The sequence below is a fragment of the Enterobacteriaceae bacterium ESL0689 genome (assembly GCA_029433525.1).
Taxonomy (GTDB): domain Bacteria; phylum Pseudomonadota; class Gammaproteobacteria; order Enterobacterales; family Enterobacteriaceae; genus JAQTIF01.
This window is the reverse complement of the sequence record JAQTIF010000001.1, coordinates 2364530-2405016: the sequence shown is the minus strand read 5'-3', so window position 1 is coordinate 2405016 and position 40487 is coordinate 2364530. Positions and strand designations below refer to the sequence as shown.

49 protein-coding genes and 3 pseudogenes (1 of these 52 cut by a window edge) are annotated in these 40487 nt (G+C 50.5%); 46 read left to right on the top strand and 6 right to left on the bottom strand.

Annotated features, from left to right (window positions below; all coding sequences use genetic code 11):
* Positions 1–9: 9 nt before the first annotated feature.
* The 36 genes and pseudogenes from PT300_11675 to PT300_11500 all read left to right on the top strand — a co-directional run bounded on the left by PT300_11675 (position 10) and on the right by PT300_11500 (position 23736).
* On the top strand, positions 10–468 hold the full coding sequence (locus PT300_11675; protein MDF7681205.1) for a lysozyme: 459 nt from the start codon (positions 10–12) through the stop codon (positions 466–468).
* A gap of 18 nt (positions 469–486) precedes the next feature.
* Positions 487–687: a hypothetical protein gene (locus tag PT300_11670; protein ID MDF7681204.1), complete on the top strand. Its 201-nt coding sequence runs from the start codon at positions 487–489 to the stop codon at positions 685–687.
* A 39-nt stretch (positions 688–726) separates the two neighbouring features.
* Positions 727–1155: a lysis protein gene (locus PT300_11665; protein ID MDF7681203.1), complete on the top strand. Its 429-nt coding sequence runs from the start codon at positions 727–729 to the stop codon at positions 1153–1155.
* Between the two features lie 457 nt (positions 1156–1612).
* Positions 1613–2269, top strand: coding sequence for an antA/AntB antirepressor family protein (locus tag PT300_11660; protein MDF7681202.1), 657 nt, complete (start codon positions 1613–1615; stop codon positions 2267–2269).
* A gap of 247 nt (positions 2270–2516) precedes the next feature.
* Positions 2517–3044, top strand: a complete 528-nt coding sequence (locus PT300_11655; GenBank protein ID MDF7681201.1) for a hypothetical protein — start codon at positions 2517–2519, stop codon at positions 3042–3044.
* Positions 3045–3093: 49 nt separating this feature from the next.
* A complete protein-coding gene (locus PT300_11650) occupies positions 3094–3315 on the top strand; it encodes a hypothetical protein (GenBank protein ID MDF7681200.1) in 222 nt (73 codons plus the stop codon).
* Positions 3316–3343: 28 nt separating this feature from the next.
* Positions 3344–4331, top strand: a pseudogene (locus PT300_11645) (terminase small subunit).
* A complete protein-coding gene (gene terL, locus PT300_11640) occupies positions 4297–5715 on the top strand; it encodes a phage terminase large subunit (GenBank protein MDF7681199.1) in 1419 nt (472 codons plus the stop codon). Before PT300_11645 ends, terL begins: the two are co-directional and overlap by 35 nt.
* Positions 5715–7106, top strand: a complete 1392-nt coding sequence (locus PT300_11635; GenBank protein ID MDF7681198.1) for a DUF1073 domain-containing protein — start codon at positions 5715–5717, stop codon at positions 7104–7106. Before terL ends, PT300_11635 begins: the two co-directional genes overlap by 1 nt.
* Complete coding sequence (locus PT300_11630) at positions 7075–7866, top strand: phage minor head protein (protein ID MDF7681197.1); 792 nt, start codon at positions 7075–7077, stop codon at positions 7864–7866. Before PT300_11635 ends, PT300_11630 begins: the two co-directional genes overlap by 32 nt.
* 3 nt (positions 7867–7869) lie before the next feature.
* Positions 7870–9039, top strand: coding sequence for a DUF2213 domain-containing protein (locus PT300_11625; protein ID MDF7681196.1), 1170 nt, complete (start codon positions 7870–7872; stop codon positions 9037–9039).
* A complete protein-coding gene (locus tag PT300_11620) occupies positions 9020–9511 on the top strand; it encodes a hypothetical protein (protein MDF7681195.1) in 492 nt (163 codons plus the stop codon). Before PT300_11625 ends, PT300_11620 begins: the two co-directional genes overlap by 20 nt.
* A 3-nt stretch (positions 9512–9514) precedes the next feature.
* On the top strand, positions 9515–10483 hold the full coding sequence (locus tag PT300_11615) for a DUF2184 domain-containing protein (protein ID MDF7681194.1): 969 nt from the start codon (positions 9515–9517) through the stop codon (positions 10481–10483).
* Positions 10484–10498: 15 nt separating this feature from the next.
* On the top strand, positions 10499–10861 hold the full coding sequence (locus PT300_11610) for a DUF4054 domain-containing protein (protein ID MDF7681193.1): 363 nt from the start codon (positions 10499–10501) through the stop codon (positions 10859–10861).
* Positions 10858–11184 (top strand): hypothetical protein, encoded by a 327-nt coding sequence (locus PT300_11605; GenBank protein ID MDF7681192.1) that lies wholly within the window; start codon positions 10858–10860, stop codon positions 11182–11184. The genes PT300_11610 and PT300_11605 overlap by 4 nt, the downstream gene beginning before the upstream one ends.
* Complete coding sequence (locus PT300_11600; protein MDF7681191.1) at positions 11177–11335, top strand: hypothetical protein; 159 nt, start codon at positions 11177–11179, stop codon at positions 11333–11335. Before PT300_11605 ends, PT300_11600 begins: the two co-directional genes overlap by 8 nt.
* On the top strand, positions 11335–11670 hold the full coding sequence (locus tag PT300_11595) for a hypothetical protein (GenBank protein MDF7681190.1): 336 nt from the start codon (positions 11335–11337) through the stop codon (positions 11668–11670). The genes PT300_11600 and PT300_11595 overlap by 1 nt, the downstream gene beginning before the upstream one ends.
* Positions 11594–12088 (top strand): hypothetical protein, encoded by a 495-nt coding sequence (locus tag PT300_11590; GenBank protein ID MDF7681189.1) that lies wholly within the window; start codon positions 11594–11596, stop codon positions 12086–12088. Before PT300_11595 ends, PT300_11590 begins: the two co-directional genes overlap by 77 nt.
* Positions 12089–12090: 2 nt before the next feature.
* Positions 12091–13350 (top strand): DUF3383 family protein, encoded by a 1260-nt coding sequence (locus PT300_11585; protein ID MDF7681188.1) that lies wholly within the window; start codon positions 12091–12093, stop codon positions 13348–13350.
* A complete protein-coding gene (locus PT300_11580; GenBank protein ID MDF7681187.1) occupies positions 13256–13603 on the top strand; it encodes a DUF3383 family protein in 348 nt (115 codons plus the stop codon). The genes PT300_11585 and PT300_11580 overlap by 95 nt, the downstream gene beginning before the upstream one ends.
* Positions 13604–13644: 41 nt before the next feature.
* Complete coding sequence (locus tag PT300_11575; GenBank protein MDF7681186.1) at positions 13645–14043, top strand: DUF3277 domain-containing protein; 399 nt, start codon at positions 13645–13647, stop codon at positions 14041–14043.
* A 15-nt stretch (positions 14044–14058) separates the two neighbouring features.
* Positions 14059–14661, top strand: coding sequence for a putative phage tail assembly chaperone (locus PT300_11570; protein ID MDF7681185.1), 603 nt, complete (start codon positions 14059–14061; stop codon positions 14659–14661).
* Positions 14624–15424: a hypothetical protein gene (locus PT300_11565; protein MDF7681184.1), complete on the top strand. Its 801-nt coding sequence runs from the start codon at positions 14624–14626 to the stop codon at positions 15422–15424. The genes PT300_11570 and PT300_11565 overlap by 38 nt, the downstream gene beginning before the upstream one ends.
* Before the next feature lie 65 nt (positions 15425–15489).
* Positions 15490–15813, top strand: coding sequence for a hypothetical protein (locus tag PT300_11560; protein ID MDF7681183.1), 324 nt, complete (start codon positions 15490–15492; stop codon positions 15811–15813).
* Positions 15814–15836: 23 nt separating this feature from the next.
* The gene (locus PT300_11555; GenBank protein MDF7681182.1) at positions 15837–16418 is read left to right on the top strand and encodes a hypothetical protein; all 582 of its coding nucleotides are present in this window, start codon (positions 15837–15839) and stop codon (positions 16416–16418) included.
* Positions 16419–16449: 31 nt separating this feature from the next.
* A complete protein-coding gene (locus tag PT300_11550; GenBank protein ID MDF7681181.1) occupies positions 16450–17202 on the top strand; it encodes a hypothetical protein in 753 nt (250 codons plus the stop codon).
* 3 nt (positions 17203–17205) lie between these two features.
* On the top strand, positions 17206–17550 hold the full coding sequence (locus PT300_11545) for a hypothetical protein (protein ID MDF7681180.1): 345 nt from the start codon (positions 17206–17208) through the stop codon (positions 17548–17550).
* A 168-nt stretch (positions 17551–17718) separates the two neighbouring features.
* On the top strand, positions 17719–18348 hold the full coding sequence (locus PT300_11540; protein ID MDF7681179.1) for a hypothetical protein: 630 nt from the start codon (positions 17719–17721) through the stop codon (positions 18346–18348).
* A complete protein-coding gene (locus PT300_11535) occupies positions 18348–19007 on the top strand; it encodes a Gp138 family membrane-puncturing spike protein (GenBank protein ID MDF7681178.1) in 660 nt (219 codons plus the stop codon). Before PT300_11540 ends, PT300_11535 begins: the two co-directional genes overlap by 1 nt.
* Positions 19007–19369: a hypothetical protein gene (locus PT300_11530; GenBank protein ID MDF7681177.1), complete on the top strand. Its 363-nt coding sequence runs from the start codon at positions 19007–19009 to the stop codon at positions 19367–19369. Before PT300_11535 ends, PT300_11530 begins: the two co-directional genes overlap by 1 nt.
* The gene (locus PT300_11525) at positions 19353–19997 is read left to right on the top strand and encodes a baseplate J/gp47 family protein (GenBank protein MDF7681176.1); all 645 of its coding nucleotides are present in this window, start codon (positions 19353–19355) and stop codon (positions 19995–19997) included. Before PT300_11530 ends, PT300_11525 begins: the two co-directional genes overlap by 17 nt.
* Positions 19998–20071: 74 nt before the next feature.
* Positions 20072–20476 carry a hypothetical protein gene (locus PT300_11520; GenBank protein MDF7681175.1) on the top strand — a complete coding sequence of 135 codons (405 nt, stop codon included), beginning with the start codon at positions 20072–20074 and terminating at the stop codon, positions 20474–20476.
* 89 nt (positions 20477–20565) lie between these two features.
* Positions 20566–21126 carry a DUF2612 domain-containing protein gene (locus PT300_11515; GenBank protein ID MDF7681174.1) on the top strand — a complete coding sequence of 187 codons (561 nt, stop codon included), beginning with the start codon at positions 20566–20568 and terminating at the stop codon, positions 21124–21126.
* On the top strand, positions 21113–22303 hold the full coding sequence (locus PT300_11510) for a hypothetical protein (protein ID MDF7681173.1): 1191 nt from the start codon (positions 21113–21115) through the stop codon (positions 22301–22303). The genes PT300_11515 and PT300_11510 overlap by 14 nt, the downstream gene beginning before the upstream one ends.
* A 2-nt stretch (positions 22304–22305) precedes the next feature.
* Entirely contained in the window at positions 22306–22533 is a 228-nt protein-coding gene (locus PT300_11505; protein ID MDF7681172.1) for a hypothetical protein, read from the top strand.
* A gap of 105 nt (positions 22534–22638) precedes the next feature.
* Positions 22639–23736: an acyltransferase gene (locus PT300_11500; GenBank protein ID MDF7681171.1), complete on the top strand. Its 1098-nt coding sequence runs from the start codon at positions 22639–22641 to the stop codon at positions 23734–23736.
* 566 nt (positions 23737–24302) lie between these two features.
* Here the strand turns inward: PT300_11500 and PT300_11495 are convergent.
* Positions 24303–24398 (bottom strand): annotated as a pseudogene (locus PT300_11495) (short-chain dehydrogenase).
* A gap of 240 nt (positions 24399–24638) precedes the next feature.
* Between PT300_11495 and PT300_11490 the strand changes: the two are divergent.
* From PT300_11490 to PT300_11445, 10 genes and pseudogenes are all read left to right on the top strand, one after another.
* Complete coding sequence (locus PT300_11490) at positions 24639–25016, top strand: PAAR domain-containing protein (protein ID MDF7681170.1); 378 nt, start codon at positions 24639–24641, stop codon at positions 25014–25016.
* Positions 25017–25123: 107 nt separating this feature from the next.
* Positions 25124–25426: a hypothetical protein gene (locus tag PT300_11485; GenBank protein ID MDF7681169.1), complete on the top strand. Its 303-nt coding sequence runs from the start codon at positions 25124–25126 to the stop codon at positions 25424–25426.
* Positions 25427–25486: 60 nt separating this feature from the next.
* Positions 25487–26065: a colicin E3/pyocin S6 family cytotoxin gene (locus tag PT300_11480; protein ID MDF7681168.1), complete on the top strand. Its 579-nt coding sequence runs from the start codon at positions 25487–25489 to the stop codon at positions 26063–26065.
* 28 nt (positions 26066–26093) lie between these two features.
* Positions 26094–26318 (top strand): colicin E3-like toxin immunity protein, encoded by a 225-nt coding sequence (locus PT300_11475; GenBank protein MDF7681167.1) that lies wholly within the window; start codon positions 26094–26096, stop codon positions 26316–26318.
* Between the two features lie 65 nt (positions 26319–26383).
* Positions 26384–26518, top strand: a pseudogene (locus tag PT300_11470) (IS5 family transposase).
* A gap of 306 nt (positions 26519–26824) precedes the next feature.
* Complete coding sequence (locus PT300_11465) at positions 26825–27016, top strand: hypothetical protein (GenBank protein ID MDF7681166.1); 192 nt, start codon at positions 26825–26827, stop codon at positions 27014–27016.
* A gap of 99 nt (positions 27017–27115) precedes the next feature.
* A complete protein-coding gene (locus tag PT300_11460) occupies positions 27116–27655 on the top strand; it encodes a hypothetical protein (GenBank protein MDF7681165.1) in 540 nt (179 codons plus the stop codon).
* 726 nt (positions 27656–28381) lie between these two features.
* Positions 28382–29584 carry an efflux RND transporter periplasmic adaptor subunit gene (locus PT300_11455; protein MDF7681164.1) on the top strand — a complete coding sequence of 401 codons (1203 nt, stop codon included), beginning with the start codon at positions 28382–28384 and terminating at the stop codon, positions 29582–29584.
* Complete coding sequence (locus PT300_11450; protein ID MDF7681163.1) at positions 29581–32733, top strand: multidrug efflux RND transporter permease subunit; 3153 nt, start codon at positions 29581–29583, stop codon at positions 32731–32733. The genes PT300_11455 and PT300_11450 overlap by 4 nt, the downstream gene beginning before the upstream one ends.
* Entirely contained in the window at positions 32733–35840 is a 3108-nt protein-coding gene (locus PT300_11445) for a multidrug efflux RND transporter permease subunit (GenBank protein MDF7681162.1), read from the top strand. Before PT300_11450 ends, PT300_11445 begins: the two co-directional genes overlap by 1 nt.
* Positions 35841–35992: 152 nt before the next feature.
* Here PT300_11445 and PT300_11440 read toward each other — a convergent pair whose 3' ends face one another.
* The 5 genes from PT300_11440 to nrdA all read right to left on the bottom strand — a co-directional run.
* Complete coding sequence (locus PT300_11440) at positions 35993–36220, bottom strand: YccJ family protein (GenBank protein ID MDF7681161.1); 228 nt, start codon at positions 36218–36220, stop codon at positions 35993–35995.
* Between the two features lie 20 nt (positions 36221–36240).
* Positions 36241–36837, bottom strand: a complete 597-nt coding sequence (wrbA, locus tag PT300_11435) for an NAD(P)H:quinone oxidoreductase (GenBank protein MDF7681160.1) — start codon at positions 36835–36837, stop codon at positions 36241–36243.
* A 144-nt stretch (positions 36838–36981) separates the two neighbouring features.
* Positions 36982–37236, bottom strand: coding sequence for a class I ribonucleotide reductase maintenance protein YfaE (gene yfaE, locus PT300_11430; GenBank protein MDF7681159.1), 255 nt, complete (start codon positions 37234–37236; stop codon positions 36982–36984).
* Positions 37237–37278: 42 nt separating this feature from the next.
* Complete coding sequence (gene nrdB, locus PT300_11425; protein ID MDF7681158.1) at positions 37279–38409, bottom strand: ribonucleotide-diphosphate reductase subunit beta; 1131 nt, start codon at positions 38407–38409, stop codon at positions 37279–37281.
* 60 nt (positions 38410–38469) lie between these two features.
* Positions 38470–40487, bottom strand: the 3' portion of a protein-coding gene (nrdA, locus tag PT300_11420; protein ID MDF7681157.1) for a ribonucleoside-diphosphate reductase subunit alpha. The gene runs 268 nt beyond the window's last position; the window shows 2018 of its 2286 coding nt (coding positions 269–2286); its start codon lies beyond the right edge, outside the window; its stop codon occupies positions 38470–38472.

Here is a 40487-nt window from a genome sequence, read left to right as displayed (position 1 = left end):
TATTTTTTCGTGCAAATATCAGAAAACGGCATCGAACTCATTAAACGATTCGAGGGTTGTAGTCTATCAGCATATCCTGACCCTGGAACAGGACACGCGCCATGGACAATAGGATACGGATGGACACAATCGGTAGACGGCAAACCGATCAAACCCGGACTGAGGATTGACCAGGAAACAGCTGAGCGGTTATTACGCTGCGGTGTGGTGCAGTTTGAGCAGGCGGTTAATAAACTGGTGCGGGTACGGCTGAATCAGAACCAGTTCGACGCGCTGGTGTCGTTCACCTATAACGTCGGGCAGCGCTCGTTCTCGTCCTCCACGCTACTGAAACGTCTGAATCAGGGGGATTACGCAGGTGCTGCGCGTGAATTTGCCCGCTGGAATAAATCAGGCGGTCGTGTGCTGGCCGGACTGACTAAACGGCGTGAGGCAGAGCGCAAGTTATTTGAGCAAAAATATTCGTAACCATGAAAACAGGAGAAAATTGTGGAACCTCTAACACTGACTATCAAACAAATCAGAGAACTGGCTAAATTTGCTGAGGAGAACAGCCAGCCCGCCTACACAATCACAGATACTGTTATCCCAGAATTTGAATCAACGGACGGGGGTATCGTTCCTGAGTATTCCGGGCTGGTTGCCTATTCCGAGTCAGGGGATTCTGTCCTCGAACTGGGTGAGTAAATAGTCGTGAACTGGCGTTATCAACTGGCAATCGTGGCCGTGTGTGGTGTGGCTGTCTGTTCGGCTGTTCACTACCACGGCAAATACACAAATGAACGGGAACGTGCAAACACAGCAGAAAACAACCTCAGGCTGGCGAACAATACCATCACCGATATGGCGCGACGCGAGCGTGACGCAGCGGCACTTGACGCGAAATATACACAGGAGTTAGCCATTGCAAACGCTGAAAACGATTCTCTGCGCCAGCGTCTGGCTGCTGGTGGCCGGGTGCGGGTCGCAGGTAAATGCACCACCGTGCCAGCCACTGCCCAAACCACCAGCACCCCCGGCGTGGACACTACTACCACCGTCGAACTCTCTGAGTCTGCTGCAGAAAACGTTCTCGCTATCCGGGCCGGAATTATCCGAGACCAGACAGCCCTGAGAGCGTTGCAGGAGTACGTCAATACGCAGTGCCTGAATTGACAGACTAGCCTGTTTCCTTTATTGTTTATCTGTGAGGCGTAGAAACCTCCCATTAGCGGTCAGAACCAACCCCGTCAGTGTTGGATTTTTTATGCCTGTCATTTAGTGAACGCACCGCGCGGTCACACCCCGACCAGAGTCGGGAGGGCGACGAATACAACACCCGAAAGGGGAATAAGTCCGCGGTAACTTTTGGGCCGTTTCTACCCTCCTGACACCATATTGATTGACGATATCTCAGTTTATATTTTATAGTAATACCCGGTGCTCAAAACACCTCTGATAGCGGTTCCCACGCCCGATAGTTTGTGGTTTTTTATGTCCAGATTTCATGATTTATGACCGGGCGTGTGGCTAATACAATACCAGCAATGGGAATATGTCCGCCGTCTATCAGCGGTTTTGAGCGCCCGGTCACCACATCTGTGGAATTCAAAATATCTGATAGGGCATAAAAATGAATAACCAACTCATTCCTGTGTTCAGTGGTTCTATTTCTAACGAATCTGCTTTACTTTGCAATGCTCGTGATTTACATGTCTTTCTTGAAGTCGGTAGGGATTTTTCTAATTGGATTCGGGAACGGATTTCAGAGTATGGCTTCACTGCAAACTTAGACTACATCGTATTTTCGCCAAAATTGGCGAAAACTGTAGGACGTCGTCGTAAGGAATATCATCTTACCCTGGATACAGCCAAAGAGCTGGCGATGGTTGAGCGCAACGAAAAGGGACGTCAAATCCGTCGCTATTTTATCGAGTGTGAAAAGAAACTCCATCAGCAGCCAGCCAGCCAGCCCGCGGCACTGGAAGACGAACCAATGACAATCACCCTGACTCGCGAAGAGCTTTGCTCCCTTTGCTGGATATGGAATGCCGCCGAATATATGCGGAAGAATATCGAGCTGGCCTATCCTGCAATGAGAACCCTCAAATCTGAATACGCGCCGAGCTTCTACTCTATGGCATTTGAGTACCAACGGACTCTGGAAGCCGGAAGAAAAGTTCTCGAACGAGAAACGCGCGCGATTGTTCCGCATCCTCACTGTGTATCAGATGAAAACTGGCGGCGGGTTTTACCGAAACTGCGGAAAACCGCACTACCAGCACAGTAGAGGTGGGAAGCCTCGCCGTTTCCCGGTGTGCCGTAAAACCCCGTCCGTCAGGGGACGGATATCAACTCTGACAACGAGCCTCGCAATCGCGGGGCTTTTTTATATCTGCAATCCACCGCGCCTTGCCCGGCGCATAAATCACACAGAGCTTTCTGGAAACGAGCCTCGGAGGAACGCCGTTATTGGTGGTGACCTCTCTGTGGGCGTCGTTTCTGGGCAACGAGGCTCGTTTCTAAAAGGTGTCACTATGAATATGAAATCTGCTCTAACGTTTAAAAACCACACTGTAATCCCGTTTGACAACGGGGATGGAAAGATCTGGTTTACCACTGATGCGCTGGCTGACCTGCTGGGTTATGCCAGTCCGAATAAAGTTTCTAATATTTTCAAACGTCACGAGGATGAGTTTTCAGAGAGTATGTCTGTTGTGACCAAAGTGAGGAAGGATGGGATAAACAATAGCTTACGTGAAATTGATGTGCGTTTATTCTCTCCTCGTGGAGCGCATTTAATAGGAATGATGTCTCGCACAAACGTAGCCAAAGATCTCCGGATCTGGCTGCTGGATTTGGTTGAAAAAGAATCAGTGGTGAGTATTGGCACGCTTGACGCTAACCAGCTCATTAATATGACTGGTCAGCAAATCCACAATCAGATTGCCACGTTTGATCGTCTGTCGTTTGAGCACCGAGGACAGAGAGGGAGCGTGCTGATGGCGCAACGCAAGCGCGATATCAAAAAATCCGGGAGGCAACCAGGATCGCCCTACAGCTGACTCAAATTGCTATCCCCGATCTGGGTGATTTTCCCGAGGGAGAACCAGCGTGAACAGACAGGAATTTATTCACAAAAACGTCACTGCAGAGCTGGTGAGGCTGGGATACGACGACCAGAACACGGCGTTATCTGGTGCTGACGCAGCTATTGATTACTACCACAGAAAATCCCACCTGAGTTCAAAAGGGAAAATTTTTGAGGATTGCCTGAATGTCGCAAAACAATGGGCGGGCAAGAGAAGGTTGGGGATGCCCAACGCGCATAAATGATAATATAGCGTGAACACAGGACAACATCATGGCAAAACCGGACTGGGGAGCACTGCAAGACCAGTTCCTCGCCGAGCACGCCAAAACAGGAATATCCCCGAAAGACTGGTGTGCAGCGCAGGGACTGAATTACACATCTGCGCGGCGTTATATCAAAAAGCCAACTGCGCAGAAGAAAGTGCGCAATGCGCAGGCTGAACAAGTCCCCATAACTGCGCAGCATGAGCAAATGCCAATTGATGCGCAGAACGATACACCGGAAAGTGCGCCACCCTTCAACCTGCGCAATTACGGACTAAACGATATGCAGGTCAGGTTTGTTGAAGAATATCTAGTCGACCTCAATCGTACGGCTGCTTATCGGCGCGCTGGCTATAAAGGCGAAGGTAACACGGCATACGTTAACGCCTCTCGATTGCTAAGGAATGCTAAGGTCAGCCAGGCAATCCGCGATGCTCTGGACGAACGCTCGCGAAGAGTGAGGATAACGCAGGACGAAGTGTTGAAGTGGTGGTGGGATATTGCAACGGCAGACGCTACGCAACTGACTGAACATCATCGTGGCTGTTGCCGTTACTGCTGGGGGATCGGTTTTAACTACCAGTGGCGCGACGTTGTTGAATTTAAGGAAGCCGAGGAGAAAGTTGCTGGGATGGAAGGTGTCAAGGCACTGCAGGACACGGGCGGTTACGGCTACGACGGCACGGTGGATCCTAACCCTGATTGCCCGCGTTGCAATGGCGTCGGCATTGGTCGCACTGTATTCCACGATACGCGTGATTTAACTGGTGCGGAGCGGAGGTTATTCGCCGGGATTAAAGAGGGGAAATCAGGCCTTGAGATCATCACCCGTAATCAGGATGACGCCATGAAGATGGTGGCCCCAACACCTCGGCATGCTGAAAACAAAAACCGAACTGAGTGGGCCGAATGGTGAGCCTATCCAGCATAGTCACTCTGTAAGTGTGGAGGATCTCACTGATGAGCAACTCGCCGCAATTATCGGCGGTAAGTAAACAGGCAGCAGCTAAGGAACTACTCAAGCGGCGCAGCGCCCGGGCAAGCCTCCACGACTTCATTCAGTACATTAACCCCGAATACATCACCAGCCAGTTCTCACAGACGGTTTGTGATGCTCTGGATCAGTTCCTGCTGGATATGCTGGACGGGGTGCGCCCGATACTGATCCTCGGTGCGCCGCCGCAGCATGGTAAATCGGATATTGTTTCGCGTTATCTGCCAGCGTATTTCTTTGGCAAATATCCCGAAATGCGTGTGGGTGCGCTGTCGTACTCTGCTGATCTGGCGGGGGACATGAATGCCGACGTTCAGCGCATTATGTCCACGCCGGAATACCGCAACATATTCCCGGGCGCATGGCTGGGTAACAAACCCGACGATGGTGTCGCCGTAAAGCGCAACACTGACGAATTCGGCATTGCCAACCATAAAGGGACATATGTCTGTGCTGGCGTAGGCGGACCGTTAACGGGTAAGAAAATCGATCTTGGTATCATCGATGACCCGATAAAAAACGCTAAGGAAGCGCTGAGCCCGACAACAAAAAAATCTGTCTGGAACTGGTACGTTTCCACGTTTAAAACCCGCCTGTCGAAAAACAGTGGTGAAATTATCATGGCGACCCGCTGGGCGACGGATGACTTATCCGGTCGTGTAGTAGAAATCACGCCACGCGCTAAGGTTCTGGCGTTCCCTGCGATCAATGAGCAGGGCGAAGCGCTGGTGCCTGAACTGCACCCGCTGGATAAATTGCTGGAAACAAAAGCCATTCTCGGGGATTATTTCTGGTCTGCGATGTATCAGCAGAAACCAAAACCCGGAGACGGGCAGATATTCCATGAAGAATTTGCCCGGTACTACCTGCCGAAAGATCTGCCTGATGCCTTTGATGAAGTGATTCACAGCTGGGATATGACGTTTAAGGACAGCAACGGTACGGATTATGTTGTGGGTCAGGTATGGGGTAAGAAAGGCGCTAATGCTTATCTGCTATATCAGACCCGCAAGCGCATGAGCTTTACCGAAACCCTCAAAGCCGTGAAGTTACTGGTTGAGAAATACCCGCAGGCGCGGCGCAAGTTGGTGGAGAATAAAGCCAACGGTCCGGCAGTTATTGACTCACTGAAATCGATCATATCAGGATTAATTCCGGTAGAGCCGGATGGCAGTAAAATCGCACGGGCCCACGCATGTACCGCAGAATGGGAGGCGGGCAATGTCTGGCTGCCACACCCTGATATTGCACCGTGGATCACCGAAACGGTGGAAGAAATCACGACATTCCCGTTTGCCGGGCACGATGACACCGTTGACGCCATGACGCAGGCGCTACGTTATTTGTACCAGAGAAAAACCCTCAGTCCACTGGATATCCTGTAATGGCGAAAAAGAACTTTGTTGGCCGTCTGAATGATGGTCTGGTTAGTTTAATGACCTCGCTCGGCGAGAAGATCGGCGCGGTGCGGTACAGCAGCAGTAAACCCGATGTGTCGGATAAAGAACTGCTCGCGATGAATAAGAAATCGTGGGTGGTGAAGAAGTACATCAACAAAACGGCCGATGACATGCTGAAGCTGCCCCGGAAATTTTCGGGTGATGTTGATAGCGCTCTGATCCAGCGAATTACCGATGCAGAAAAAGAATTGAAGCTGAACGAGGTATTCCATAGTGCTCTTGGCTGGGCGTCCTTGCTGGGTGACTCGCTAATTGTGGCTATCACAGATTGTGCTGACGACCAGATCGCCTCGCCCCTTAATCTGCAGAACGAAGATATCGTTAAGTTCCTGGTGTTCCGGAAAGGTGAGTACACGCCAGACAGGACCGTCATCACTGATATCCGCTCTGACTGTTTTGGTGAACCGCTGACGTATCAACTTGATGTCGGGACAAAGCAACTCAGGTTTCACCACTCCCGCTGCTGCCGGACGAAGCTGGGCAATCACAGCATTAAGGATCGCGCGCAGTTTGGCACGTCAGACCTTCAGGCGCCTTACGAGCATGTTAAAACGTTCGACACTGCAATCCTGAGCACCGGCGACACCATTCAGGAAGCGAATGTCGATGTGCTGTTTATTCCCGGCATGAATAACCAGATCGCAGCGGGTCAGGAAGGACAGGTGCGCGAGTACGCCAGGGTGATGAAGGAAACCAAATCCTCTACCGGGCTGCTGTTGATTGATGCGGGAGACGCACAGACGCAAGGGCGATATGAGCAGAAGAACGCGCAATTCACCGGCCTCTCTGACGTGATTAGCAAAATGGCGATAGTGCTGTCTGGTGCCCTGGACCGACCGATAACGGTGCTATTCGGTGAATCGGCCAGCGGGTTCAGTAGCGGCGAGGAAGACAATAAATCCTATTACGAAACCATTAACGGCCTGCAGGAATCGCGTCTGCGCCCCATGCAGGATTTCGCCGATCAGTTCATTCTGGACAAACTCGCCATCACGGAAAGTCTGACCTATGAATACCCGACAATCGACAGCATTAACGAAGCTGATGAGGCAACCCGGTTTAGCCAGTACGCCACCGGGTTTAACACGCTGGTCACATCGTCAATTCTGACTGACGAGGTTGCTATCCGGGAGATGATCAATCGTGGCGTGCTGAAAACCGTCACGGAAGAGGAAATAAAGGGCATCGTCAGCGCAGGCGCAGATTCTGATTCATGGAGCAGCTATGGAACTTCAACAACTACTGGAGCGCAGGCAGGGCCAGCGGAAACCGCGACGGCGGAGAATGCGGCCACTCAAGCCGGACAAGCGCTGTGAAATCTGGTACCGCGACCGCCTGACTGAGTTTATCGACGGCATGGTGCGGATAGTTATCGACGAACTGGCAAGCCCCGCGCTCAATGATGCACCCGCTACACCCCCTCTCATTATCACCACCCGGTTATCAAAAGTTATTCAGCGCCTGGCGGGCATATCCATTGCTGAAATTGCCAGTCGATTATCTGTGGGGCTGGTAACGCGGGCGAATACCCAGAATAAGGTGCGGACGCAACGCATCTATAACGCTGCGTTCGGAATTGACCTTTCCGGGATGCTGGGCGACGGGGCCATCAAAGCGCAGATGGACAAGGCGGTGCGGGAGAATGTCGCCCTGATTAAGTCTATTCAGACCGATTTTATCAACGATATCGGCGAGAAAGTTTTTGGCAATCTCGCCGCGGGTGGCAGGCATGAAAACCTCATCGATACTATCCGGGAGCGGGGCAACGTTACAAAAAGCCGGGCGAAATTCATTGCCCGGGATCAGACTGCAAAACTCAATGCCGACCTGACAGAAGCGCGCAGTGTGGCGCTGGGTCTTGATTTGTATGAATGGGGTGGGGCAGGTGACGAACGTGAACGCCACAGTCATCGGGTGCTGAACAATATGCTCTGCAAATACTCCGACCCGACAGTCTACTCCGCTGATGGCGGCAAAACCTGGAAGAAGAGAAAAAGTATCGGCGCATACGAGGGTAAACCTGGTGAGGATTATCAGTGTCGTTGCGTCGCCCTTCCATACGTCTCATGGGATTAATTCATGGCCTGGAAACGAACACCGCAGGGGTATGTTATTACCACTGCGACGATAACCCGTGCGGGGCCGGTTGAGTATTACGGCCACGAACTGGGATTAACTGGCAGCGATGCCGGCAAAAAAGTTACCGTTATCCGCACCCTCGACGAGCTGTCAAAGCCCGAAACCCTCGCTTCATTTAATGGCCTCCCCTTCACGCTGACCCATCCTGATGATGGAGAAGTGACCGCTGTGGACCATAGGGATAAAGCAGTTGGGCATATTGCTAACACCCACATAGAAGGGGATACCGTAGTTTGCGATGTTTACCTCACTGACGCGACAGCCATAGAGGCGCTGGAGGCAACCGGTATCCGGGAGGTGTCGGTCGGGTATGAACCGGCAACACTCGTCGAGCGGGGCGGAAAGCTTTACCACATCAACATCCGTGGCAATCACGTCGCGGGCGTGGCAGAGGGGCGTTACGGACCTCAGTGTAAGTTAAACGACAAAAAAGGTAAGACGATGTTCAAAACATTAACTGACGCCCTGAAATTCCTGAAGGGCAAAAAACTGAAGGATGCGGAAGGTGCCGCCCTGACCGCTGATGAACTGGTCGGCATGATCGCCGCGCTGGAAAAGGCGCTGGAAGAACTCCAGGGACAGGGAACGGAAGAAGCAACGGAGAAGGCTCAGGAAGTGCTGGCGCAACTGGCGGAACTTAAAGCGCAACTGGAGAGCGTGACGGGTGCGCCGGTGACAACCGACGACAATCCCGCAGCTGATGGTGGTGATGATAAGGACGCGAAAATCGCTGCACTGGAAACCGAAAACGCAGACCTGAAAGCGAAGGTGGAAAAACTGGAAAAAGAACTCGCCGATCTGAAAGCTGACGCAGAAACCGAAGCGACCCTGACCGATGCGAAAGTCCGTTTCCCGAAAATTAGTTTCAGTGATGCTAAATCCGCGCGTGATGTTCGTGCCGCTGTGCTGGTAAGTACCCGGGCGTTTAATGACGCGCAGGTCAAAAAAATGACCGACAGCGAAGTCCGCGCGGCATACGCGGCCATTCAGGCCACGTCAAAACCACGTAGCGAGATTGGCGCTCAGTTACTGAAAGACAACAAGCCAGCTTCGAAAAAACCGCAACGCAACGCCTTGGAGGAAAATAATTATGGCATTCGGGTTTACTGACTGGGACGGTGCCGAAGGCACCATCAAACCGGGCTCGATTAAACGAGCCTCCAGCTCAAACGACAAAGTCTGGGGCGAAGAGAACCTGACCGAAACGAAGTTGCCCTATGGCACGTTCGTAGCGGTCAACCCCGAGGGTGGCGTCATGCCTCTTGCTGACGATACCCGTATCCACGGGATTGTGGTGCGCGATATCTATGGCGACGGTGCGCCGCATAACAAACAGGTCAACGTGGGGCATTTCTCGCACGGTGACTGTGTCGGCGCACTGACGGTCGATGACGCTGATTTTACCCGTGGCGATACCGCCTATATCGTCGCGACGGGTGCCGATGCCGGGAAGGTGACTACCGAAGCAACCGGCAATATCGATCTGGGTTACTGGGTGGAGGATGTGAGTGCAGGTAATAACTGCGTGGCCATCACCCTGGGCTATGTACAACAGGCAGTTCAGCAGACGGAAGGAGCATAACCAATGCCTATGGAATCAGCAGATTTCGAAGAAGTGCTGCAGGAAGCGCTAACCGAGCGCGATATGGAGCTGCAGGAAAAAGAACTACCGGAGATCAACATTGGCGAAGCGCTTCCCGTTAAAGAGGGGCTCGATTTTTCCCGGGAATATGTGGATTTTGGCGTCTCGAAAGCAGTCGGATCGGTTAAAGACGGCATCATCGGAAATAAAACCAACAGCCTGAAAACCATTGACAGTGATATCGAATGGCTGAAAGCACCTGTCGGCCAGTGGGCTAAGGCGGCCACCTGGACGCAGCAGGAACTGGAGAAAATCGCCAGACTCAATATTAACCTGCAATCCAAGAAACAGGATGATTTGTACGCTAACGCCCTGTCGACTATCCAGTACGCGGGTTATGTCGGGCATCAGGGTGTGAAGGGCCAGGAAGGTTTACTGACGGGCACGGGTGTGCAAATTATTATCGACGCTTCCGGCAAAACCATTGCTGAACTGACATCGGATGAGTTTGTTAAGCTGGTTTTGGATGCTTACAACGTAGCCTGGCGAAAATCCGGTTACCGCATCCAGCCAACGCATATCGCAATGGATGCCAGCGACTTCATGCTGGCGATGCAGAAATTCGATCCAAACCCGATTGTTGTCGGTACCGACCTGCTGCCGATTGCGGCAATGGACCGCATCATGGCGGCGCTGCGTAAGGCTTCCGGCAACGATAATTTCAGTATCACTTTTGTCAAAGTACCCAGCAATTATGCGGTTGGCATCAAGACGGGTAAAACCCGCATGGCTATCTACACGTATGAAGCGGATTACGTTGAAATGGAAGTGCATATGCCAGAACTGCTGGCTGTACGACCGCGTGATCTGCTGACCTACGAGTGCGGCTATCGCTCGGCATTCGGTGGTGCAATGTGGAAACAGCCACAGTCGGCTGTTTACGTTGACTATAAATCCTCGCCAGCAGAGTAATCACGGGGGGGTAGCATGGAATTTACCGCACGTTACCCTGAATTCACCGCTATATCGCCAGAGCGTATTGCAGGCGCCCTGCAGGATGCTGCAAACCAGATGAGCCGCAGGGTGTGGCGAAAGCTCTATGAACAGGGCCAGCACGCCATGGCGGCGCATCTGCTTTATGCCTCTGGCGTGTTAACCGGCTCAGGCAATGCAAATGGAAAACCGGTTATGGCCGTTACCAGCAAAAGTGCAGGCGGCTTGTCGCTGGGTTATTCCGCACCTGACGCTGGTTTCGGGGTTAATCACGACGGCTACGCCTCCAGCAGTTACGGGCAGGAATATATCCGGCTGCGTAAGCTGGTGGGTGTGCATGTACTGGCGATACGGTGATGATTAAAAATTCGGGAAAATTTAAAGGCGCGGGACTTAGGGCACTGGAGGCCCGTATTCGTGCGCTGGGACGGACGAAAGTGGTTATTGGCGTACCAGCAGCCAGCAATACAGGGCGTGATGATGGTCTCAGCACGGCCACGATTGCCGCCGCGCATGAGTTCGGCGTGCCAGGTCATATTCCTGAGCGTTCGTTTCTGCGCTCTACCCTCCGTGAGAATAAGGAACAGGCCTCACGGTTTCTGGCTAAACGTCTTCAGGAAGCGATTTTCGAAGACGGACAAACGGAAGCGGCGTTTGCGCTGAGACGCGCTGGTGGGTGAAAAACTTGCTGGCGAGGTTAAACGCAAAATCCAGTCGGGAATTGCACCACCGCTGGACCCGAAAACCATCGCCAGAAAAGGGTCCTCCAGACCGCTAATCGATACCGGGAATTTACTGCAATCCATCACTTATGAGGTACGCGATAAATAATGGACGATTTTGCCGACGAAATATTCTCTGATCCGTTCTTTGGTCAGGAGTGTGAATTTACCGCAGCATCCGGCACCATGCGGAAACTTATCTGCATTGTGCGGCCTGCCAGCAACGATGACCTGCAGATCCTGCCTGAGGGTGATCGCTATAACCCGACGGTGCGCGTGATGACGCAGGCACCTGTTGAGAATAAAGAGTTGTTCTCATGGAATGGTCTGCGCTGGCGCATTATCAGTAAATCATTATGGAATGATTATGGCTATTACGACGCTTTCGCAACTCGATATGAAGGCAGTCAGGCAGACGATAGCGGCGGTTTTACAGTTACCTGAGGGCCGGGTGATTGACGGAAACGAGGAAACCGATGTTTCGGCGCTGGATTACTTTATTTCTGTCAGCAGCATGACGTCCGATCTCATCGGTGAAGAGCGCCGCTTTGACGGGGTAGCCGAAGCCGAGATCATTACCTCAACCCGTGAAACGCTGATATCGGTTAACGCCTTTGGACCTAACGCCTGCCTGATTATCGAAAAACTGTCGTCATCACTCAGTACTCATTACGCGCAGCAACAATTCAAACAGATCCCCGCTGGAATTGTCCGTAAGCCGCAAATCCGCAATCTGCCGACGGCGATTGCTGGTGGCAAGGAGCAACGGGCGCAAATCGATTTAACACTCTCTCATATCCATCGTATTGCCGCACCGCTTAACCGTGGTGAGACGGTGGATATTATTCTTTATGAGGATTAGCAATGAGCTTACCCATTAAGGAGGTCATCAATGCACAGATCCTGCCGCAGGCTACCGCAGCACAGCGCCGGGATTTGAGTATGGTTACCATTTTTACTTCAGACGTTGGCGAACCGTTCCAGGATGCCACAACCCGCTATTTGTTTGTATCCGGCCCTGAGGATGTAGCCAGTCAGTTTGGTTCGAAGTCAGAGGTTTACAAAGCGGCACTTTCGCTGTTCAGTGCCCGTCCGCGACCGAAACGCGCCATGATTGGCCGGTTCGCCGCTGAAACACAGGAAATTGCTGCCACCGCAAACGCGCTCAAAGGCTCAACGATTTCCGCTGGCATTAACACATTCAAAGCCATCACCGACGGCGCTATGACGCTGAATATCGGCGGTGTCGCCACCACGCTGAGCGGGCTGGATTTTAGCACAGCGATTGATTTCAGCGATGTGGCCGCTGTGATTGACGACCAGCTCCCGGAATCAGGCAACATCGGCGCGTTGTGGGATGGTGTCGGTAACCGCCTTATTATTCAGGCGCAGACTGCCGGAGCCTATCCCGCAACCCGTATTGGTTATGCCACCGACCCCGGAACCGGTTCTTATATCGGCAGTCTGCTGAAGCTGGAAGACGGGCAGGCGACGGTAATCACCGGGCAGGCGGCACAGACAGTCAACGCCGAACTGCCATCCGAAGCGATGCATAAGTTGCAGAACCTTTACCAGAACTGGTACGATTCCGCCTATTTCGCTGATGCACTGACAGATGAGCAACTGGACGACGCGCATTCCTGGATTGCTGCGGCGGATTTGAAAGTGCTGGCGTACACCGCAGTGCGTGATGAGCAAATCGAGTGGAACAACGCGAATATGCTCAAAAAACTGTACGACAAAAACAGTGGTCGCCTGATGGTGCAGTACAACAAAACCGGTGATAACCATGCTGCAGCAGAGCTGCTGGCGATTGCCGTTTCAACGCTCTGGCAGGGACAGAACACCGCTAAAACCGTCAAGTTCAAGCAGCAGACCAGCGTGCGCTCGGATGACCGCATCACATTAACCGAAGCGGCGAAATGCCAGCGACTGGGCATCAATTTTTATACCGACTATGACGGCATCAACATGCTGGCTGAAGGGCAGATGCTGGGTGGCACGTTCATCGATGAAGTGATGGGGCTCGATGCGTTTCTTGACGCCTGCCAGAAACAGGCATTTACCGCGCTGCAGGGCAACCCGAGCAAAGTGCCGCAAACCGACAAAGTTAGGCGATGCTGATTGGCTCCTGAATATCATTGGTGCTGAGTTCGTGCGCAACGGGTTTCTGGCAGGTGGTCTGTGGCGGGGTAATGACGTGGGTGCGCTGACGTGGGGCGACCGGCTCGACGAAGGCTTCTATTTCTACTCCGACAGTTTCGACCTGCAGTCTGATGCCGATCGCGAGGCCCGCAAAATGATGCCGGTTATGTGCGCCATCAAACTGGCGGGAGCGGGTCATTCTGCTGACCTGCTTATTCAGTTTAACCGTTAAGGATAAAAAAATGATAAAAAACATGACCGCAGCATCCTGTCATGCACCGCAGCACCCTGTCGCTGAACGGTTACGAAATTACTGCGTGGGACGAGTCCAGCGACTCGTTTTCTCTGGCACCCGTCGGGGATGATGGCGCGTATACCATCGGTGCCGGAGGGCGCGGGGTATTTGTGTTTACCGGCAACGAGTCCGGTATTCTCACCTTTAAGCTGTTACAGCATTCCGCTGACAACAAATTCCTGTGCGATTTGCGTAATCAAATCCTCAACAGCCAGTCGGCACCCACTCCGATTGAGATGTACTTTAAGGATACCTGGAACGGGGACGAACTGGTCGGACAGGCGGGATTTTTACCACGCCGCCGACCCATGCCCGTGGTACTGCGCATAACCCCAACACCTGGATTATCCAGTTCGAACGTATTGTTACCCGATTAGCAAAAGGGGCATTAAATGAATAAAGATGATGTGATCTATGAACATCGCCAGGCCAATTTTATCGAGGCCAAAAACCAGGCAATGAAACTGCTGGCGCTGCTTAAGTATGTTGACTGGATGTCGCTCTCGGGATGTATCTCCATGCAGGATTCGAAGGTTGAAATCGATATTGGCGGCATCGTGTCGAATATCGGCTCAGCAGAAATGCAGGGTGTTGAGGCATTTATCATTAAATACGTTACGGTACGCGATGAGAACGACCAGCCGGTCACGCTCAACCGTACCGATGTGTTTAACCGTCATTTCAATGCTCACCGCTCACATTACATTCCGCTCATTATTGAGGGGATAATGTTCCACTTTGCTGATTTTTTGCCCGATGGGGTCGCCTCTGCGATAAGTATGCCAGACTCGGTGACGCTGACGGCCCCGGTAAGTGATGTTGACTGGATAAAAATGCTCCCGGTGATGGAAGGTATCTACACCGGGCATGATTTACGCACCACGGCCACGCTCGAGGATGTGCTGGATTTCCACGAGGCATATGTTGAGCGTTTGCTGGCGCAACAGAGGTCGGACGATGGAGATCGAGGAACTGCTGGTCGCTATCGGCGTTGATACGACGCAGGCGGCAAAAATAAATGACGTGGTTGTCGCTCTGGGTGTGGCAGCGGCGCAGATTGCCAGCGAGGCAAACCGGGTAAACCGGAATCTGGACGATATCGGCGATCATTCGATACGGACAACGGAAGAGGCCACACGCAAGGCGAAGGAGGCGGAGAAATCGGTCGGTAAGCTGAAGATGCTGGCGGCGGGTGTGGGGGCTCTGATTGGCTATGTATCCGGGCGGGTACTGGGCTTTATTGATCAGGCCGTGGGTGGTGCGCGTACGCTGTCAAAAGAGAAAGGCTTGCTCTTCAACATCTCACAGGCAGAGCTACAGCAGGCTGACGAGTACCAGGCCGCAATGAAACGCACCGGGGTATCGATAGAGTCAGTTAAAACCAAAATCGCGCTCAACCTGCTGCCCCAACTGACGAATGCGGTGAATGGTTTTAACAACTGGCTCAGTGCCAGTAAAGAGCTGGTTGCGGGCGGGCTAACGAAAACTATCCAGTTTGGCGCGCGCGCGATACAGGTGATTGTGAATACCGGCAGGGCGATCGGTTCGGTGGTTAAAAACACCATCGGCTGGAAAGGTGCGCTTGTCATGCTGACGGCGGCGTTCGCCATCCTCAACCGCACGATGCTGATGAACCCGATTACCTGGATAGTTGCTGCAATTGTCGGTTTAATGCTCATCATTGACGACTTGATGGTCTATCTGGATGGGGAGAATCACAGTTCGGCGAATTCTGGGAAGCTGTATTGCCTGGATTAAGCGCGTAAAAGACTGGTGGTAATTTATCCGGTGAGTTTAAAACCTCGCTGAAACTCCTGGGCTCCATGTTTGCAGCAGCGTTCGGCACTAATCTGTTCCTGTCCGTTATCAAAGGTACAGGAATGTTTGGTCGTGCGCTGGCGCTGCTGACCTCTCCGTTCAGCCAAGTTATTAAACTTGTGGGAACGGCAGGTAAGGCGTTTATCTGGCTCGGTCGTGCGCTGCTGATGAACCCCATTGGACTGGTTATCGGACTGGTGGTGGGACTGGGGTATGTGCTGTACGATCTGTACCGGTGGCTGAAAACGGGTGAATCGTCCTTCGGCGACTTCTGGAAACCGTCCAGGAGACATGGGAGAAGATTAAGACGTTCTTCAGCGACGGGGTAAAGAACATCCTCAAATCACTGGGGATGAGCGAGGAAGGCGCCGGGAAGACCGTTAAAGCGCTCGGCGCGGCGTTCGCCCGGGTGTCTGGGCTTCTTACCTTACCATTTCAGCAGGGCTGGGAGTTAATTAAGGGCCTGTTCGATATCTGGGGCAGTGATACCGACAGTTTTACCAAAAAAATCGGCGACACCTTCAGACTGGTGACCGATATGATTAAGAAACCGTTTGAGGAAGCCTTTAACTGGGTCACGAAGAAGTATGATGATACGGTCGGCAAGCTGAAGGGATTATGGGACGGAGCCAAAGACATGGTAGGGCTTGGCGACGGCGATGTTGATGTTAAAGGGAAGGCGATCGACCTCGATCAGACCATAAAATCCATCACACAATCACCCTCTCCGGTCGCGGGTAACGCAATGATAGGTAACGGTGTGACGAACGCCACGACCAATAACAGCAGGCAGACCAGCATCAAAAATGACATCCAGGTAACCCAGCACATTGCCAGCACAGATCCGGTGCAGGCTGCAGACCTGTCAGCTAAAGGGCTGGAAAAATCGCTGAAGCAGACGGCCAGAAACCTGGAGGGAGGGGTTAATCGTTAAGCCCTCTTATATTTTTCATTTCCGGAGTCCTATGGATATTCTTAGCGGATTTAACACCTCACGTCGGGCGACGGTCATCACGCGCTCAATTGGCGATTTTATTCTGGACTGCGTAACCGTGGAAGGGCATGGATCCACGTTGCGCCTGACTGAGAACCCGGTTGAATCAGGAGCCAGCATTGCCGATCACGCCGTTCTCGAACCAAAAGAAATCACCGTGTCTGGTGTGATGGTTGGCTACTCGCCACCGCAACAATTCAAAAATCTGACCGGTTACGACACGTCATTTTATGAAGCCTACCCGCTCCCCCTCGAAATCACCGCATATACCCGCCAGACTGAGGCAATGGCGAATCAGTTTCTGACGATGGCAGACGGAGCAAAAGAGCAGGTAAGCCGGGTTTTGGCTCCCTGGTATCCGGAAGCGGCGGGGCTTGCTAATGACACCTCGGCTACGCTCGACCGGGTAGGAAAAGCGTATGAAGACCTGCTGACCCTGCAAAAAAGCGGCGAGACAATCACCGTTCAGACAGGGATCCGCCAGTACCACAACATGATGATCCTGAGTCTCAGTGTTACGCAGATGTACGACGGTTCGGCGGAGTTTACGCTAACGCTACGGGAAATATTTATCGTTGAGTCACAGAAGGCCCGGGGTATCCATCCGGATGTGAAATCATCGTCACCTGCCAAAAAGAACCTTGGCAAAACACAACCGAAAGAAGTCAGTCAATCGGGAATTAAGATGATCGGCAAAGAGCTTAAATCAATGATGGGGGGTTAACGCATGATATACGAAATCCCGGTTTCAACGGGTGAAATACAGGAGCAGTCATTTTCGCTATTCGGCATGAACCTGAGACTGACACTGTATTTCAATCCTGTCTTAAACGGCTGGCAGTTCGATTTACTGAATACGAACACCGGCGAACAAATAACCCGTCTGCAGGGATTAACGGTTAACGCTCCGGCACTGCTGGAGCGTAAATTACCCTTCGTCCTGGTGCTGGCTGACGGCTCGGGTCTCGGAATCAATTCGCTACAGCGCGGCGAGCTGGGCAACAGACTGATGCTCTACGCAGTCGAAACGGAGGTATGGCGTGAGGCAATTCGGACGAACGCTACGGCTTAATATTGGCAACGCCAGTGAATCCATCGAAATAACCAGCCTGCGGGTTGCGTTCTCGGTAGAAAAAACATTAACCAGTGAGCCTAATCCGGCCGTTATTCGGATCTGGAACGCCAACCTTCAAACCGCAATTTAATCGCCAGTAAGGTTTATGACCGGCTGTCGTTGTCCGTGGCCTATCGCGAGGATGAGTTACGTCTGATTTATACCGGTGATATTACCAATACGGTCACCCTGCGGGATGGCGTTGACTTCATTACCGAAATGACCTGCGGTGATGGCCACGCGGCCTGTACAAAAGCGGGGCTGAATAAAACGCTTCAGGCCGGAGCCAGTGACAAAGACATTCTGGCGGAAGCATCCAGGTCGATGGGGCTGGAAAGCGGCGTTGTTGATCTGCCTGAAGACCGGATCCTGCCGCGTGGAAAAGTGCTGACAGGAAACGCACGCGATACCCTGCATAAGATCGGTAAAAACAATAATGCCGACTGGTCAGTACAGGACGGACAATTGACTGTTTTACCAAAGGATAAGGTGGCGTCTGATAACGACGGATTTGTGTTGTCGCAGGAAACCGGAATGATTAACAGCCCGGAAAAAACCGACGACGGGTTGCAGATAACCTGCCTGTGTAATCCCGCATTGTGTATCGGTGGGCTGGTGCGCGTCGTGTCCATCATCCCCGAGTACAACGGTGATTATAAAATCACTGAACTGACCCATACCGGCGATCTGCTGGGAAATGACTGGTACACAAAGCTACTGTGCGTCGGCGGGCGATTTAAAAAGGCAGGTACCTGATGGAAAAAAATCCCAGTTTGCTGGATGTGCTCAGTCAGAACGCAGACAACCAGCGACGTGATATTCACACCGCGCTTCCCGCTACGGTAATTGCGTGCAACGGTCATACTGCAACGCTACAGCTTATGATCGACCAGGTTATGCGTGACGGCGTGCAACTGGCATTGCCACCGCTGGTGGATGTGCCTGTTGGTTTTTATCGGGGTGGAGGATTCTGTGTGACAGTTCCCCTGAAACCCGGTGACGAGGGCTTAGCGATATTTTCCGAGCGCTGCATCGATGGCTGGTTTGTATCCGGCCAACAGTCCGCGCCACTCGATACCCGCTTTCATGATTACTCAGACGCATTTTTTCTGCCGCAGGGCAGCAGCCGACCCAAAAAAATCCCGGCGTATTCAACGGATGCACTGTCGATGCAGACCGATGATGGCGCAACATTCATTCGTATCACGCCGGGAAAAATAACCATTCAGGGTGATATTGAGCACACGGGGAACCGGGTGCAGACCGGAAATTCATTGATTAACGGTAACCATTCGGTTACGGGCGATAGCGAATCCAGTGGTGGCATGATGACTCACAACGGCAAAAATATTGGTGATACACACACGCACACAGGCGTACAGACCGGTAGCGGCAATACAGGAGCACCTTGCTGATGAGAACCCGACGACTGGACAGTAATCACGACTGGATGTTTGGCAACGGGCGCGGGGATTATGCAACTGAATCACAGGCGATAGCCCAGTCAGTAGAAACCCGCCTTTTGTCGCTTTATGGTGACTGGTTTTTAAACCGCGAGCATGGACTTAAGTGGTTCGACTGGCTGCAGAAAAACCCGGACCTGATTCAGATGGAATCTGCGTTAAAAAATACTGTACTCAGCACGGCTGGAGTAACAGAAATCACTGCTTTTGCAATCGGTCTTGATCCCGATACCCGACGCATGAGCGTGCAGGTGAGCTATAACGACATCTATGGCGAGAACAACCAGGTGGTAACCCATGCTCCGGATAACTGATACCGGCATTATAATTGACCAGCTCGCCGATGTGCATCAACGCTTGATCGAGGGCTTCAGGCGTATCTATGGCGATGATATTAATCTCGATAGCGATACCCCGGACGGTCAGATGATCGGGCTGTTCTCACAGGAAATAGCCAACGTCAACCAGGCTATTGCCATGATTGTACAGATGCTGGATCCGTACAAGGCCACAGGAACCTGGCTTGAACAGCGCAGCATGTACGCGGGGGTCGTCCGTCGTGGTGCGGATTATAGTTATATCCATGACGTGGTATTCACGGGCAGGCCGAATATCCCGATCCCGGCAGGCGCGGTACTGGTCGACAGCAATCGCGTTAAATGGCTTACGCTGACGGCTATCAGCCTGAACACCAACGGTTCAGCGCGGGCGGGCATTCGCAGTGTTGAGCTGGGAGGATATTCTCTTTCCAGTGGTTCTGAGCTGACAATGGAAACAGTCACGGTTGGCGTTGAGAAGGTCACTACCACATCGGCCGCAATACCGGGGGCGTTTGAGGAAACAGACGGCAACCTGCTTATCCGCTTTATGCGTTCACATTCCATTAATAACCACGATGATCGCCAGGGTCTTGAGGGGCACTTCTTGATATTGCGGATGTAAAACAGGCGCGCGTATATGAGAACTACACCAGTCAGACCGATGGTAACGGTGTTCCGGGACATACGCTGAATGCAGTGGTTATCGGCGGCAGCGATTCCGATATCGCGCGAACCATTCTTAAAAAGAAAATGGGTGGCTGTGGTCTGATGGGTAATGTGGCGTATGTACTTCAGTATGCGGATCTACCGCGCACCGTCTATTTTGATCGCGCAGAGATTATCGACATCAGCATCAGACTGGTGCTGGAGCGCACGTCCGGTTTTAACGATATAGATACAGACGGTATCAAAGCCGCGCTGGCCGCAACGGAATTCACCATAGGCGAGAACGTTTACGCCATGCGGCTGACCTGCCAGGTTAATTCTGTGCCGGGTTTTTATATCAAATCCATACGGGTTAACGGTTCAGATACAGCGCTTATCGGCGTTCGCCAGTGCGCCAGGATCACGCCTGAAAATGTGGAGGTACTGATTGAGTAAATCGCGGGAAGATTTTTTAATCTGGCAGTACAGAGGAAAACCGAAGGCCCGACAAACCGTCGGGCTTTTGCTTTCTGAAACTAAAAAAAGTGTTTGGATCCGCAATTCAGCTTTCCACCCTGCTGGATGTTAATACCGCCACCGGCTATGCGCTGGATTTAGTCGGGCGGCACGCTGGGATTGACCGGGTGATGAAGTCCATTATCCCCAAAGAGTATTTTGGCTGGTCGGAAGTTGAGGCGGCACTTGGGTTTAATACCGGTGTGTTCTACCGCTACGGTGACGCTTTAAAGGCATCTTCTGTACTGAATGATGACGAATATCGGTTTCTTATCAAAGCAAAAATCATCAAAAACTATCAGCAGCCTGATATTGCCGGTATTACGTATTCATTACGTCATTTACTGGGCGAGCAGGCTTTCATTATCGATAATTATGATATGTCGATGAATGTCGTTATCCCTGCCGGTTATTTAACACCTTTTCGTATCCATGCTCTGAAAAATCTCGACATCTTATCGAGACCGGTGGGTGTCAGTTATAAATATCTCATTATTACCGATGCGCAGCCATTTGGCTGGTCCGGGGACCCGCTCGCATTTGGTTTTAACGATGGAAAATTTACGAGGTTAATGAATGTCAGTTATTAAAAAACCCGATTTAAAAATATTTGCGCAGGACGCTAAAACGGGAGAAATCGAAGCGTTCCCCGATGTCCTGAGGGGATGGGGAGTAACGCTGGACAGAACAGCGGGCAAACCACCGTTAGAGTGGTTTAACGCAGTGGGTAAGCGTGTCGATGAATGGCTGATGTACCTGACGCAACGCGGGGTCGCCGAATGGGACGCTTCACTTTCCTATCCAAAAACTGCCATCGTTCAGTTCGGAAACGTTATTTATGTCTCTGTGAAAGAAACGAAGGGGGAACAACCGGATAAATCGCAGGCATCCTGGTCGACCTTTGACAGGTTTCTGGGGTTAAAAAACTATTACACCAGAACGGAATCCGATACCCGGTTTCAGCCAAAGGGAAATTACCAAACCGCCGGTTACAGCTATTCAAAGCAGGAATCGGACGGATTGTATCTTCCTGCAACGGCACTGGGCACCGCTAACGGTCAGGTAATGACGGTAAATGGCCGCTATCCGTCCGCAAATAACCTGACGACTGCGTTTATGTCAAACAATACCCCGGATCTCCCGGGTGCGACTGGCGACAGGAATAAGCCCTCCCTTGAGGTGAGTAACGGTGGTAACAAATCGGCATCTGCGGCAATGATGTTTCACCGGGAGGGGGACTTTGCCACCTTTTTCGGACTGGATACCGATAACTCCTTAGCTATTGGCGGGCATTCACTTGCCGGAAAACGATACCGGATTTATCACGAGGGCTATACAGGGGATCTGTCTACCCAGACTGACGCACAGAACAGAGCAAACCAGGCTGAGCAGAATGCTAAAGACTGGACAAGCGCTCAGGTTACAAGTCTCACTAACAATATCAATACCCGTGCTACGCAGGAGTGGGTGGATCAGAATTTTGCGAGAAAGCCGACCGCATCAATACAGGCTACCGGTTGGTTTCGTGACGCTGCAACGGGCCTAATAACTCAGTGGGGTATTGTTAATCGAGGTGGCGTTTCGACTCGTGTCTGGTTCCCTATAGCGTTTCCTAGCCTGTGCTTAAATATTCAACTGACGTTACGGAACTCCAACGCTGGTGGTAGCTCAGCTAACGTTTTTGCTAACGGTGAGGACGGACAGGGATTCAATTATATATCTAACAATAATGAGCTTCAGTCATTTTGGATGGCGATAGGGTATTGATTATGAATAAGTATAAGTTCAGTGCAAAAACAAACGGATTTTATCCAGTAGATCTACTCAAAAGCTATGAAGAGGCCGGGACATTACCACCCGACCTACTTGATGTTACAGATGAAACGTATGCCATATTCAGCGGGCATCCACCGAAGGGAACCGTTCGTGGAAGTAAAAAAGGTATGCCTTGCTGGATAGATATTCCACCACCAGATACAGAACATATACAGGAATAGGTAAAGGCCAAAAAAAAACGGCAACTGACTGACGAAACTTCTGATGTTATAATCCCGCTGAAACAAGCCGTTACTCAGAAGGGGGGATCGGGTCAGTTCCACCTTGTGATAACATTTGATTTATTTTTAATTACGGGGGGGGGGTGGTTGTTGAAGACGTATTATACCGGAATACAATATTTACGTGGAGTAGCAGCGATCTCGGTAATTGTCTACCATGCGATGGTGATGCAGGCCGTCAGTCAGTTTTTTCCGTCCCCGGTTGGTAATTTTGGGGTGGACGTATTTTTTGTTATTTCCGGTTTTATAATGTGGGTTACAACAACAACGGGCAAGAAAGTCACCCCCGGTGAATTTTTTAGGGCTCGGTTGTTTAGGGTCTTCCCGCTTTACTGGTTTTTTACCTGGGCTCTTCTTATTGCAATTTTTACCGTGCCGTCTGCGTTCCTGAATCAGCGGAATTTAGATATTATATATACGCTAAAATCATTTTTTTTAATTCCTGCCCGTAATCCAGATGTTGGTGACGTTACGCCATTATATACGATAGGGTGGACGTTAGTTTATGAAATGTTCTTTTACGTTGTATTCGCACTGGCATTGTTTTTTAATGACGGACGGCATAGATTAATCTGTCTGGCATCGGTGTTTTGTGCGCTGGTTCTTATCGGTATCGTTATTACTCCTAAAGGTGCTATAGGAGTAACTTATACCAGTCCTGTTTTATTAGAGTTCCTCTCAGGAATTATGATTGGTGTAAATATTAATAGGTTATCTAATTTAAATACAAGATATGGTTTTATATTTTTAGGTTTATCGATAATGTGTTTCGTGTGGGGGTATTTAAATGAGGCCGTGTTATCCCGTGTTATCGCGTTTGGTCCGGGGGCAATACTATTAGTTGTTTCAAGTCTTGTTTTTGAAAAGCGTTTAACCAGGAAGCCGAATAGAGTCGCACTTTTGCTCGGCGGAGCGTCTTACTCTATGTATTTGGCTCACCCTATAGCACAGAGAGCCTGGTATGTCGCTGAAACTCGCGTTAGTGGTAGCCTATCCACGTTGCAGAGTGCAGTAATATACTCTATTGGTGCTGTTGTAGTGGGGATCGTGGGTGGGGTAATTTGTTATTTTTTAATTGAAAAACCCGGTATAGCGTTAGGCAGGAAAGTGAAACAGAAATTGAGTTCAGGAGCCGAGAGGTAGTTTGATTCGTCTTGACAATCGGTACTGTTTTTGATATGAATAAACCTGCTTTAAGTCAGATAGATACGCTTAGTGTTCCCCGCGCGAGCGGGGATGAGCCGCCTTTGTAAATTCTCATCCTCCCACAACCCTCTAGTGTTCCCCGCGCGAGCGGGGATGAGCCGTAAAAAAGGGGGGGAATCATGATAATCACCTGGAATATTTATAAAAAATGCATCGTATCTTGTTGATTTTTAACGGGAGTAATTTTGTATTTTATTCCAAGTATTTTTAATAACTATTTGATTTTAAATGTATTTTCTTCGGTCTTGAAAACCGGCGAGGGGCGACCCTCCCAGAGTTCGAATCTCTGCGCTTCCGCCATATAAAACAAGGGGTTACCGTAAGGTAACCCCTTGTTGTTTTGCGCCTTTGAACAGTTCTGGAATATCTTTTCTCAAGTGGTTTATCCCTGGACAGAAGAGTGCTGTTTCTCTGTCTTGTGTCCACGGAATAATCGCCTGCCTGGCTGTGACTCTCACAATCTGATATATCTTTGATGATGCAATCTTAGCGAATCTTGCGGATTAAAGATTTACTACGTCGCCACCAACTAACAACCCGGTTCCAGCCACAAATGCTGATTCATCGGAGGCCAAATAGACTGCGGTCTGGGCTAATTCATTAGGCTATTTTACTTGTCATTCTGGCCCTGGGCAGTGTTCGAAATCCTCGCGTACTCCGTGTACGCTGCGGTTTCTCCGCGCTGTCTGTATCCAAACTGGCTGCGTCAATAACGCCTGGTGGGTCAGGTTCTTACTCTTAAAATATTTTCATGACTGATAATGAACTTTATTTTTAAATCAACGCTATGATCGATTAATATTGCAGCAAGTTAACTATGGAAATAACAGGAATAGCATATGGGAAATCGCTCTAATTGTTATGGACGGGGAACAGCATTAGATGGGGATATCACTATCACTGGTGCACGATGTATTGCTTCGATGTCGAACCATAGCGAGCATGGTCGTAGAGTGATTCATGTAGAAGATAAAACCACGCGCTGCCCGAAATGCGGGCAAGAAGGGGTTGTTATGACGGGTGAACCACGTCACAGGAATATGGGCAGAATTGTGGCGGTGGATGGCTCTGATATAGCGTGTGGCTGTCCTTCCGGTACAAACCGGATTATTGCTCCGGCTGGGCAGTGGATTGGTAGTGAGCCGAATCCGGCTGAGGTGAAGCGGATAAAACTGTTAGCCGAACGCAAAGCGAATGCCGAAGAAAAAGTGAGGTAACAACAGGTTGAGCAGGAGCGCAATCGGTTTTTGCCAAATCCTGTCTGCGTGGTGAAGGCTGTAATGATGCCGGAGAGCAACAGGAACCACATACTCACTTTGCGGAGATGGCCTTTTACCAGACTACTTTCCTTGCTGCGGGTACGCAGGCGGCGACAGAAGGAACCAGTGTTTTCGGTTTAATTGGGGGCAGGGCACTGACTCCAGGCACATGGGCTGCAACAACGGTAACAAGGCTCGGTCAGATTGCGGTGGCAGGTCCTGGTGCCCCGATAGCAGCCTTACTGGTGGGGATGTATCCAGGCAGGCTCAATGACGGTGAGCAGGATTTTATCGACCGGATGCGGCTGGAGCAAATGCGGGAAGCACCCACGCAGGTACGCTATACCTGGGAAATCAACAGCCAGTGATATCTGGAGCCCCATGGCTGGCATACGCCAGCGGGAAAAGACCAGGTTCGGGTACGCAGAATGGCGTGGGACAGTTATCGCAAAGCGTATACCTTCACCACGGAAGAAGTGCCTCGGATTACCCTTATCTGGACACCTGACAGCTCAGGCGTCCATGTGCCTGCGAATTCGGGCAACCAGAATCCGATCAGGATACCGAATCCAGTCATGGTCGATCCGCTGCCGGAAAGCAGCCGTATTGAAGCCACAATCAGCCCGGTTGTGGAAGAAAAGGATTTTGCTGATTATATTCTGATCCTGCCGATAGTGGATATTCCGCCGATTTATGTATATTTAAGTAGAAGAAAAGGAATGCCAGAAGAAGGACATTCCTATTATTCTGCGCCAGATACGAATGAGATTACAGGTATTCCTGATCTTATTATGGTAAAATGGAAAACTCCCAGACAAGGCGGCGGAGGGATGCGAGAACGTTGGATGGATAAGAAGAAAAGACGGATTTATGAATGGGATTCACAACATGGTGAATTAGAAATATATCTGGCAAGTGATGGAGAACATCTTGGATCTGTGGATTATCAGACCGGTTCAGAATTAAAACCTGCTGTCAAAGGTAGAAATATTAAACGTTATCTATGAGGTTGCTATGTCTTATAAGATGAAGTTGATGTGGTATAATAAAGAAAATTTTGAAAATGAAGGATATGATATCTCTGCTATTCTGGATAACAGTATTTGTTTTTTGGATGCATTAGGGCTTGCTAATGATTCAAGAATTTATGATGGAGGTTATGATGTGAAAGAAAATTGGCTGCAATATATACAACCCTATTTTCAGCATCAAATAGATTTACAACAATATGATTATCAATTAGCATTTCGATATGTTTAGATTTTTTAGTTGCTTTTAAATTCATTTGACAGTGCGAAAGCATTATTACTATATTGTATGGAGGAGTAGTACATCAGAAATTTGCAATACTGAAAGAAAACCGTCGAATAGCCACGCGCTCAGAAAAAACAGCCAGAAACTATCTGAGCATGCTAAAACTGGGGGCAATCAGGTTGTTTTTAAGGCGCTTGTTAGGTTAAGGGACACAGCCTAATGAGGCCAGAGAGCACGAATTTTCATCAGGGCTTATGAAGCCGGATATATGTTTGTGACTACATTGTCAGAAAAGATCTGCTGATGCTTGCATCGGGGAGGTGTCCATATAGCTATTTAGTATGTGAAGTGTAGGATAAAGACTACATAACGATGGATGCACTACCATGAATATAAACAGTATGGATTTACAGACAAAGTTAAAAGCGACGATCACAAAAGCATCTGTTTTACTGCCCTATAATGTCGGATAGCAGCTATTGGCACTGGTAACACCACAGGCCTTAGCAAAAATGGCTGGAGTTATTGTGATATGGGCAGGTTCACATTTCTTAGGTATAGGTGAACTTGCTGATGTGATCCTGCTGGTTGTAGGGTGGGTAGCTGTAGGCGGTATTGCAGTTGAAGCCGGGAAGAAGCTTTATGATTTTGCAGTTAAAACGAACAATGTGCAAACAGAGTCCGATCTTGACATCGCAGCGTAAAATTTGGCTGATGCGATAACATTGATCGGTGTTGATACTGATCAGAACCAAAAATTTCACTTAAGATAAAGCCCGCATTTTCTCACCAGGGGACTTTTTATGGCTTATTCTAAAGAAACTCAATCTATTATCAATTCAATTCTGCCGGCCATCCGCAACCTGGCTGATTTGCTCAACAGCGACAGTGACAATGCAGACGAAGCATTCGATACCTTCACTGAACTGCTGAATGGGCATATTGAGGATATGGGCGAGGATCAATTCTGTCAGAATCACAAGGACGGTATGACCGGCTATGACCTGGTGGGAATAGTGGATGACAGCGCTATGGGCAACAGCTTTATGGTGGACTGGAAAGACACTGAATCCGCCATTGAGTGGCTGGCGGACGTAATGGATAATGAGGATATTTCGCTGGCTTTTGATTATGGCACGGACGATCCAGAGAACACACTTGACGTACATCAGATTTTTGTCCGTAGTAATCTGCAGCTGAATACCATCGGCTGGCATTTACTTGGTATTGAAACCGGGGATGATAGTTTCTGTGAAATTTTATTGCATACATCTCTGCTGGATAACTTTCTGAATATTATGAACATACTGGGTATGGAAATTAATATGAACGAAAAAGAATAGGCAAGAATTTAATCATATTCTTTAACCCATGTTTTTTCACTGAGGGGGGTAATTCCCCCGAAAAAGCAGCATATGCATAAGTAAAATCTCCTCGTCATCTGAGCACAGGAGATTCACTATGAAAAATAACTCCTGGTGGACCAGGCGCTAAGTGACAATATAACCTTATAATTTTTTAGACCAATACAAGAAGTAGAAAGCGATTATGCCCAATAAGAGTGCTCCGGATAAAGTATTTCCTATTATTTTAGGGATAAATGATTTGTCTTTTCGATAATGATAAATAGCCGGACCCCATTTACGACACTCCTTAAATACGCCTTTCTTATACGAAGAATAGCTATTATGGAGAGCATGTAAACCTACAACTACATAGAATATAAGTATGGTAATATTAAGTATTTTTTTGTCCATATTTTTTTACAATTATATTACAATACCTTGCTATGCATGTTATACTAACAGCTTTTTTCTTTGATAACCAGAGTGATTGACAGGGTTGAATGCATTGCTGTCTGATTATCGAATCAGGCCTTATTTTTTCAAAAAATTAACATATCGATACTGATTTGCCTGCCGTTGCCATGGCGTTAGACTGCCGTTTTGCTACATTGCAGCGATTCACGACGATGATCTGACCGATCATCATGACAGCAGAAAAATTGCTTAGAGACTGATACGCTTCTGGTTTATATTAATCCATTGAGTATATAAAGGCCGTTTATAATGAAAAATAATCTATTTCAAACGACCAGGAAACTTCAGTTCAAATGGCTGGTGATATTCATTGTGTCGTTGATTATGGCTGGGGTGGCATGGCGTATCTTCCCCGCCTGGAAAAACAGTCATCAGGGGAAAAGCCGGGGAGAGGCCTATTCCAGTGTTACGCTGGTACACAGTGGAACGGCAGGAATAGCCGATGTCCCGGTTTATCTTAATGCCCTGGGAACCGTTATCCCTAATGCCTCAGTGACCGTAACCAGCCGTGTCGATGGTCAACTGGATGAAGTCTATTTTACCGAAGGCCAGAAAGTGGAAAAGGGCCAGTTGCTGGCGCAGATCGATCCACGTAGCTATCAGGCAACACTGCGACAGTATCAGGGCGAATTGAGTAAAGATAAAGCCCTGTTGCAAAGCGCTGAGCTAACGCTTGCACGGTATCGTAAATTATATGACCAGCGTTTGCTGGCCAGCCAGGATCTGGATGCACAGATTGCAACGGTGGGACAATACCGGGGTGCGGTGGCGGCGGATGAAGCACAGATAGCCAACGCACAGTTGAATATTGAGTACGCCCGGATTGTCGCTCCGGTGAGTGGGCGTGTCGGTTTACGGCTGGTCGATCCTGGTAACCTGATACAGAGCGGCAGTAGCAGCGGGCTGGTAACGATTACCCAGATGCAGCCGGCTGCCGTGACCTTTAGCGTTCCACAAAGCGATATTCCTGAACTGATAAAAACGTTACATCAGGGAGCGACATTGCCCGCGACCGTCTTCGATCAAAGTGGTCTGCAGATACTGGATGAGGGCGTTGTGCAGTTTATCAGTAATCAGATTGATACCAGCACCGGTACGGTAACACTGAAAGCGCTATTTCCGAACCAGCATGAAACGCTGTATGCCAATCAGTTTGTTAACTTACGTCTGCAAACCCGCATTCTGCCACAGGCGACCGTAGCACCCGTGCAGGCGCTACAACTGAGTAGTGAGGGATATTTTGTCTATGTGATCCACCAGGATAATACCGTGACCCGTCAGGCGGTGACCGTCGGCCCACGCTGGCAGGAAGATCAGCAGGTGATTTTATCCGGTGTCGCGCCTGGAGAACGGCTGGTGACGGACGGTATCGATCGCCTGTACAACGGGAGTAAGGTCACCATCGTCGGCAATCAACCCGTACACTCACCACAGACAGCCAGTACGCAATGAATCCATCTCGCCTTTTTATTCAACGCCCGGTCGCGACAGTTTTATTGATGGTTGCGATTTTAATCAGTGGCGTTCTCGCCTATCGTTTTTTGCCGACATCGGCCCTGCCGCAGGTTGATTACCCGACAATCCAGGTGACGACGCTTTACCCCGGGGCGAGCCCGGATGTGATGGCCGCGTCGGTGACTTCACCGCTGGAGCGTCAGTTAGGACAGATGGCGGGCCTCAGTCAGATGACATCGACAAGTTCGGCGGGATCATCGATTATCACTTTGCAGTTTTCGCTATCATTATCACTGGATGTGGCCGAACAGGAGGTGCAGGCAGCCATCAATGCGGCCAATACCTTGCTGCCACACGATTTACCGAATCCGCCAACCTATAAAAAGGTTAATCCGGCAGACAGTGCGGTTATCACGTTAGCCGCCAGTTCTGAGACATTACCGCTGACCCAGGTGCAGGATCTGGTTAATACACGCGTTGCGTTGAAACTGTCACAGATCTCTGGCGTTGGAATGGTCACGCTGGCCGGTGGCCACCAGCCAGCGATCCGGGTGCGTATCGATCCGAAGGCACTGGCCGCTCATGGACTGACACTGGAAGCAGTCAACACACTGATAAAAAACAGTAACGTCAATGGATCGAAAGGCGGATTTGATGGTCAGTATCATTCGGTTACGATTGATGCTAACGACCAGCTTCGCAGCGCACAAGAGTATGGCAACCTGATCCTGCGTTATCAGGAGGGGGCAAGCTTGCGTCTGAGCGATATTGCCCACATTGAGCAGGGGCCGGAAAACCGTTTTCAGTCGGCATGGGCCAATCACAGTCCGGCGATTGTTATTAGCGTACAACGCCAGCCCGGTGCCAATGTCATCCAGGTGGTGGATGACATCAAAGCGCGTCTGCCACAGTTGCAGGCGGCCTTACCGGACGGCGTGAAACTGGCGGTGCTTTCCGATCGTACCCAGACGATCCGCGATTCTATCAGTGATGTTCAGTTTGAATTAATGCTGGCGATTGCGCTGGTAGTGATGGTCACCTTTCTGTTCTTACGCAATGTGGCGGCAACACTGATTCCCGGTATCGCAGTACCGCTGTCGCTCATCGGCACCTTCGGTGTGATGTATCTGGTCGGTTTTAGCCTTAATAATCTGTCACTGATGGCATTAACCATCGCCACCGGATTTGTGATCGATGACGCCATTGTGGTGGTGGAGAATATTGCCCGCCGTCTGGAAGAGGGCGAGTCACCGATGCAGGCAGCGCTGAATGGCTCACAGCAGATTGGGTTTACTATCGTATCACTGACTTTTTCGCTGATTGCTGTCCTGATTCCGCTGCTGTTTATGGAAGATGTCGTCGGACGTCTGTTTCGCGAATTTGCGATTACCCTGGCGGTATCGATCCTGGTTTCAATGATCATATCGCTCACGCTGACACCGATGCTTTGCGCCTATTTGCTGTCCGCTACTGCACCGCAAAATCAGTCCCGCTTTGCCCGTAATGGCGAGCGCATGTTTGAGCGACTGATTGATGGCTATGATCGCTTGCTGACCGTGGTGCTGGATCATCGTCGGACGACCTTACTGGTCGCGATGATGACATTTGTCCTGACTGCGATGCTCTATCTTTTTATTCCGAAAAGTTTTTTTCCGGTTCAGGATACCGGCATGATCCAGGGGATGACCCTGGCTTCACAGGATATTTCGTTTAGCGCGATGGCGAAGCGTCAGCAAGCGCTGGCGGAGGTGATCCTGCAAAATCCGGCGGTGGCAAGCCTTTCATCGACCATGGGTATTGATGGCAATAATACCAGCCTGAACAGTGGCAGACTGCAAATTAACCTTAAGCCTTTTGCCCAACGTCAGGAAAAAGCGACCCAGGTGATGAAACAGCTACAGCAAGCGGCGCAGCATGTGGTCGGTATTCAGCTCTATCTGCAACTGGCCCAGGATCTGACGGTCAATGACCAGCTGACCGCCAGTCAGTATCAGTTCACGCTGGATGATATCGACAGTGAAAATTTGCTTATCTGGACGCCGCAGCTAATAACAGCACTACAACAACGGCCGGAATTTAATCATGTGGTGAGCAATCTGCAATCCCAGGGGCGTGTGGCGTATATTGAGCTTGACCGTGATAAAGCCGCACGTTTTGGTATTACTGCCGCAGATGTTGACACCGCGTTGTATAATGCGTTTGGTCAGCGCCTGATTTCGACTATTTTTACTCAGGCCAATCAGTACCGGGTGGTGCTGGAAGTGGGGCCACAATATCAGCAATCGCCTGCTTCTTTAGAGGATGTCTGGTTACAGCCATCGGCGAGTACCACCCGCGTATCAACCATCACGTCATCATCGACCTCAGAGAGCCAGAACACCAGCGGACTGGTGAAATTAACCGCCATCGCAACGATTCATCAACGCACAGGTTCATTGATGCACATGCGGCTGAATCAATTTCCGGCCGTAATGGTATCGTTTAATCTCAATGACGGATATTCGCTGGAAGCGGGGCAACAGGCGATAAATGAGGTCAGCGAACAGCTCAAAATGCCTGCCAGCATCACATTGCGTTATCAGGGCGAAACGGAAGCCTTCCGCCATGCGACCAGTAATACCGTGTGGCTGATTCTTGCGGCGCTATTAACGATGTACATCGTGCTGGGGATTTTGTATGAAAGCTTTATTCATCCGATCACCATTCTGTCTACCCTGCCATCGGCGGCGATAGGGGGGTTGTTATCGTTAATCCTCGCCGGTACTGATTTCAGCCTGATTGCGCTGATCGGCGTGATTCTGCTGATTGGTATCGTAAAGAAGAACGCCATTATGATGATCGATTTCGCCCTCGAAGCGGAATATAAGCAACGACTGAGCCCACGTGAAGCGATACATCAGGCATGTTTGCTGCGTTTTCGGCCTATCATGATGACCACAATGGCAGCGTTATTAGGCGCATTGCCGTTAATGTTAGCGTCAGGATCGGGCGCTGAATTGCGTCAACCGCTGGGGTTGGTGATTGTCGGAGGGCTGGTGGTGAGTCAGATCTTAACGCTGTTTACCACCCCGGTTATCTATCTGTGGTTTAATAGTATTTCTGCCTGGGGTCGTCACTGGGTAAAACGTAAACAGCAGGGACAGTGATGAATATAACCCGGATATTTATTTTTCGCCCGGTGGCGACACTGTTAATCACCCTGGCGATCCTATTGCTGGGGGGGCTGGGTTACCGTCTTCTGCCAGTGTCACCACTGCCACAGATTGATTTTCCAACCATTATGGTCAGCGCCAGACTCGCCGGTGCCAGCCCGGAAACGATGGCCGCCACCGTTGCCACCCCGCTGGAGCGCGCACTGGGGCAGATAGCGGGCATTTCTGAGATGACATCCAGTAGTTCGCAGGGATCGACGAATATTATCTTACAGTTTGATCTTGACCGCGATATCAACGGTGCGGCCCGTGACGTGCAGGCGGCCATTAATGCCGCCCGTAGTCTGCTACCCAGTGGTATGGCATCACTGCCGACTTATCGCAAGGCTAATCCCTCTGATGCGCCGATTATGATATTGACCCTCACCTCGGCCACGCGAACAACCGGCGAACTCTATGATCTGGCAGAGAGCAAAATCGGCCAGACCCTCGGACAGGTACAGGGGGTGGGTGAAGTCTCGCTGATGGGCAGTGCATTACCGGCAGTCCGTATTGATCTGCAAGCGCAAAAATTAACGCACTATGGCATCTCATTAGACACCGTGCGCAATGCGGTGGCTAACAGTACCACCAACCTGCCGAAAGGCCGATTACAGGATGATAACCACAGCTGGATTATTGATAGTAATGGTCAGCTCGATAAGGCGGCACAATACCGTAATCTGATTATTAGCTATCAGGATGGCAAAACGCTGCGTTTAAGCGATGTTGCTAACGTGTATGAAGCGGTTGAGGATAAATATCAGGCGGGCTTTCTGAATGGCAGCCCATCAATCATGATCGGTATTATGCGTCAGGCCGGTGCCAATATGCTGGAAACCATCGATGGTATTAGCGCACAATTGCCCGTGCTGGCGAAAAATCTGCCCGCGGATACTCAGCTCAAAGTGGTGATGGATCGTTCGACGACGGTGCGTGAATCGCTCTATGACACCGAAGAGACACTGTTGATTGCGGTCGCGCTGGTGATCGCGGTGGTGTTTATCTTCTTGCGTAATATTCAGGCCGTAGTGATCCCGGCACTGGCCTTGCCTGTCTCACTGATCGGTACCTGTGCGGTGATGTATCTTCTTGGCTATAGCCTGAATAACCTGTCGCTGATGGCCTTGATTATCGCCACCGGTTTTGTGGTGGATGATGCGATTGTGGTGCTGGAAAACATTACCCGCCATATTGAACAGGGGCTCAGTCCGTTGCGGGCGGCGTTGCGTGGGGCGCGGGAAGTCAGTTTTACTGTATTGTCGATGACCGTATCGCTGGTGGCGGTATTCATTCCGATCCTGTTGATGGGGGGGATTATCGGCCGTTTATTCCGTGAATTTGCGGTGACATTAAGTGTATCACTGCTGATTTCGATGTTTGTCTCCCTGAGCCTGACCCCGATGCTCTGTGCGCGGATGCTGAAAAAAAAGCCCGCCGTCAGTCAGAGACATCACCCTTTTTATCAGTGGATTGAAACGATCCTCAATCGCCTGCTGGCTGCCTATTCACGGGGTCTCAACTGGGTCATGAACCATCAAAAAAAGGTGATGTTCAGTCTGTTGCTGACCATAATGCTGAATATTTTTCTTTATGGCGTCGTGCAAAAAGGGTTTTTCCCCAATCAGGATACCGGGCTATTGATTGGCGCTTTGCGGGCGGATCAAAATAGTTCTTTTCAGGCGATGATGCCTAAAGTGCAAACGGTGACTCAGCTTATCCAGGCCGATCCGGCAGTCGATAGCGTAGCGTCATCGGTAGGAGGAGGGCGATTTGGCTCGCGTAATTCAGCGCTGTTCTTCGTTCTGCTGAAAGATAGTCGTCAGCGCGAGGCGACGGCGACGGAGGTGGCCAATCGTCTGAGCCGGAAAATGGGCAGCTTGCCGGGTTCACAGATGTTTTTGATGGCTGTCCAGGATTTACGTGCCGGGGGACGCAATGCCAACGCCAGCTATCAGTACAGTCTGCAGGCCGATGATCTGAAACTGTTACAGACCTGGACGCCAAAAGTGCAGGCGGCGCTGGCGGCGTTGCCTGAACTGAATAGTGTCGACTCCGATATGCAGGTCGGCGGGCAGGAAGTGGTGATCCAGATCGATCGTGAACTGGCGACCCGTCTTGGTGTCGATGTCAGTATGCTGGATACGATGCTGAACAATGCATTCAGTCAGCGACAAATTGCTACGCTTTATCGCACCATGAATCAGTATCATGTGGTGATGATGCTGGATGATAGCTATACCCGTGATCCAGCGATATTGCAGGCGTTATATGTCATCAATAATAATGGTGAGCGTGTACCGCTATCGGCATTCGCCCATTTTAGCGGTGGCAATACCCCGCTTTCGGTGGCACATCAGGGACAATCGGCGACCACCACGGTGGCTTTTAATCTTAATGATGGTGTCTCACTGCAACAGGCGCAGGCATTGATTAAAATGAAGATGGCGGAGATAGGTCTGCCTGTTTCAATACAGGCCGGATTTCAGGGGACAGCGAAAGTTTACCAGAAAATGGCGGCGACGATGCCGTGGCTGCTGGTTGCTGCGCTGGCGGCGATTTATATCGTGCTGGGCATATTATATGAAAGCTACATTCATCCGCTGACGATTTTATCAACCTTACCCTCGGCGGGAGTCGGGGCCTTGCTACTGCTGTTATTGACCAATACCCAGCTTACCGTGATTGCCCTGATCGGTATTATTTTGTTGATTGGTATTGTGAAGAAAAATGCCATCATGATGATCGATTTTGCCCTTGATGCGCAAAGACGGCGGGGATTGTCACCCCAGCAGGCGATTGTTCAGGCATGCCTGATGCGTTTCCGCCCGATCATGATGACCACACTGGCGGCTTTTTTTGGCGCTTTACCGCTGGCATTCGGCAGCGGTGGTGATGCTGATTTACGCAGCCCGTTAGGACTGGCGATTGCCGGGGGGCTGGCGATGAGTCAGTTACTGACTTTATTCACCACGCCGGTTGTCTATCTCTGGCTGGATAATTTAAGTCGTCTGACTCGCCGTCAATATCAGCGATTCCGCGTACAGAAGTCTGATGCCTGAAAATAGTATTATCGAGAGGAACGCCAGGGAGAGATAAAACCGGATAAGCGATGGTATTATCCGGTTTTATCTGTAACGGTGATGATCTCTTGTTGACATCACAACCCACATGGCCAGACAGCAGCCTGATATGGCTGACAGGATGCGATCAGTCAAACATTTTTACGTTCAATGGTCTGTTCACCCCAGAAAAGCGTGTCTTTATCTGTTTTGGCGAACGCTAAAGGCAAGACTTCATCGCTTCCTTCCTGCCAGATTTGTTCTGCTAATGCTTCATCATATCCTGCTAATTCAAAGATTGCGGCCGCTATCTCCGGGGAGGTATTTCGCAGACTTGCCCACTGGGCAATGTGATGGGTTTTTTCTTCGTGTAGTGGCATAACAATCTCCTTATCAGAATTTAGCCAAATAATTTAACCGCCAGTCCGGCGACATGCTCGCCCTGATAACTGGCAATGGCGAGCTCCTCCTGGCTGGGCTGTCGAGAGCCATCGCTACCGGCAATGGTCGAGGCACCATAAGGGGTTCCGCCACGAACAGTCGATAGATCGAAAAGCTCCTGCGCACCATAGCCAATCGGAACGATGATCATGCCATGATGGGCCAGCGTACTCCAGCTGGAGGTAATGGTTTGTTCCTGTCCACCGCCAGTCCCTGTCGAACAGAAGACGCTGCCCAGCTTACCATATAAGGCACCGGCTGCCCACAGACCCCCTGTTTGATCAAGGAAAGTACGCATCTGTCCGGACATATTGCCAAAGCGGGTGGGTGTGCCGAAGATGATCGCGTCATACTCCACCAGTTCTTTGGGTGTTGCAACGGCGGCGGTTTGTGTCTTGCCGCCAGCTTTGGTGAACACCTCAGCGGGCATGGTTTCCGGTACACGTTTCACTACAACCGAAGTACCGTCAATACTCTGCGCCCCTTCGGCGACAGCATGGGCCAGGGTCTCGACATGCCCATACATCGAATAATAAAGCACCAGAATTTTCGCCATTTATCTCACTCCTCAGCCATTTTATCGTGTAATCCGATAACGGATTACTTTTAAAGATAAGTCGTCTGGTCAGGAGTGCAAATCTGATAAGGCGATAAAGCACAGAAAATTTCGCCGCATCAGTGGTGGCGAAAAAGCCAGGCATTACATCCCGATAACAATATCCCCGCTGGCCTGGCAACAACAGGGCAGGATTTCTCCGGGCTGAACAAAAGCCAGCGGTTCAGCGAGCCATTTCACCTGTCCGGCGAGCAGCCGTGTGCGGCAGGCACCACAATAGCCTGCCCGGCACTGATATTCGACCGCAACATGATGCGCCTCCAGCGTCGCCAGCAAAGAGGGATGTTCTGCCGTACAGAGGATGCAAACGGCGGAATTTTGCAGAAAAATACGTTTCATGATTCGATGGCGAATACCCCTTGCGGCAAGCGATCAGTGGTTTCAGAGCTGGAAGTGGCTCAGATCATCCGTATCCACTTCAGCGTCGATCTGACCAACCAGATACGAGCTGACCTCCACCTCCTGTGGCGCGACCTGGACATTATCAGAGGTGAGCCAGGTGTTGATCCACGGAATGGGATTAGAGCGCGTCTGGAAGGGGAGATCCAGCCCGACCGCCTGCATCCGAATATTGGTGATATATTCGACATACTGGCAGAGAATATCCCGGTTCAGGCCGATCATCGAACCGTCGCGGAACAGATAATCCGCCCACTCTTTTTCCTGTTGTGCCGCGTCGACAAACAGGTCATAGCACTCCTGCTGGCAGGCGGCGGCGATTTCCGCCATTTCCGCATCATCGCTGCCTGAGCGTAGCAGATTGAGCATGTGCTGCGTACCGGTCAGATGCAGGGCTTCATCGCGGGCGATCAGGCGGATGATTTTGGCGTTGCCCTCCATCAGCTTGCGTTCGGCAAACGCGAAAGAGCAGGCGAAGCTGACATAGAAGCGAATAGCTTCCAGTGCATTGACACTCATCAGACACAGATAGAGTTTCTTTTTCAGCTCACGCAGATTAACGCTAACCGTTTTACCGTTAATGGTATGGGTGCCTTCTCCCAGCAGATGCCAATAGCTGGTCAGCTCGATCAGGGTATCGTAATAATGAGAGATACCCTGTGCCCGTTTCTGGATCTGTTCGTTAGTGACGATGTCATCAAAGACCAGTGACGGATCGTTGACAATGTTACGAATGATGTGGGTATAGGATCGAGAGTGAATGGTCTCCGAAAACGACCAGGTCTCTACCCAGGTTTCCAGTTCCGGAATGGAAATCAGCGGCAGCAGGGCGACATTGGGGCTGCGTCCCTGAATTGAGTCCAGCAGAGTCTGATACTTCAGATTACTGATAAAAATGTGTTTCTCATGTTCAGGTAATCCCTGATAGTCAATACGATCACGGGAAACATCCACCTCTTCTGGTCGCCAGAAAAAGGAGAGTTGCTTCTCAATCAGTTTTTCGAATACTTCATATTTTTGCTGATCGTAACGTGCCACGTTAACCGGCTGGCCGAAAAACATCGGCTCCAGCAGCTGATTATTTTTAATTTGTGAAAAAGTGGTATATGTCATGAGAAGTCCTGTCGGAATTTTATCACGCCGGCGAAAGCGGTTTCGCCGGGCAAGGCAAAATTAAATCTTACATGCGCCGCTTTCGCAGCCATCGTCCTCAACCGCCGCCGCCAGATCATCCTGGGCATCTTCTGCACCGTCACGGGTATTATGGTAATACAGTGTTTTGACGCCCCATTTATAAGCATTCAGCAGGTCTTTCAGCAGCTGTTGCATCGGCACTTTACCGGACGGGAAGCGCGTCGGATCGTAGTTGGTGTTGGCGGAAATCGACTGGTCGATGAATTTTTGCATGATCCCGACCAGTTGCAGATAGCCATCATTATCTGGCATCTCCCAGAGCAACTCGTAATGACCCAGCAGTGTTTCATAATCGGGTACGACCTGGCGCAGGATGCCATCTTTTGAGGCTTTGATGCTGACATAACCGCGCGGCGGCTCAATGCCGTTGGTGGCATTGGAGATCTGCGAGGAGGTTTCGGATGGCATCAGCGCGGAAAGCGTCGAGTTGCGCAAACCGTGGGTTTTAATCGATTCGCGCAGTGTTTGCCAGTCATAATGCAGCGGTTCACTGACGATGGTATCGAGATCCTTTTTATAGCTATCAATCGGCAGGATCCCCTGAGCATAGCTGGTCTGGTCAAACCACGGACAGGCACCTTGCTCTATCGCCAGTTCGTTGGAGGCTTTCAACAGATAATACTGGATAGCCTCAAAGGTTTTATGGGTCAGGTTGTTAGCGCTGCCATCCGAGTAACGTTTCCCTTGCTTCGCCAGGTAGTAAGCGAAGTTGATAACCCCAATACCGAGTGTCCGGCGTCCCATTGCGCCCCGTCTTGCGGCCGGGATCGGGTAATCCTGGTAATCCAGCAAAGCATCGAGGGCGCGCACCACCAGGGTCGCCAGATCTTCCAGCTCATCCAAATGATTAATAACACCAAGGTTGAACGCCGATAACGTACAAAGTGCAATCTCCCCGTTTTCATCGTTCATATCGTTGAGGGGCTGAGTCGGCAGCGCAATTTCCAGACACAGATTAGATTGATGGATCGGGGCAATCGCCGGATTAAACGGGCTGTGAGTGTTGCAGTGATCGACATTCTGGATGTAAATCCGCCCGGTTGATGCACGTTCCTGCATCATCAATGAGAACAGCTCAACCGCTTTGATCCGTTTTTTACGGATGTTGTCATCCCGTTCATAACGGGTGTACAGACGCTCAAACTGATCCTGATCGGCGAAAAAAGCATCGTACAATCCGGGAACATCCGAGGGGCTGAACAGCGTGATCTCTTCCCCTTTTAGCAGACGGGTGTACATCAGTTTGTTGAGCTGTACGCCGTAATCCATATGGCGTACACGGTTGGCATCAGTGCCCCGGTTATTTTTTAATACCAGCAGACTTTCGACTTCCAGATGCCACATGGGGTAGAACAGCGTGGCCGCCCCACCGCGCACACCGCCCTGCGAGCAGGATTTTACTGCGGTCTGAAAGTGTTTATAGAACGGAATACAGCCAGTGTGGAAGGCTTCTCCGCCACGAATCGTACTTCCCAATGCCCGGATGCGTCCTGCGTTAATGCCGATTCCCGCCCGCTGGGAGACGTATTTGACGATGGCGCTGGAGGTCGCGTTAATTGAATCAAGGCTATCACCACATTCAATCAGAACGCAGGAGCTGAACTGGCGTGTTGGCGTGCGGACACCTGACATAATCGGTGTCGGCAGCGAAATTTTAAACGTCGAGATCGCATCATAGAAGCGGCGGATATAGTCCAGACGTGTCTCACGTGGATAGCGGGAGAACAGGCAGGCAGCGACCAGCATATAGAGAAATTGCGCACTTTCATAAATTTCGCCGGTGACCCGATTCTGTACCAGATATTTTCCTTCCAGCTGCTTAACCGCCGCGTAGGAGAAGCTCATATCACGATCATGGACGATGAAGCTATCCATCTGGCGGAATGCTTCTTCGTCGTAGTCTTCAAGCAAATGCGAATCGTATTTGCCTTTTTCAACCATCTTCTTAACGTGGTCATACAGTGCCGGGGGCTCGAACTGGCCATAGGCTTTTTTGC

Coding starts and splice junctions, on each gene's coding strand:
- PT300_11660 (MDF7681202.1), top strand. CDS start 1,613: ATGAATAACCAACTCATTCCTGTGTTCAGTGGTTCTATTTCTAACGAA.
- PT300_11655 (MDF7681201.1), top strand. CDS start 2,517: ATGAATATGAAATCTGCTCTAACGTTTAAAAACCACACTGTAATCCCG.
- terL (MDF7681199.1), top strand. CDS start 4,297: ATGAGCAACTCGCCGCAATTATCGGCGGTAAGTAAACAGGCAGCAGCT.
- PT300_11635 (MDF7681198.1), top strand. CDS start 5,715: ATGGCGAAAAAGAACTTTGTTGGCCGTCTGAATGATGGTCTGGTTAGT.
- PT300_11630 (MDF7681197.1), top strand. CDS start 7,075: ATGCGGCCACTCAAGCCGGACAAGCGCTGTGAAATCTGGTACCGCGAC.
- PT300_11625 (MDF7681196.1), top strand. CDS start 7,870: ATGGCCTGGAAACGAACACCGCAGGGGTATGTTATTACCACTGCGACG.
- PT300_11620 (MDF7681195.1), top strand. CDS start 9,020: ATGGCATTCGGGTTTACTGACTGGGACGGTGCCGAAGGCACCATCAAA.
- PT300_11615 (MDF7681194.1), top strand. CDS start 9,515: ATGCCTATGGAATCAGCAGATTTCGAAGAAGTGCTGCAGGAAGCGCTA.
- PT300_11610 (MDF7681193.1), top strand. CDS start 10,499: ATGGAATTTACCGCACGTTACCCTGAATTCACCGCTATATCGCCAGAG.
- PT300_11595 (MDF7681190.1), top strand. CDS start 11,335: ATGGACGATTTTGCCGACGAAATATTCTCTGATCCGTTCTTTGGTCAG.
- PT300_11590 (MDF7681189.1), top strand. CDS start 11,594: ATGGCTATTACGACGCTTTCGCAACTCGATATGAAGGCAGTCAGGCAG.
- PT300_11585 (MDF7681188.1), top strand. CDS start 12,091: ATGAGCTTACCCATTAAGGAGGTCATCAATGCACAGATCCTGCCGCAG.
- PT300_11580 (MDF7681187.1), top strand. CDS start 13,256: ATGCGTTTCTTGACGCCTGCCAGAAACAGGCATTTACCGCGCTGCAGG.
- PT300_11575 (MDF7681186.1), top strand. CDS start 13,645: ATGCACCGCAGCACCCTGTCGCTGAACGGTTACGAAATTACTGCGTGG.
- PT300_11570 (MDF7681185.1), top strand. CDS start 14,059: ATGAATAAAGATGATGTGATCTATGAACATCGCCAGGCCAATTTTATC.
- PT300_11565 (MDF7681184.1), top strand. CDS start 14,624: ATGGAGATCGAGGAACTGCTGGTCGCTATCGGCGTTGATACGACGCAG.
- PT300_11560 (MDF7681183.1), top strand. CDS start 15,490: ATGTTTGCAGCAGCGTTCGGCACTAATCTGTTCCTGTCCGTTATCAAA.
- PT300_11555 (MDF7681182.1), top strand. CDS start 15,837: ATGAGCGAGGAAGGCGCCGGGAAGACCGTTAAAGCGCTCGGCGCGGCG.
- PT300_11550 (MDF7681181.1), top strand. CDS start 16,450: ATGGATATTCTTAGCGGATTTAACACCTCACGTCGGGCGACGGTCATC.
- PT300_11545 (MDF7681180.1), top strand. CDS start 17,206: ATGATATACGAAATCCCGGTTTCAACGGGTGAAATACAGGAGCAGTCA.
- PT300_11535 (MDF7681178.1), top strand. CDS start 18,348: ATGGAAAAAAATCCCAGTTTGCTGGATGTGCTCAGTCAGAACGCAGAC.
- PT300_11530 (MDF7681177.1), top strand. CDS start 19,007: ATGAGAACCCGACGACTGGACAGTAATCACGACTGGATGTTTGGCAAC.
- PT300_11525 (MDF7681176.1), top strand. CDS start 19,353: ATGCTCCGGATAACTGATACCGGCATTATAATTGACCAGCTCGCCGAT.
- PT300_11510 (MDF7681173.1), top strand. CDS start 21,113: ATGTCAGTTATTAAAAAACCCGATTTAAAAATATTTGCGCAGGACGCT.
- PT300_11505 (MDF7681172.1), top strand. CDS start 22,306: ATGAATAAGTATAAGTTCAGTGCAAAAACAAACGGATTTTATCCAGTA.
- PT300_11490 (MDF7681170.1), top strand. CDS start 24,639: ATGGGAAATCGCTCTAATTGTTATGGACGGGGAACAGCATTAGATGGG.
- PT300_11485 (MDF7681169.1), top strand. CDS start 25,124: ATGGCCTTTTACCAGACTACTTTCCTTGCTGCGGGTACGCAGGCGGCG.
- PT300_11480 (MDF7681168.1), top strand. CDS start 25,487: ATGGCGTGGGACAGTTATCGCAAAGCGTATACCTTCACCACGGAAGAA.
- PT300_11475 (MDF7681167.1), top strand. CDS start 26,094: ATGTGGTATAATAAAGAAAATTTTGAAAATGAAGGATATGATATCTCT.
- PT300_11465 (MDF7681166.1), top strand. CDS start 26,825: ATGGCTGGAGTTATTGTGATATGGGCAGGTTCACATTTCTTAGGTATA.
- PT300_11460 (MDF7681165.1), top strand. CDS start 27,116: ATGGCTTATTCTAAAGAAACTCAATCTATTATCAATTCAATTCTGCCG.
- PT300_11455 (MDF7681164.1), top strand. CDS start 28,382: ATGAAAAATAATCTATTTCAAACGACCAGGAAACTTCAGTTCAAATGG.
- PT300_11450 (MDF7681163.1), top strand. CDS start 29,581: ATGAATCCATCTCGCCTTTTTATTCAACGCCCGGTCGCGACAGTTTTA.
- PT300_11445 (MDF7681162.1), top strand. CDS start 32,733: ATGAATATAACCCGGATATTTATTTTTCGCCCGGTGGCGACACTGTTA.
- PT300_11440 (MDF7681161.1), bottom strand. CDS start 36,220: ATGCCACTACACGAAGAAAAAACCCATCACATTGCCCAGTGGGCAAGT.
- wrbA (MDF7681160.1), bottom strand. CDS start 36,837: ATGGCGAAAATTCTGGTGCTTTATTATTCGATGTATGGGCATGTCGAG.
- yfaE (MDF7681159.1), bottom strand. CDS start 37,236: ATGAAACGTATTTTTCTGCAAAATTCCGCCGTTTGCATCCTCTGTACG.
- nrdB (MDF7681158.1), bottom strand. CDS start 38,409: ATGACATATACCACTTTTTCACAAATTAAAAATAATCAGCTGCTGGAG.